55 protein-coding genes and 2 tRNA genes (1 of these 57 running past the window's edge) are annotated in these 57,671 nt (G+C 39.8%); 8 read left to right on the plus strand and 49 right to left on the minus strand.

All coding sequences use genetic code 11. The features are described 5' to 3' along the window. Nucleotides 1-334 precede the first annotated feature (334 nt). The 28 genes from cysS to C5L21_RS00140 form a co-directional block, all read right to left on the minus strand. Nucleotides 335-1,744 carry a cysteine--tRNA ligase gene (cysS, locus tag C5L21_RS00005; RefSeq protein WP_085699995.1) on the minus strand — a complete coding sequence of 470 codons (1,410 nt, stop codon included), beginning with the start codon at nucleotides 1,742-1,744 and terminating at the stop codon, nucleotides 335-337. Between the two features lie 138 nt (nucleotides 1,745-1,882). Continuing rightward, entirely contained in the window at nucleotides 1,883-3,100 is a 1,218-nt protein-coding gene (locus tag C5L21_RS00010) for a phosphoglycerate kinase (RefSeq protein WP_004904976.1), read from the minus strand. Between the two features lie 80 nt (nucleotides 3,101-3,180). Further along, nucleotides 3,181-4,014, minus strand: a complete 834-nt coding sequence (locus C5L21_RS00015; protein WP_085699997.1) for a glycosyltransferase — start codon at nucleotides 4,012-4,014, stop codon at nucleotides 3,181-3,183. Beyond that, the gene (locus C5L21_RS00020; RefSeq protein ID WP_085699999.1) at nucleotides 4,011-5,447 is read right to left on the minus strand and encodes a glycosyltransferase; all 1,437 of its coding nucleotides are present in this window, start codon (nucleotides 5,445-5,447) and stop codon (nucleotides 4,011-4,013) included. The genes C5L21_RS00015 and C5L21_RS00020 overlap by 4 nt, the downstream gene beginning before the upstream one ends. Before the next feature lie 133 nt (nucleotides 5,448-5,580). Next, entirely contained in the window at nucleotides 5,581-6,261 is a 681-nt protein-coding gene (locus tag C5L21_RS00025) for a DUF4811 domain-containing protein (RefSeq protein WP_085700001.1), read from the minus strand. Between the two features lies 1 nt (nucleotide 6,262). Then, nucleotides 6,263-7,765, minus strand: a complete 1,503-nt coding sequence (locus C5L21_RS00030; protein WP_004904987.1) for an MDR family MFS transporter — start codon at nucleotides 7,763-7,765, stop codon at nucleotides 6,263-6,265. Between the two features lie 112 nt (nucleotides 7,766-7,877). Next, nucleotides 7,878-8,558, minus strand: coding sequence for a type I pantothenate kinase (locus C5L21_RS00035; RefSeq protein WP_085700003.1), 681 nt, complete (start codon nucleotides 8,556-8,558; stop codon nucleotides 7,878-7,880). After that, a complete protein-coding gene (helD, locus tag C5L21_RS00040; protein WP_133285970.1) occupies nucleotides 8,555-10,921 on the minus strand; it encodes an RNA polymerase recycling motor HelD in 2,367 nt (788 codons plus the stop codon). Before helD ends, C5L21_RS00035 begins: the two co-directional genes overlap by 4 nt. A 143-nt stretch (nucleotides 10,922-11,064) precedes the next feature. Further along, nucleotides 11,065-11,136 (minus strand) — tRNA-Glu (locus C5L21_RS00045). A 130-nt stretch (nucleotides 11,137-11,266) separates the two neighbouring features. Then, a complete protein-coding gene (locus C5L21_RS00050) occupies nucleotides 11,267-12,502 on the minus strand; it encodes an NADH-dependent flavin oxidoreductase (RefSeq protein ID WP_085700007.1) in 1,236 nt (411 codons plus the stop codon). A gap of 34 nt (nucleotides 12,503-12,536) precedes the next feature. Continuing rightward, the gene (locus C5L21_RS00055) at nucleotides 12,537-13,451 is read right to left on the minus strand and encodes a helix-turn-helix domain-containing protein (RefSeq protein ID WP_004904992.1); all 915 of its coding nucleotides are present in this window, start codon (nucleotides 13,449-13,451) and stop codon (nucleotides 12,537-12,539) included. Between the two features lie 145 nt (nucleotides 13,452-13,596). Further along, the gene (locus C5L21_RS00060; protein WP_004902041.1) at nucleotides 13,597-14,196 is read right to left on the minus strand and encodes a LysM peptidoglycan-binding domain-containing protein; all 600 of its coding nucleotides are present in this window, start codon (nucleotides 14,194-14,196) and stop codon (nucleotides 13,597-13,599) included. A 150-nt stretch (nucleotides 14,197-14,346) separates the two neighbouring features. Further along, nucleotides 14,347-15,852: a bifunctional metallophosphatase/5'-nucleotidase gene (locus C5L21_RS00065; protein ID WP_085700009.1), complete on the minus strand. Its 1,506-nt coding sequence runs from the start codon at nucleotides 15,850-15,852 to the stop codon at nucleotides 14,347-14,349. Between the two features lie 46 nt (nucleotides 15,853-15,898). Next, nucleotides 15,899-16,708 (minus strand): phosphonate ABC transporter, permease protein PhnE, encoded by an 810-nt coding sequence (phnE, locus tag C5L21_RS00070; protein ID WP_004902045.1) that lies wholly within the window; start codon nucleotides 16,706-16,708, stop codon nucleotides 15,899-15,901. An 11-nt stretch (nucleotides 16,709-16,719) separates the two neighbouring features. After that, on the minus strand, nucleotides 16,720-17,541 hold the full coding sequence (gene phnE, locus C5L21_RS00075) for a phosphonate ABC transporter, permease protein PhnE (RefSeq protein ID WP_004908818.1): 822 nt from the start codon (nucleotides 17,539-17,541) through the stop codon (nucleotides 16,720-16,722). Then, the gene (gene phnC / locus C5L21_RS00080) at nucleotides 17,541-18,287 is read right to left on the minus strand and encodes a phosphonate ABC transporter ATP-binding protein (protein WP_040190669.1); all 747 of its coding nucleotides are present in this window, start codon (nucleotides 18,285-18,287) and stop codon (nucleotides 17,541-17,543) included. Before phnC ends, phnE (C5L21_RS00075) begins: the two co-directional genes overlap by 1 nt. A 120-nt stretch (nucleotides 18,288-18,407) precedes the next feature. After that, nucleotides 18,408-19,454, minus strand: a complete 1,047-nt coding sequence (locus C5L21_RS00085; RefSeq protein ID WP_004902050.1) for a phosphate/phosphite/phosphonate ABC transporter substrate-binding protein — start codon at nucleotides 19,452-19,454, stop codon at nucleotides 18,408-18,410. 323 nt (nucleotides 19,455-19,777) lie between these two features. Beyond that, nucleotides 19,778-20,227 (minus strand): F0F1 ATP synthase subunit epsilon, encoded by a 450-nt coding sequence (locus C5L21_RS00090; RefSeq protein WP_004902052.1) that lies wholly within the window; start codon nucleotides 20,225-20,227, stop codon nucleotides 19,778-19,780. A 14-nt stretch (nucleotides 20,228-20,241) separates the two neighbouring features. After that, nucleotides 20,242-21,642 (minus strand): F0F1 ATP synthase subunit beta, encoded by a 1,401-nt coding sequence (atpD, locus tag C5L21_RS00095; RefSeq protein WP_004902054.1) that lies wholly within the window; start codon nucleotides 21,640-21,642, stop codon nucleotides 20,242-20,244. Nucleotides 21,643-21,755: 113 nt separating this feature from the next. Beyond that, nucleotides 21,756-22,664, minus strand: a complete 909-nt coding sequence (locus tag C5L21_RS00100) for a F0F1 ATP synthase subunit gamma (RefSeq protein WP_004902056.1) — start codon at nucleotides 22,662-22,664, stop codon at nucleotides 21,756-21,758. Between the two features lie 15 nt (nucleotides 22,665-22,679). Further along, complete coding sequence (atpA, locus tag C5L21_RS00105; protein WP_004904999.1) at nucleotides 22,680-24,194, minus strand: F0F1 ATP synthase subunit alpha; 1,515 nt, start codon at nucleotides 24,192-24,194, stop codon at nucleotides 22,680-22,682. Nucleotides 24,195-24,206: 12 nt separating this feature from the next. Beyond that, nucleotides 24,207-24,749 carry an ATP synthase F1 subunit delta gene (atpH, locus tag C5L21_RS00110; protein WP_004905001.1) on the minus strand — a complete coding sequence of 181 codons (543 nt, stop codon included), beginning with the start codon at nucleotides 24,747-24,749 and terminating at the stop codon, nucleotides 24,207-24,209. Nucleotides 24,750-24,760: 11 nt separating this feature from the next. Beyond that, on the minus strand, nucleotides 24,761-25,270 hold the full coding sequence (gene atpF / locus C5L21_RS00115; RefSeq protein WP_004902062.1) for a F0F1 ATP synthase subunit B: 510 nt from the start codon (nucleotides 25,268-25,270) through the stop codon (nucleotides 24,761-24,763). Between the two features lie 26 nt (nucleotides 25,271-25,296). After that, the gene (gene atpE / locus C5L21_RS00120; protein ID WP_004902064.1) at nucleotides 25,297-25,524 is read right to left on the minus strand and encodes a F0F1 ATP synthase subunit C; all 228 of its coding nucleotides are present in this window, start codon (nucleotides 25,522-25,524) and stop codon (nucleotides 25,297-25,299) included. Between the two features lie 164 nt (nucleotides 25,525-25,688). Next, a complete protein-coding gene (gene atpB, locus C5L21_RS00125; RefSeq protein WP_004905003.1) occupies nucleotides 25,689-26,414 on the minus strand; it encodes a F0F1 ATP synthase subunit A in 726 nt (241 codons plus the stop codon). Between the two features lie 405 nt (nucleotides 26,415-26,819). Beyond that, the gene (locus tag C5L21_RS00130; protein WP_036058429.1) at nucleotides 26,820-28,097 is read right to left on the minus strand and encodes a solute carrier family 23 protein; all 1,278 of its coding nucleotides are present in this window, start codon (nucleotides 28,095-28,097) and stop codon (nucleotides 26,820-26,822) included. 515 nt (nucleotides 28,098-28,612) lie between these two features. After that, entirely contained in the window at nucleotides 28,613-30,124 is a 1,512-nt protein-coding gene (locus C5L21_RS00135; protein ID WP_040177485.1) for a peptide chain release factor 3, read from the minus strand. A 92-nt stretch (nucleotides 30,125-30,216) separates the two neighbouring features. Then, nucleotides 30,217-30,840: a carbonic anhydrase family protein gene (locus C5L21_RS00140; protein ID WP_040177487.1), complete on the minus strand. Its 624-nt coding sequence runs from the start codon at nucleotides 30,838-30,840 to the stop codon at nucleotides 30,217-30,219. 132 nt (nucleotides 30,841-30,972) lie between these two features. Here C5L21_RS00140 and C5L21_RS00145 point away from each other — a divergent pair, with 132 nt between their 5' ends. After that, the gene (locus C5L21_RS00145; RefSeq protein WP_004902079.1) at nucleotides 30,973-31,641 is read left to right on the plus strand and encodes an NAD(P)H-hydrate epimerase; all 669 of its coding nucleotides are present in this window, start codon (nucleotides 30,973-30,975) and stop codon (nucleotides 31,639-31,641) included. 66 nt (nucleotides 31,642-31,707) lie between these two features. On the opposite strand, the gene C5L21_RS00150 is transcribed toward C5L21_RS00145, so the two are convergent. Beyond that, nucleotides 31,708-32,556, minus strand: coding sequence for an undecaprenyl-diphosphate phosphatase (locus tag C5L21_RS00150; protein WP_004902081.1), 849 nt, complete (start codon nucleotides 32,554-32,556; stop codon nucleotides 31,708-31,710). Between the two features lie 178 nt (nucleotides 32,557-32,734). Here C5L21_RS00150 and C5L21_RS00155 point away from each other — a divergent pair. Beyond that, nucleotides 32,735-32,807 (plus strand) — tRNA-Lys (locus C5L21_RS00155). Between the two features lie 108 nt (nucleotides 32,808-32,915). Here the strand turns inward: C5L21_RS00155 and trhA are convergent. The 12 genes from trhA to C5L21_RS00220 all read right to left on the minus strand — a co-directional run bounded on the left by trhA (nucleotide 32,916) and on the right by C5L21_RS00220 (nucleotide 43,662). After that, nucleotides 32,916-33,554: a PAQR family membrane homeostasis protein TrhA gene (gene trhA / locus C5L21_RS00160; RefSeq protein WP_004902083.1), complete on the minus strand. Its 639-nt coding sequence runs from the start codon at nucleotides 33,552-33,554 to the stop codon at nucleotides 32,916-32,918. A gap of 124 nt (nucleotides 33,555-33,678) precedes the next feature. Then, nucleotides 33,679-34,560: a DegV family protein gene (locus C5L21_RS00165; RefSeq protein WP_004902085.1), complete on the minus strand. Its 882-nt coding sequence runs from the start codon at nucleotides 34,558-34,560 to the stop codon at nucleotides 33,679-33,681. Between the two features lie 48 nt (nucleotides 34,561-34,608). Beyond that, complete coding sequence (locus tag C5L21_RS00170; protein ID WP_004902086.1) at nucleotides 34,609-34,950, minus strand: fluoride efflux transporter FluC; 342 nt, start codon at nucleotides 34,948-34,950, stop codon at nucleotides 34,609-34,611. Next, nucleotides 34,947-35,345, minus strand: coding sequence for a fluoride efflux transporter FluC (locus C5L21_RS00175; RefSeq protein ID WP_170167802.1), 399 nt, complete (start codon nucleotides 35,343-35,345; stop codon nucleotides 34,947-34,949). Before C5L21_RS00175 ends, C5L21_RS00170 begins: the two co-directional genes overlap by 4 nt. 375 nt (nucleotides 35,346-35,720) lie before the next feature. Continuing rightward, a complete protein-coding gene (locus C5L21_RS00185; RefSeq protein WP_085700015.1) occupies nucleotides 35,721-37,142 on the minus strand; it encodes an anion permease in 1,422 nt (473 codons plus the stop codon). Between the two features lie 27 nt (nucleotides 37,143-37,169). Beyond that, the gene (locus tag C5L21_RS00190; protein ID WP_133285971.1) at nucleotides 37,170-38,564 is read right to left on the minus strand and encodes a flavocytochrome c; all 1,395 of its coding nucleotides are present in this window, start codon (nucleotides 38,562-38,564) and stop codon (nucleotides 37,170-37,172) included. Nucleotides 38,565-38,570: 6 nt separating this feature from the next. Further along, nucleotides 38,571-39,962: a class II fumarate hydratase gene (locus tag C5L21_RS00195; RefSeq protein ID WP_085700019.1), complete on the minus strand. Its 1,392-nt coding sequence runs from the start codon at nucleotides 39,960-39,962 to the stop codon at nucleotides 38,571-38,573. 25 nt (nucleotides 39,963-39,987) lie between these two features. Further along, nucleotides 39,988-40,872 (minus strand): LysR family transcriptional regulator, encoded by an 885-nt coding sequence (locus C5L21_RS00200; protein WP_085700021.1) that lies wholly within the window; start codon nucleotides 40,870-40,872, stop codon nucleotides 39,988-39,990. Nucleotides 40,873-40,949: 77 nt separating this feature from the next. Beyond that, nucleotides 40,950-41,420 carry a PAS domain-containing protein gene (locus tag C5L21_RS00205; protein WP_085700023.1) on the minus strand — a complete coding sequence of 157 codons (471 nt, stop codon included), beginning with the start codon at nucleotides 41,418-41,420 and terminating at the stop codon, nucleotides 40,950-40,952. Next, a complete protein-coding gene (locus C5L21_RS00210) occupies nucleotides 41,395-42,372 on the minus strand; it encodes an FAD:protein FMN transferase (protein WP_085700024.1) in 978 nt (325 codons plus the stop codon). Before C5L21_RS00210 ends, C5L21_RS00205 begins: the two co-directional genes overlap by 26 nt. Next, nucleotides 42,369-43,226 carry an NADPH-dependent FMN reductase gene (locus tag C5L21_RS00215; protein WP_004905026.1) on the minus strand — a complete coding sequence of 286 codons (858 nt, stop codon included), beginning with the start codon at nucleotides 43,224-43,226 and terminating at the stop codon, nucleotides 42,369-42,371. Before C5L21_RS00215 ends, C5L21_RS00210 begins: the two co-directional genes overlap by 4 nt. A gap of 235 nt (nucleotides 43,227-43,461) precedes the next feature. Next, nucleotides 43,462-43,662 (minus strand): hypothetical protein, encoded by a 201-nt coding sequence (locus tag C5L21_RS00220; protein WP_004902107.1) that lies wholly within the window; start codon nucleotides 43,660-43,662, stop codon nucleotides 43,462-43,464. 467 nt (nucleotides 43,663-44,129) lie between these two features. Here C5L21_RS00220 and trpX point away from each other — a divergent pair, with 467 nt between their 5' ends. Genes trpX through C5L21_RS00235 form a run of 3 tightly spaced genes read left to right on the plus strand, consistent with a single transcriptional unit; the run spans nucleotide 44,130 to nucleotide 46,778 of the window. Further along, entirely contained in the window at nucleotides 44,130-45,134 is a 1,005-nt protein-coding gene (gene trpX, locus C5L21_RS00225; protein ID WP_085700026.1) for a tryptophan ABC transporter substrate-binding protein, read from the plus strand. After that, nucleotides 45,131-46,030: an ABC transporter permease gene (locus tag C5L21_RS00230; protein ID WP_024047494.1), complete on the plus strand. Its 900-nt coding sequence runs from the start codon at nucleotides 45,131-45,133 to the stop codon at nucleotides 46,028-46,030. Before trpX ends, C5L21_RS00230 begins: the two co-directional genes overlap by 4 nt. Beyond that, nucleotides 46,023-46,778: an ABC transporter ATP-binding protein gene (locus C5L21_RS00235; RefSeq protein WP_004908853.1), complete on the plus strand. Its 756-nt coding sequence runs from the start codon at nucleotides 46,023-46,025 to the stop codon at nucleotides 46,776-46,778. Before C5L21_RS00230 ends, C5L21_RS00235 begins: the two co-directional genes overlap by 8 nt. 73 nt (nucleotides 46,779-46,851) lie before the next feature. Here C5L21_RS00235 and C5L21_RS00240 read toward each other — a convergent pair whose 3' ends face one another. Continuing rightward, nucleotides 46,852-48,189, minus strand: coding sequence for an amino acid permease (locus C5L21_RS00240; RefSeq protein ID WP_085700028.1), 1,338 nt, complete (start codon nucleotides 48,187-48,189; stop codon nucleotides 46,852-46,854). Between the two features lie 241 nt (nucleotides 48,190-48,430). Here C5L21_RS00240 and C5L21_RS00245 point away from each other — a divergent pair, with 241 nt between their 5' ends. Next, a complete protein-coding gene (locus C5L21_RS00245; protein WP_004908858.1) occupies nucleotides 48,431-49,345 on the plus strand; it encodes a lactate/malate family dehydrogenase in 915 nt (304 codons plus the stop codon). 92 nt (nucleotides 49,346-49,437) lie between these two features. Here the strand turns inward: C5L21_RS00245 and C5L21_RS00250 are convergent, their stop codons facing one another. The 6 genes from C5L21_RS00250 to C5L21_RS00275 all read right to left on the minus strand — a co-directional run bounded on the left by C5L21_RS00250 (nucleotide 49,438) and on the right by C5L21_RS00275 (nucleotide 55,226). Further along, nucleotides 49,438-50,661: a NupC/NupG family nucleoside CNT transporter gene (locus tag C5L21_RS00250; RefSeq protein WP_004902121.1), complete on the minus strand. Its 1,224-nt coding sequence runs from the start codon at nucleotides 50,659-50,661 to the stop codon at nucleotides 49,438-49,440. 183 nt (nucleotides 50,662-50,844) lie between these two features. Further along, nucleotides 50,845-51,801, minus strand: coding sequence for an ABC transporter permease (locus C5L21_RS00255; RefSeq protein WP_004902123.1), 957 nt, complete (start codon nucleotides 51,799-51,801; stop codon nucleotides 50,845-50,847). Between the two features lie 2 nt (nucleotides 51,802-51,803). Then, complete coding sequence (locus tag C5L21_RS00260) at nucleotides 51,804-52,940, minus strand: ABC transporter permease (protein ID WP_004902126.1); 1,137 nt, start codon at nucleotides 52,938-52,940, stop codon at nucleotides 51,804-51,806. Continuing rightward, entirely contained in the window at nucleotides 52,940-54,496 is a 1,557-nt protein-coding gene (locus tag C5L21_RS00265) for an ABC transporter ATP-binding protein (RefSeq protein ID WP_085700030.1), read from the minus strand. The genes C5L21_RS00260 and C5L21_RS00265 overlap by 1 nt, the downstream gene beginning before the upstream one ends. Before the next feature lie 201 nt (nucleotides 54,497-54,697). Continuing rightward, nucleotides 54,698-54,994 (minus strand): arginine repressor, encoded by a 297-nt coding sequence (locus C5L21_RS09550; protein ID WP_012305443.1) that lies wholly within the window; start codon nucleotides 54,992-54,994, stop codon nucleotides 54,698-54,700. After that, nucleotides 54,933-55,226 carry a bacteriocin immunity protein gene (locus tag C5L21_RS00275; RefSeq protein WP_133285972.1) on the minus strand — a complete coding sequence of 98 codons (294 nt, stop codon included), beginning with the start codon at nucleotides 55,224-55,226 and terminating at the stop codon, nucleotides 54,933-54,935. The genes C5L21_RS09550 and C5L21_RS00275 overlap by 62 nt, the downstream gene beginning before the upstream one ends. A gap of 159 nt (nucleotides 55,227-55,385) precedes the next feature. On the opposite strand from C5L21_RS00275, the gene C5L21_RS00280 reads away from it, so the two are divergent. Together C5L21_RS00280 and C5L21_RS00285 are read left to right on the plus strand one after the other, a co-directional pair. Continuing rightward, nucleotides 55,386-56,789 carry a TrkH family potassium uptake protein gene (locus C5L21_RS00280; RefSeq protein WP_085700032.1) on the plus strand — a complete coding sequence of 468 codons (1,404 nt, stop codon included), beginning with the start codon at nucleotides 55,386-55,388 and terminating at the stop codon, nucleotides 56,787-56,789. An 18-nt stretch (nucleotides 56,790-56,807) separates the two neighbouring features. Beyond that, on the plus strand, nucleotides 56,808-57,473 hold the full coding sequence (locus C5L21_RS00285) for a potassium channel family protein (protein ID WP_004902135.1): 666 nt from the start codon (nucleotides 56,808-56,810) through the stop codon (nucleotides 57,471-57,473). Between the two features lie 56 nt (nucleotides 57,474-57,529). On the opposite strand, the gene C5L21_RS00290 is transcribed toward C5L21_RS00285, so the two are convergent. After that, on the minus strand, nucleotides 57,530-57,671 hold the 3' end of the coding sequence (locus C5L21_RS00290) for an alpha/beta fold hydrolase (RefSeq protein ID WP_004902136.1). The gene runs 680 nt beyond the window's last position; only the last 142 of its 822 coding nucleotides appear in the window; its start codon lies beyond the right edge, outside the window; its stop codon occupies nucleotides 57,530-57,532.

Below are 57,671 nucleotides of genomic sequence, written 5' to 3' on the forward strand. Positions count from 1 at the left end.
TTATTTCGTCGCTTACTTTCGCTCGCATCGCTTTCGCTTTTTGACAACTTTATTACTATACTTTATTCTTCTCGCTTTGTCAACTACTTGCTCGCGTTCTTTTTCACTCGCTCACACCGTTGCTCTCTTTCGCTCTTAAGAACATATACTAATATACCAACCTTTTCCCCCCTCGTCAACTACTTCCTTTACTTTGTTTTTACTTCTGTACACTTTTTAATTTATAATCCATTTCGTTCTTTTTTTGATAGTATAATACGATTTATTTTAAATAATATTCGCTTTTAATCATTACAATAAAAAAGTAGCAACTTTTAGTTGCTACTTTTTTATTTTATGCGTGATGCCATCTTTGTCCTTGTGTCGTATCTTCTACAATAATACCCATGTCAGATAGTTGATCACGCAACTGATCAGAAAGATTAAAATCACGAACTGCGCGTGCTTGGACGCGCTTATCTAAAAGTGCCTGTGCTTCTGCAGATAAGGTTAAGTGTTCAGATAAACCATTAATACCAAAGACATTCATCAAATCAGCTATAGCATGTGTGAGTCGTGTCGCCGTATCTAACTTTATCTCATCGCGACTAGCATAGTTATTCGCTATGGTTACCAACTCAAAAATCGACGCGATAGCATTTTGCGTATTGAAATCATCATCCATAGCCTCTCTAAAATGACTGATATGTTCTGCGATCGCATAATCGACGCTGTCATCGTGTCCTGTTTTGGCTGTACTTATTCGGAAAAATACATTACGATATGCAGTTCGAATACGTTCTAATTCAGCACGTGCCTGTTCAAGCGTATCCGGCGCATAGTTAATCGGTCGGCGATATTGTGTTGTTGCTAATAAATAACGTATGACCATTGGATCATCATAATGGGCTAACATATCATGCACTGTCGTAAAATTACCCAATGATTTCGACATTTTTTCATCGTTGACATTCACAAAACCATTATGTAACCAATAATTAACGAAAGTTTGACCTGTCCTAGCTTCAGATTGTGCGATTTCATTAGTGTGATGAGGAAAAGCTAAGTCAATGCCCCCGCCGTGAATATCGATAGTATCGGCTAAATACTTTTGTGCCATAACCGAGCATTCAATGTGCCAACCTGGCCGACCCTTACCCCAAGGAGAAACCCATGAAATCTCATCTGAACTATGGCTAGCCTTCCATACAGCAAAATCAATCGGATCTTCTTTACGTGTTAGCTCCTGATCATCTAATCTACCAGCCGCGTTAGCCTCCATCTCAGCTAAATCTTGATGGGCTAATATGCCATAGCCTTTGAATTTTTTAGCTCGAAAATAGACATCCCCTGCTGATTCATAAGCATAACCCTTATGAATCAAATCTTCAACAAACGCAATAATATCTGGAATCACCGCTGTTGCACGCGATCTTGTTGTTGCTGGCTTAATATTTAGTGGTATAGTATCCTCATCAAATGCCTGAGCATACTTGTCTGCGATTGTCATTTCGTCAACGCCTTCTTCACGTGCGCGTTGAATAATCTTATCATCAACATCGGTAAAGTTAGACACATAGTTTACTACGTAGCCACTATATTCTAAATAGCGGCGTATCACATCAAAGGCAATAGCTGACCGCGCATTGCCAATATGGATATAATTATAGACCGTGGGGCCACAAACATACATATTAACCTTACCTGGGGTAATAGCGTGGAAAGCTTCCTTCTCGCGTGACAAAGTATTGTATACGTGAATCATAGTAAACTCCTTTGAAAAAATAATTCTTCTTATCCTTTATTATACAGGAGCGCTCATTATTTCACTAATAAAACCCGTGCAACATCATATAATATTAAAATAAAAAACAGTTTCCTATAGGAAACTGTTTTTTATTGATTATTTTTCAGAAATTGAAGCAATACCAGGTAATTCTTTACCTTCAAGGTATTCTAATGAGGCGCCACCACCAGTTGAAATGTGTGATAACTTATCAGCCACACCCAACTGTTGTACTGCAGCAGTTGAATCACCACCACCAACGATTGTTGTACCACCATTTTCGGTCACTTTAACTAGTTCTTCACCAATTGCCAATGTTCCCTTGGCAAAATTAGGCATCTCGAACACACCCATTGGGCCGTTCCAAACAACTGTCTTAGCATCAGCTAAAGTATCTTGTAATAACTTGACTGACTTAGGTCCAATATCTAGACCCATATAGCCGTCAGGAATACCCGCTGTAGCATCAACAACTTCTGTTTTGGCATCGTTTGAAAAGGCATCAGCAGCAATTGAATCAACTGGCAAAACCAATTTGTCACCAGCTTCAGCCATCAACTCCTTAGCTAATTCAACTTTATCAGCTTCGAATAATGAATTACCAATCTTTTCACCCTTCGCGGCATCAAATGTATAAGCCATACCACCACCAACAATAACTTTGTCGGCTTTAGCCAAAAGTGACTTTACAATTTCGATCTTGTCTGACACTTTTGCACCACCAATGATAGCAACAAAAGGACGCACTGGATTGGCAACAGCATCACCCAAGAACTTGATTTCTTTTTCCATTAGGAAACCAGCAGCTGCTTGAGAAACATTTGATGCAATACCAACGTTTGAAGCATGGGCACGATGTGCTGTACCAAAGGCATCGTTGATGAACAAATCATCACCCAAGCCAGCCCAATACTTACCCAATTCAGGGTTATTCTTTGATTCGTTTTTGACTTCAACACCGTCAACAACGTCTTCAAAACGGGTGTTTTCAACCATCAACACTTCACCATCTTGCAAAGCATTGATTGCTGATTCTAATTCTTCACCACGTGTATGTGGTACGAACTTAACATTTTTACCTAGCAGTTCACCTAAGCGTGCAGCAACTGGCGCCAATGATAATTCTTTCTTATCATCTTCTGACTTGATACGACCCAAGTGTGAGAATAAAATTGCACGTCCGTTATTTTCCAAAACGTACTTAATTGTTGGCAAAGCTGCCACAATACGGTTATCGTTACCGATAACACCTGCCTTGATAGGCACGTTGAAATCAACGCGCATCAATACTTTCTTACCTGAAAGTTCCAAATCTGAAACAGTCAATTTAGCCATGATAGCCTCCAAAATTTTATTGTTACATACTCATTATAAAACAAAAACTAGTCGTTGTGTTGTGATATGTGAAATGATAATCAAATTCTCACAAGTTTAACATGATTTGTTGGTAACCCTGCACGTTTCAAGTAATCAAAATTTGCATCTGTCATTCTAATTTCACCGATAGGTGACTGATGGTCAGTTAAAATCTGCCTTAATCTTGGTTGTAAATTACTTGCACTATCAGTTAGATTGTCAATTAGTGTTAATATCGTATGTTTTGGTACAAATGTTAATTCACGTCCAAATTGCGTGATATTTATCGTTTGATTAGTCTGCCGGTTAATAACAGCTGCAATATACTGTTCAGCAGATTCAAATTGTTGCCCATTAGCGTAGACAAAGTCACGCCTTTTATTGAAGTAAAAATCCCTGACAACTATCGCTTCATCACCAAAGAAAAATTCGGTTACAAGCAACTGACCATCACTAAAATACTGGGTCGCAAACCGTTTCCCATCGCGTTGATAGATGTCCTTGTAGTCAATTTGGCCGCGGCTGTCTTGCCAAGCTACCGCTTGAACAATACGTTTAGCATCGCTATACCAGCGCACTTTGGCTATTTCGCAACCTAAACTCATAATACTTTTTGTCCAATCAGCGTTGATAACAAAACGTGCATTGTTTGGGACTGGTAAGTCTGTCCACCAAATACCTTTTGTTTCATCTATAGCCGTCAAATACCGTTGCGCATAAATGTCAAAAACCTGATAAGGGGCTAAACCTAATTGCCTTGCTAAATAACTGGCATCTTCATGTGGCGTTGCCACCCACAGTTCTGAACTCTTACCCGTCCTGACTTGTTCAATTTGCCATGACACGCCAGGTAAGGCGCTATCAGACAAAGAATTGATAAGTTCAATTGTCATCGTAAATCACCTACCAATTTTTCCCATGCTGTACTAATTTGCTGATTTGTAAATGCTTTCGCTACGTTTTGTTGCCCAATAGACAATGTATCATACACAGTCAGTAAACGTCTCATAGCACGTGCCAAGGCGGCAACATTTTTATCTTTATCATCAGTGATTGGCACCAATATACCGTTCTCATTTGGCCGTATCAGTGTCTGAGCACCATAGCTGTTTTGATAACTAACAATCGGCAACCCTTGTGCCATCGCTTCAACATAAGTTAGCCCAAAGCCCTCTGAATAAGAAGCTGAAACAAATGCATCGTAGGCTTGTAGTTCTTCTGATAAATTTTGACTCAGCCCGTTAATCTTGACACTGCCCGTCATTTGCTCATCATAGATGAGCCGACGAATATTTTGCTCATCTGCACCAGACCCATAAATGGTCAAGGTTGCCGATATACCATTCGCCTGTAGTTGAGCCAAAGCTAAAATAATATGACTAATATTTTTTTCCGCATGCAAGCGTGAAGCTGTTACAAATCGAATAGCATCCCCAGACAAATGGCGTGCCTTTGGCACGCGGTCAACACCACCAACTGGTATAGCATATAATTTATCGGAAATATTTGTATTTCCTAAAAAGGCCAATTGCTTTAAAATATCTTGCTTCTGCAACATCGTTGAGACCACAACAGCATCTATTTGATTAAGATGGTCAAACAAATATTGATAATGGTTATTCCATAATAAATGACCACCTTGCTTTGAAACAAAATGTGCAGCGTGAATAATCGCAACAATTTTCAAATTGATTTGCTGTGACTTAAGCTGCACAAGTACCTCCTCATTATCACTACCACGATCAATAAAGTAAACATTATGATGAAAGACACGTTCTAATTGCTGATAAAAGAAAAGTAAGAGTGCTTCATAAGTTGCAAAAAAATAATCATCCTCATAAAAATGATTGAGGTGTATATTGACCATTCGCTTATGATTCCCTGTACCTAAATAATGCCAACTCATTTGATGTTGGCCATTTTTTAGGATGACACGATGATCAACATTAATCTCACGTGATGTTGACGAATCATAAAAACGTTTTTTATATGTCGTTGCCTTAAAATTGCCCGTCGTCTGTCTGATAACCAGACGATGAACCCCCTTAGTATCATAGAGCACGTCTTCATGATAAGTATGTTGAAAAGCTTCGCCATCGCGTAAGTATTGCCTTGGATCATCACTTAAAAAAAAGTCATATAACCCAATAACATCGTTTTCAGCAATTTGCCATTCCGACATATGTTGATGCAGTTGTGGTAGGTAATCCGTAAAAATATATTTAAAAGGCAAGTTGCTTTCTTTGAATCTTGCAGCACGATAAAATTGTGCGTGCTCAACACCACTATTGCTATGTCCCATGCCTTTATTAACAAAAAAATGCATATTGCGCCTCCTAGTAAATCAAGATAATCACTGACTGTTGCAATGACTTACTTACGCGTGCTTGTTGACATTATCATAGCATAAAAGCGATAACCTCTAAATAAGAAGTCATCGCTTTTATCAGTCTTGAACATTACTTTTGATTATTCAAAATTTTTTTAACTTGTTGTGCTTGTAGGCTGGCAGCTTTATCTGGGTCAGTTTTAGCTAAGGCCGCTAACTGTTGCTGTTGCATTGCCATTGCTGCTTTCTCTTCTGCAGATTTTGGCGTCATCTTAGCTGGTAAAGCTTTCGCTTGTTCAGGCGTCATGGCTACCCATGTATCTGGTACTTGATACACAATGTGATAATTTTTAAGTTGATGATTGTTATCCGCTATACCGAACAGTAAACGATATAAATCTGTTTTATAAACGTAACGCGTTGTTTTAACAATACGATAGGCTTTATTACCAGCAACAGACACTTGGCGTGATGATGTTTTCAGGTCAGGTTTTGAAACTGTTACTCGACTAGCTGTTGCGGATGACTTATAAATATAAGCATTTTCTTTACCATCACTACCGACACCTTGATAAAGTAAAACACCAAAAGTTTGTTCAGCAGGGCCAGCAGAATAAATTTCTTTTTTGACAGTTGTTGTTTCCGTCTTCATCCCATAATGATCATGCATGTTTGCTACAATAGCAACGACACTGGTAATGAGACCAGCAAACATGATAATTGTCACCAAATAACGTAAAATAGGCCTTTTCATGACCATATTAGCCCAGAAAGCTAGGATTGCAAAAATCGCCATAATTAAAATAATCATGTTATCTATCCTCCTTAGCTGGTGTATTAATTTTCCCACTATGCAGCAAGAAGGTAATCAACAAGGCTACCACCGCAAAAGCTGCTGCCAGTAAAAATGATGCATGGAAACCATTAAGTGTTGCATCAAGCGCTTTTTGACCAAATGCTAACGGGTCCTGTCCTTTTAAGCTTGATTTAGGCATATTATCCTTTGTGACAGATTGCATCACAGAAGCAAGGACCGCTGTCCCCAATGATGAGGCAACCTGACGCATGGTGTTGTTCGCTGCAGTACCTTGGGCAGCAGTTTTAGGTGACAGTGCGCCCATCGCTGAAGCAGTCAGCGGCATCATTGTCATCGCAATACCAAACATACGTAATGTATAGAATGCTGTAATATAAAATGTTGGTGTATCTGCTGTCATATAGAACAACGGTACTGTCCCAATAATCAAAATAGCAAACCCTGTCATGGCTAGTCGTTTAGCACCATGCTTATCATAAAAGGCACCAGCAATTGGTGACACGATACCCATCATTAGCGCACCGGGCAATAAAGTTAAGCCAGAATTCAATGGTGTTAAGCCTCTAATATTTTGCATATAAATTGGCAAAACCATTTCAACACCAATCATTGCCATCATAGCTAACGACACTAGAATCGTCGTAATGGTAAACTGCTTTGATTTGAAAACGGACATATCTAAGAAAGGCTTGTCCATCTTAGATTGATGCCACATAAATTCAATGACAATCAATAAACCAACAACAAGTGGCAGGATCACCTTGACACTACCCCAACCATTTGAAGCAACCATAGCAAATCCATAAAGTACTAATCCGAAACCAAATGTTGACTCAATCAATGATCGCACATTTAAGGTGACTTTTTGAGTTGGTAATACATCGTGAAAAAGGAAGATAGACGCAATCATCACAACAATAACAACTGGCAGAACGACACCAAAAATTGAACGCCAAGAATTAACGAGTGTCAATCCTAAAATTGTATGATCTTTTTCTAAAATCCAACCTGACATTGTTGGGCCAATAGCTGGTGCCATACCGATTACCAAGCCACCCAGACCCATTGCTTTACCACGTGATTCCGCATCAAACAAAGACAAAGAAACTACCTGCATTAGTGGCATCAAAACACCAACAGCCATCGCCTGCAAGACACGGGCAACCATTAACAGCCAAAATGCATTAGTTGGTGTCACGAAAGCAACAAATGTCCCTACCGTAAATAAAGCCAAAGCTGATAAATACAGTGTTTTTGTCGGAATCCTTGTCGTTAAGAATGCTGAGACTGGCACCATAATACCGTTAGCCATCAAAAAGATAGTCGTTAGCCATTGCACAGTAGAAGCATTAACATCAAATGCTTTCATCAATGCAGGTAATGCTGTTCCTAATGCTGTCTGCATCAACATTACTGAAAAGACACCAACCAGCAAAACCATCATCATCGCCATGCGATTGACTGGTTTGCCATGGGTGTCACGTATTTCATCACTCATGTTTATTATTCCTTTAATTAAATTATTATATTGTCTGAGTCGCCATCATTTAACGACCATGTTCAATATGATACGCTTAACAAAATAGATTGTCAACAAAGTTGACAATCTATTATAAATTTTTTATTGTGACTTGTTGCACATCATGATACTGGTTTAGTTGTACAATGGCATTGGCGTATTGACGACTGGGTAAGATAAACTTTTCAAGGTTTACCTGATTAGTTTCGTCCCACGTTTGCATCACTAAATCCGTTAAATCACCTAAAGGCATTTTGGTATATTGATACCGCCAAGACGTTGGATCAGCCTTGGCTAAGGCTGTCATTTCTAATGTCCGTGACAGGTACCATGCCTTAATATCATTTAAATCAGTCTCTAAATAAATTTTATAATCTAAATGCATCAATTGTAGGGCCACAACGCCTTCCACAATTAATATTTTAGGTCTAGTTATTGTCTGCAATTGTTTCGGATCTATGTCGGCAATTTCTTGATTATACTGTGGGATGGTAACAGTCTCATGCCCATCATAAAAATCACGTATCACTTGATTTAACCGCACTAAATCATAAGTCTGAGGAAAGCCCTTTTCATTGAAAATGTCCTTCTCAGTCAACAATGCATTAGACATTAAGAAGTCATCCGTACTAATAATTGCTGTGGTTACATCGAACTGTTTAGCCAATAAACTCGCAAAAGTACTTTTACCCACAGCTACAGAACCAGCAATACCTACTGTCATAAAAGTCCCGTCATATTTTTTTAACAGATCGGCAATCAAGGTATTCATGACTCAACCTCATACAATTTTTCAGGAACATGATCTAGCAAACAAGAGACTTGCTTTTCGGCTAATAATGTCAAACTATGCATTGCGCGACTGGCGACAGTATACAGCAAACGCCTTTCTGAATCCTGCCCATAACGTGTATTATCTGCGTGCCAGATAATAACGGCATCAAATTCCAATCCCTTAGCTAAGTAGGATGGCACAATAATGGTTCCCTGTGCCAAACGCTGATTCTCTGATTGAATCAATGTCACACTGGTATCTTGTAGCTGCTCGGACAGCAACTGAGCATCTGCCAACGTCTTTGTAATAATGGCTGTCGTATCGTGTTGCTGTGAATACTCAGTTAATTGTTGCTGCAATTGATGTAACATGTCAGCTTCATTTGGTGACAACTTAACCCTAGGTTTTTGCCCTGAACGGTTGAAAGCCTCAATATTTTGGCCACCTTTGAGAATATATTTCGTAAAGTCAGTAATTTGCTGTGTCGAACGATATGTTTGCGTTAAGTTGACACGCTCAACACGGTCACTATCGAACAACTTAGCAAAATCACGCGACAAGTTATTCGCATTATCTTTCGTAAAAATTGCTTGATTTAAATCACCCAACACGGTGAATTTTGCCCGTGGAAAACTGAATTTCAGAAAAGCCAATTGAAATGGTGTGTAATCTTGAATTTCATCAATAAATAGGAAACGAATATCTCTTTCCCCTGTTTTACCAGTAATTAAATCATACAAATAAAGATATAGTGTTGTGTCAGTTAGCGATAACTGTTTATTTTTCAAATTATCGATGACTGTCTCAACGTGTTGCTGCCACTCAGATAAAGTTAGGTCAAACTGCGCTAAATCTAAGTAATTTGGTAATTGACGTAACAAGTCAACGAATTGGGCATTAATATTTAAAAAACTACCGCGTCTGATTTGACGCGCTAACGGTTTCAGTGCTTGCGTAACAATTTGGCGAGATAAGAATTGGCGTTCGGCCTTTTCACTAGCAAATTCACGCGCCTTAGGGCCATCCCCCAGTTGCGCTTGACGTGTCCGCGAAGCGGCGTCATTTTCTTGATCATCGCCAACACGCACTTTCCCAGCACCCACTAATGTATCATATTCTTGCTTGGACAAATTCTCAATGGCAAGTTCAACCCAATCTTTGCGCATTTCTGACCCAATGCGCGCACTCAAACTACGCATGAGTGTATCACGCGTGGCGTCCAGTCGTTGGCTCAATTTATAGTTATCATTGTATTGATAATAAATTTCTGCAATACGTGTCTTAGAAATTAATGGTTCGCCACGGAACATCAGCGATCGCAATTTTAAATCTTTACGGTTCAAGTGTTGGGCATAGGCTGTAACAGCATCAAACATTGCTAAGCTCCCCTTAGCTAAAGCGATTGTGGATGAAGTTTGATCTTCTTCAAAACGCGCTTGCAACGTCTCAACTGCCATTTTTGGCAATCGTCGTGATGCATACTGATAAAAAGTCATTTGCACCATGTTTTGTTCACCTAATTCTGGTAAAACATTATCAATATAGTCGTTGAATAATTGGTTTGGACTGAATAACACAACTTGGCCTGACGTTAATTTACCACGATAACGATACAATAAGTAAGCTACACGTTGTAGAACAGCTGCCGTTTTTCCTGATCCAGCGGCACCTTGAACAAATAGCAAATCAGCGGCAGTATTACGAATAATTTTGTTTTGCTCTTTTTGGATTGTGGTGACAATAGATTTCATTTTAGTTGATGATTCACCCGATAAGGCGCTCATCAACATCGCATCACCTATAGCTTCTTCCGTATCAAACAATGTAACAATCACGCCATCTTCAATCTGGAATTGCCGTTTTAATGTGACGTGCGCACGCTGAGAACCATCAGGGGTTAAATAGGCCACATCACCTATACCACCGTCATAATAAATAGACGCCACCGGCGCACGCCAATCATAGACTAAAAATTTGTTGTTATCGTCACTAAAAGAGCTCAAGCCAATATAGATTGTTTCTGCTTCACCACTGTCCGTAGCTGATTCGCTGAAGTCAATACGAGCAAAATAGGGTTTGTCAATTTGCTGCGTCAAAGTTGTAAAACGATGTTCTGCCCGCGTTTTTGAATTCTCACGTTCAGACAACATTTGCTGTTGCTGACGGATAGAAGCCGCTGTTTCGACAATACCAGAATAAGTATCTGTTTTTAGTCGCACGTCACCCCAACTCTGAGATACAGTGTCAATATGCTTATTGGTACGTTTGATCTCAGCTGCTGTCGTTTTAAGCGACTTTTCCATAGCTTTCAGCGTTTTGTTAAGATATTGTGTTTCATCAATTTTGATTTGATTATCCAATGTGCATCTCGCTCTCTTAAAAATTAAGTGTTTTAATTATACGCTTTATCAGAGTAGAATACAAAAAAGTGAGCAGTTTATCTCAAAAATAAACTGCTCACCCGCACAATATAAAAAGCCGCAACCGAAGTTGCGACTTGATATAGCTCGTGAGAGAATCGAACTCTCGATTCCGCCGTGAAAGGGCAGCGTCTTAGCCACTTGACCAACGAGCCATGGTCAGTGATGTCTGTATTGCTATCAGACAACTATATTAGTATAGCAAGAAAAAATAATCACGTCAACACTTTTTTTAAAAAATAACGCATCTCTGAATTCAGAAATAGTCTGTATGGTAAAAAAGCGCTATTTTTTAGGCTTTAATGTCATTAGCTTAGTCGGATCTATTGGCTTTCTATCTGACAACGTGTCATGTTTATAATATTGCCAAGGTCTCTCTGGATTGAATTCGGGATCAGTTGTCAATGGTAACCCATTCCGAAACCGCGTCAGTAACCAGTTTTCCAGTGGTTTAGGGATAGCTAATGTCTCAAATTCACTTGGTGACAACGCATAGCGAATACTTTTTTCATCGTTTGCAACGATTTTTTCGACCCAGTTAGGGTCAATAATGAGTTGACGTCCTAACGCAGCAAAAGTTGCGCCCAAATCCATTAGCGCTTCAACCTGACCTGGTTGCTTAAGTAGACCAGCAACCATAATAGGATACTGATCCGGCAAAGCTTGACGATAGCGTGACACAATCGGCGTGGTATCCTGCTTATCTCGAAAGGACGTCTGGGTTGCATCTTTTAACGATAAGTGTAAATAATCAACCGGTAACTGTGTCAGTTTTTGGGCAAAAGCAATTGAATCAGTTAGACTGATACCCGGCGTCGTTGATTCTTCGGGAGACTGTCGATACCCTAGCAGAAAGGGCTTTTCCGCATATTTTTTAATCGTTTGCGCTACTTTTGCCGTCACCGCCAAACCAAAACGGCTTCTTTTATCGCGCGTACCACCCCATATATCTTCACGTCGATTACTTTCTGGCGAGAAGAATTGCTGAAGGAGATAAAGATTGGCACCATGAATTTCAACACCATCAAACCCAGCTAAAATCGCACGTTTTGTGGCTTGCGCAAAGTCGTTTATATTTTGCGCAATCTCCTCATGCGATAAGGCACGTGGCTGCTCGTGTTCGCCATGTGGGTAAGCTTGAGCGGAAGCCGAAACCGGTTGTTCGCCACGCAATATGGTTGTCGTTGATTGTCGCCCAGCAGCAACTAGCTGCAATACCGCTTTGGCACCACCCGATTGGATAGCACTTGCTAAGCGTCTTAAGCCAGGTATTTTATCATCATCAGCAATGCTGATTGCGCCTTCCCAGCCACGACCCAATGGGTTAACATAAGCTGCTTCAGCAATAACTAATCCGACACCTTTTGAGCGTAATTGATAGTAAGCAAGTTCGTCGGTTGTCACGCTGCCATCTTCAAAAGAAGCTCGCAAAGTCGTTGGTGCCATAACCACACGATTTTTCAAGGTAATGGCTTTATTTGGGAAAATAAAATTGTCTAAAAAATCATAATTCATCTGCATTGTTCTATTATAATCCTAAAAAATGTATAGCTACTTATTTTTTACCTAATACAAGTGTTTTTAATTGATTAAAGTTGTGCTGCATGATTTTTTCGTATCTGAGCCACTGTTGCTCGTGCTGCATAAAATATACCGCTTCAGTCAACTGACTGTACAACGCCTTAGATTGTGCAATTTGGTTAGATCTAAGCGCAACTATAATACTGGTCATTTTTTTCAATGCATTGGCATGCCAACTAAATTCTTGTGACGGTACTTGTAATAAATGTCGTGCTATGTCGTCAGCAGCAGCAAACTGTTGTACCTGTAATGCAGCAATTATCATTTTATAGTGTAATTCAACTAAACTGTCCAAGATAAATGGTTGACTGTCACCGGATAATGTTGAAAAGTGCTGCCTTTTTGTTAAGTTATTAACAATTTGATTATAGCGTAACTTTACTTGTTCATAAGGTAAATAAAGCATTGTATTTAAAAATATTCTGATTTCATTTTTTTCACAATATTTTGTTGTCCCAATAATCTCTTGTATCGTCGCGCGCATGTTTTGGATATACTGCTCTTCTTCTTGTGCACTGGCTGTTAAATTAATCCGATGGAGCACTTGCAATATCGGCCCAACACGATGTGAATTTTGATATAAACTGACGGCTTGTGTCACGCTATCAGTTAAAGACACAAACTGTCCAGAGATCACTTCAGCGATCTCATTTTCAGGACGCAATAACATGGCATAAGTTAAGAACTCATCGAAATCAACCCCCAAAGCCGTAACAATTGACATCAATCTTGTCATTGCTAAATCACCTTCACCATTGAGATAAGCATAGAACCGACTACGCGAAATGTTGGCTTCCGTCAATATCTCTTTGACGGATATATTTTTTTCATGAAAAAAATATTTCAAAGCATCACTATAATAATTTTTTCCCGCCTGCATTTGTCCCATAATTGCCCCCTAAAAAACTGTTATCACATAACAATTATTATAAGTATACCTAGCTAACAATAGCCCTGTCAAACAATTAGTGAAAAAAATAACACAAAAAAAGAGCTACGATTGTAGCTCTTTTAATACAATAATATGCTTCTAATTAATACCAACCTGTAGCTTGTGAATGTGCCCAAGCATTTTCAGCTGTACCATAACGCGCTGAAATGTATGACTTCATGGCATTCAATTGATCATTGTAGTCAGTTGAGTTACCACCGTATACGGCACGAGCTTGTGGTGACAATTGACCAATACCGAAATATTGTCCATTGGCTGCGTTAACATTGCCACCTGACTCACGAGCAATCAAAGCATCTAAAGCAGCAGAAGAAGTGGCTTGTGGTGCAGATACTTGTTGTACTGGTGCTGGTGCTGCAACAGCCTGTTGTACTGGTGCTTCAACTTTAGCAGCAGGTGCAACAACTTGTTGTGCTGGTTGGGCCGTTGCTGCCTTTTCAGCGAAACTCAAGTGTTGACCAACAACAATCATGTTCACATCGCTAATGTTATTGTTTGATGCAATTTTTTCAACCGTTGTGTTGAATTCTGATGATAACTTGTTTAATGTATCACCTGACTTAACAATATAATCTGTAGGTAAGTTTTGGTTTGTTGTGTCCGCATTGGCGTTTGAAGCACCGAATGCAAATGCACCTGCAACACCTGCAGCAATTGTTAATGACTTTTTAAAACTAAACATGTAATTTTGACCTCTTATATATTTATTTACTTACGTTGTGTTCTTACGTTATGTACAATATTCTATGCTCGAAATATAATAGCCAAACATCGGAACCGTTTCAGTTATATTACGGTCTGTTATTTATTAAACATAATAGTATATATGTGTTTAATAAATAACCTTTAATTGCAGTTTTGGTGTTTCTGGTAACTGATTGTGTGCTTTAAAATACGATACCAACATATCTTGAATCGTCTCATCCCCACTAAAAATCGTTTCAGCATCGCGATAGGCTGTGTAATCGCCACCACCAGCAGCACGATAACTGTTCATCGCGACCGTAAATAAATCACTATCAGCAACCGCCTGACCATCAAAGCTTAGTTCTGTGATACGTTGTCCTACTGGTTGCTTAACATCAATGGTATAACTAATGCCAAATGCCAAATCATAGTTGTAGTGTTCAACCTTAGGGTATAGCCACGATGGATTAACTGTCAGCTTGCCGGATTCAAGTACAAAATAATCCGCAGTATGCTCAAGCGCTGTTTTTAATGCTGAACCGCTAACACGTTTGGTGACTAACGTATTGTCAAACGGATAATTTTGTAAGATTTGACGTAATGTGAGGTTGGCTGGTAATTCTGATGGATTATTATTCAAACTGACAAGCGCAATGTCAGCTTGCGTTGCAGAAAGCTCAACATGCGCAATCCATTGTAATATATCATTACCAAATTGTGCCAGCGCTAAAGGTTGCGCTAGTGGTATGGCACTTGTTAATTGCGTAATTGGTTGATCCAGCCACCTTTGGACACGTTCATTGAGTGGCGCCAAAGCCGCGACAATGTCGGGACGAGCCGTATGACCTACTGATGCCGTTGTGGCATTAAATACCCATTCAGTATCATGCTTCGTGCCAATAATTTCTGCATACATACGTGCTTGATTCGGCATTTGTAATGTTAAAACCCCATTAACAACTTGTGGTGCAACATTGCCGTGCTGATGCCCTGTTAATAAGATATCTAAATCCAGCTGTTCTGTGAGTTGATAGGCAATATTTTCATCTGTTTGACTCAATTGTTGTCCCGTAACTAAATCACGCTCGTACCCGCCATGATAAACCCCGACAACAACATCCGCATTTTCTCTCAAATACATCACTGTTTTTTGTGCTTTAATGCGTGGTGACTCAATACGAATACCAGCCAAATGTTCAGGATTTTCCCAGATATTAATATAATCAGTCACCAGACCAATCAACCCAACGGTCGTGCCATCAGCTAATGTTTTGATTTGTGCTGGGTACAGTGTTTCACCATTGCTGTCTGTAACATTTTCAGCAATAACCGTTGCGTTTAATTGTGACAAATGTTTCTCTAGCGCATGATAGCCGTAGTTAAAATCATGATTTCCCAAAGTCACGTAATCATACCCCGCAAGATTCATTGCGGTTGTCACCGCATCTATATCCTGGTGTTGCTGTAGGTACTGTAACATTGGTGAGCCCTGATACATATCGCCACCATCAATAATGATTGTGTTTCCATCCTTGTGGAAATTATAAGCAGCATTGGCCATGCCAAGTGACTGATTACCTGATTGTATATAATCTGTTGGTAATAAGTAACCGTGAACATCTGACGTATAATACAATTTAAAGTGCTTCATCATTTTCTCCTAAAAAAAGACGACCTAACTGTCGTCCCCTTAATATTTAACCATGTAGAATTTTATGTCTCAGCTTATCTGATAAAATTTCTACCACGAAAACGAGAACAAACAGGCCAATTAAAATCGCCCCTACTTGATGCCAATGGTAAGCACTTAAGGCAAAAATCATTGGTGCGCCAATCCCTCCAGCACCAACTAACCCCAAAATTGTTGCTTCTCTCAGATTCATATCAAAACGATAGACTAAAATCGAAATGAAATCAGGCCCAAGCTGTGGTAAAACACCATATCGTATTTTTTGAAAAAGTGTTGATCCAAAAGCATCTAATGACTCTAAAATACCCGAGTCCAAATCTTCAATCGTCTCAATAAATAGTTTAGAAATCATGCCGATTGATACAATGGCCAACGTCATAACCCCTGCAAAGGGTCCCGGCCCAGTCACACGAATAAACATTAACCCATACACTAATGATGGGATAGTCCGTATAGCCATAATAATGAACCGCGTGACTAACACAACTGGTTTTGGCACAATATTAGTCGCTGAGATAAAAGATAGTGGCACAGCAATGATTGCCCCAACCAACGTACCCAAGAAAGCAATGGCAATCGTTTGTAGAATTAAATACATCACACCACTATCGCCTAAACCAAATAATAAGCTAGTATCTGGTGTGAATATGCCTGTTAAAATATTTTTCCCAATGTCAAAACCTTTTGTTGTCATTTGGGCCCCACCCAAAGCGGGTGAAGCGGACAACAGTAAGATGAGCAAAATTATAATTGTAACAGCATATTGTAGACCACGCCGTGGTTCTTTACTGAGAACTGACTCTAATTTCTTATTCACGTGCGCTCTCCTTAACTTAAATGCTTTCGCAATTTTTGACTCGTCGTTTCAATAATCACGACTGCAACAAAAATTGACAATAAAATCATTCCGACACTCTGGAATTCACGCCAACCAATTTTCTCATTCAAAATCATACCAATGCCACCAGCGCCAACATAGCCTAGTATGGCGGCATAACGCACATTTCCTTCAAAAGCAAATAATGACGTTGAGAGATACGTTGGTAATATTTGTGGCAAAATCGTTGTAATAAATGAACGTGCTGGGCTTGCCCCCGTGGCAATGAGTGCTTCGTAGGCACCCATATCAACTGTTTCAATATATTCAAACAGTTGCTTACCCACAAAACTAAAACTAAACAAAAAAATTGCCACAGTACCAGCAAACGTACCCAAACCAAAAATATAAGTTGCAATCAATGCTGAGACTAATGTCGGAATTGTTCGCACGACTGTTAAAATAAAACGCACAACTAAATTCACAACACGATTACTCGTCACATTGTTAGCGGCAAGAATGGCAAAAGGTAACGCCACAACAGCACCAAAAAATGAGCCTAAAAATGACATCTGAATGGTCATCAATAATGGTCGCCAAACTTGCATAAAATAAGATAATTTAGGTGGAAACATGCTGCCAAAAATTTTCCAAAATCCTGCAAAGTTGGTAAATAAAGTGACCAGACTAAAGCCCGTCACCCAAACAGATATGGCGATACCAATAATGAACAAAAAGAGGATTAGAGGTAGTCGCGTAAATTTTTGAGATACTGTTTTACCATTACCCAATGTGTAACTTTCAGCTTCAAATAACTTATCATACCAACCCATTATTCAGCCTCATCTTTACTATAAATAACATCTAGTATTTCTTGTGTCATCCCACTTACCGGACCATCATAAACCACTTTTCCAGCGCGAATGCCAATAATACGCTTAGAATATTCTAAGGCTAGGTCAACATGATGAATATTAATCAGAACAGTTTGCCCAAGTTCTTCGTTGATCCGTTTAAAATCATCCATCACTTCATGAGCCGTCACAGGGTCTAATGCCGCCACCGGTTCATCCGCCAATAAAACACTTGGATTTTGTGTTAATGTACGTGCCAATGAGACACGTTGTTGTTGTCCCCCAGACAGTTGGTCTGTCCGTACAAATGCCTTGTCTAGCATCGAGACACGATCTAATGCCTCCAAAGCGCTTATTTTTTCTTCCTTAGAAAATAAACCAAGTAAAACGCGCCAAAAAGGCATATCCGGCACTAATGAGCTCATCACATTCTTAATCACAGAAATACGTGGTACCAAATTGTAGGACTGGAAAATCATACCAACTTTGCGACGATACTGGCGCAATGCTTGACCCTTTAAGGTTGAAATTTCCACACCATCAACCATTAGGCTACCTTCAGTAATGTTATTTAACCGATTAATTGTGCGAATAAATGTTGACTTACCTGCTCCAGACATGCCAATAATACCAATGAACTCACCATCTTGAATTTCTAGATTAATGTCTTGTAGGCCTTTTACACCGTTGGGGTAAGTTTTTGAAACGTGTTCAAATTTAATCATAGTTGCCGTCCTAATTTTTTATATCATGCCCTTATGGCCTTAACGCAAGAAAAGCGGCGCTTGTATGCGCTGCTTTTCTGGTATATTTAGTAAATTATCTGTCACATTGTACGTAACAAATTATTTTTGAGAATTCTTTAACACTTTTTGTGCTGCACGTTCACCATCATAATTTGATGATTTAGCTGGTTCATAGCCTTCGTGTGAGTAAATGGCAATAACCTGCTTACCTTCTTTTGTTTTAGCTAAGTTAATAAACGCCTTTGACAACGCCTTCTCAAATTCTGGCGTCATTGTTTTTGACTTTTTTGATACGGAAATTGTGTCGTTATAAATTTCTTGTGATACGCCAATAACATTTGTTTCTTCCCATATTGACTTTGGTTGCTGATAATCTGTTGTCCACAACTTAGCAAAGTCGCGGCGGGCATCACCGTAAGTTGGCATGATATCGATTTGTCCTGAAGCCAAACGCGCCATACCTGAACCATATGAATCAACTGTCACTGTGTTTTTCAAATCAGCAACCGTCTTCTTATAATTTTTATTCAACCATAGTGATGGGTAAATATAACCAGCAGACGATGTTGTTGAAGACAATCCCCACTTTGCTGAGCTCAAATCATCCCATGTCAACTTTTGACCAGCATTAACTTTTTTAGCTAGCTCTTGTCCCTTAGCTGAAGGACCTGCAATAAAGATTGAGCGGTACTTTGATGACTGTTCTTTGATTTGTTCTGTTGGCTTACCGTCGTTCCACTTGGCAGCATCAGAGAAGTTTTTGTTAAGGCCAGCACGTGTTGCTGTCAGCAGTGGCTTGACACCATCTTCATACATGACATAAGTACCACCAGGAATAAAGCCGATGTCTGCAGTGCCTGATGTCAAAGCTTCACCAGCCGCTTCGTAGCTTGTTCCAACTTTGATATCAACATTATCAACCGTATAACCTTCTTTTTTCAATTGATCTTTCAATAGACCTTTCAACGGTGCTGTTGCTGTCACAATCTTATCAGGTTGCTTTGATGGCACAAAATAGACTTTCAAATCTTTAATCGTTTTATCTGATGTCGACTTTGCCCCTGTATGGGTAAATCCAAAATAGGCTGCAATCGCAATAACCACAACAATAACGATGCCTGCGAGTGTTTTCGCATTCTTGCTCATAATGCTTCTCTCCTGTGTACCAATTGGTAATTTATATGTTACAAATACTACATCTACTATCGTACACAACTATCATCAAGCTTTTGACGATATTGGGTAAAGAGTTTGTATATTTGTTTCCTCTACCAATATATCAGATAAAATATACTTATAACTTTATAGCAAATTATAGTTTCCTCATTTTAAAATGAAACGTCCGGCTCTTTCCGAACATTAAACGAAAATAAAGCATTGAAGACGAACGTTTGACTTTTATAGAAGCCTTAAGCGGCATTAAAAAAAACCGAACGTTTAATGTTCGGTTTCATTTAACAAATAATACGTTATTGTCCTTGCCTAATTGCGGCAACATGAATACGGTTAACCGCACGCATTAAAGCAACACGTGCCCGTTTCAACTCCGCATCATTATTGTCATTTTGCGCATGGGCAATACGCGCTTCAGCACGTTCTTTAGCACTTTGCGCGCGTGTCACATCAATGTTACCAGATGTCTCTGCACTATCTGCAATCACAGTCAACAAATCATTAGAGAATTCAGCAATACCACCATTAACAGCTAAAGTCTCGTGTTGACCATCTTTTTTAACAAGTAATTCGTTAATTGTCAAAGCAGCTAAAATTGGCACGTGCTGACGCATAATACCGATTTGACCACCCTGTGTATTAACAACGGCCAATTCAACATTGGTTTCGTTGTAAATTTCACCTACTGGTGTCACAATTTGTACGGTAATTCCTGTTTTCTTTGGTGTTGTCGTCTCATCTGCCATTAGTCAATACCCCCTTATTGGGCCATTGTTTTGGCTTTTTCAACAACTTGTTCAATCGCACCTACATTTCGGAAAGCATCTTCTGGCAAATCATCATACTTACCATCAAGGATTTCCTTAAATGAACGTACAGTTTCAGCAACCGGTACATATTCACCGTTAATACCGGTAAATGTTTCGGCAACAGAGAATGGTTGTGACAAGAAGAATTGAATACGACGCGCACGGTTGACGGTCGTCTTCTCTTCGTCTGAAAGTTCATCCATTCCCAAAATTGAGATTATATCTTGCAATTCACGATAACGTTGCAATGTACGTTGTACTTCTGTGGCCACTTCATAATGTTCTTGACCAACAACTTGTGGGTCTAAAGCAGAAGAAGTTGATGCTAGTGGATCAACAGCTGGATAGATACCTTGTTGTGTCAAAGCACGTTCCAGGTTAGTAGTAGCATCCAAATGAGCAAACGTCGTTGCTGGCGCAGGGTCGGTATAATCATCGGCAGGCACATAAACCGCCTGAATTGATGTAACAGAACCCTTTTTGGTTGATGTAATACGTTCTTGTAATTGTCCCATTTCAGTTGCCAAAGTTGGCTGATAACCAACGGCAGATGGAATACGACCCAACAACGCAGAAACTTCTGAACCAGCTTGTGTGAAACGGAAAATGTTATCAATAAACAACAACACATCCTTACCTTCACTATCACGGAAGTTTTCAGCCATTGTCAAGCCAGTCAAAGCAACACGCATACGTGCGCCTGGTGGCTCATTCATTTGACCATAAACCATGGCAGTTTGTTTCAAAACGCCTGATTCTGCCATTTCGTGGTACATATCATTACCTTCACGCGTGCGTTCACCAACACCCGTGAAAACAGAAATACCATTATGACCTTGCGCAATATTATGAATCAATTCCTGAATCAGAACTGTTTTACCAACACCAGCACCACCAAACAGACCAATTTTTCCACCACGAACATAAGGTGCCAATAAGTCAATCACCTTAATACCAGTTTCTAATATTTCTGTTGAATTTGCTAGGTCATCATAACTAGGGGCATCTCGATGGATAGAATGACGTGGTGTCTCTGCGGCAATTTCACCGTTATTATCCACTGGTTCACCTAACACATTGAAAACACGTCCTAATGTGGCTTCACCGACAGGCACTTTAATAGCATCCCCTGTATCAGTTACCGACATACCACGTTGAAGGCCATCAGTTGAATCCATAGCAATAGTGCGGACAATACCATCACCTAGTGCTAATGAGACTTCAACTGTCAATGTTTGGCCGTCGCCCTTGTCGATTTTAAGCGCATTGTTAATATCAGGTACTTGTTGACCTGATTCAAACGCAACATCGACGACCGGACCAATCACTTGTACGACTTTTCCAGTACTCATTGTCGTTTTCCTTTCAAATTTAGAACAGCCAACAACACTCTCACAAGCATTGTCGCGTTTTTAATCACTGCGCATGCAGTTCATTTTAATCGAATAGTATGGCACCCATGAATTTACTCCAAGGCAGCCATACCACCTGTAATTTCTGTAATTTCCGTCGTAATCGCAGCTTGACGTGCACGGTTGAACTGTAACTCCAAACGCCCAATAAGATCTTTAGCATTATCTGTCGCTGCTTTCATCGCTGTCGATGAAGCTGCATGTTCAGCCGTTTTAGCATCAAGCACTGCTTCATACACTAAACTCTGTGCAAACTGCGGCAACACAACATTTAATACAGCTGTTGTGTCTGGTTCGACTTCATAAGCGCTTTGAATATCTAGCTCTGCTTTGTGAGCTTCTGTACCACCCATTGCGACCAACGTATCACCTGTTAACGGTAACAATTGAACGTCGCGATACTCACTAGTCAAACGGTTAACAAAGTGATTGTATACAACGTGAAGTGCATCAAACACTTCAGATTCATATAAACTCGTTACTGTTTTAACTACTGAACGTATTTCGTTAAACGATGGTACATCTGAAACACCACGGTGTTCCAAAATGACTTCAAAGCCACGTTTCTTATAAAAATCAGCCCCATTACCACCAACAGCCAAAATAGCCGTATTGGTTGTATCCAAATTCAAACGGGCCATTAATGCATTCGTTTGTTTGATAACATTGGCATTGTACGATCCAACCAAACCACGATCAGAGGTAACAACCAAAATACCCGTCTTACGAATGGGCCGTTGCGCAATTAGAGGAATATGCTTGGCATCAGCATTGTCAAACAAGTGAGCGGCAACAAGATGCTCCACCACCGCCTCAAGGCGTGCGGCGTATGCTTGATATCCTCTACCATAGCGTTGAATTTGGCTTAGTTTAGCCGTTGAGACCATTTGCATGGCACTCGTTATTTGACGCGTCTTTTTAGTGGATGAGATACGACGCTGAATATCTTGCAAAGAAGCCATTGCAGCGTCCTCCTATTATTCAGCCGCTGAACCAGCAAATCCAGCCTTAAAGGCTTCAATTGCTGCGTTCATAGCTGATTCTTCAGGTAATTGCTTCGTGTCAATGATGACCTTAAACAAATCATTCGCATTGGCATCAACGTATGCAATCAACTCATCTTGGAAACGTTGAATATCTTCAACGGCAATGTCATCAATATATCCATGTGTTAGCGCATAAAGAACGATAACTTGATGTTGTACTGGCATTGGCTTATGAAGCGGTTGCTTTAACACTTCAACTGTTCGACGACCACGTGCTAACTTAGCTTGGGTCGCAGCATCAAGATCCGAACCAAATTGCGCGAAACTTTCTAGTTCACGGAATGATGCCAAATCCAAACGTAATGTACCAGCAACCTTTTTCATTGCCTTAATCTGTGCATCACCACCAACACGTGAAACCGATGTTCCAGCATCAATCGCTGGACGGACGCCGGCATAGAACTGATCAGCGTCCAAGAAGACTTGACCATCTGTGATTGAGATAACGTTTGTTGGAATATAAGCAGATACATCGCCAGCCTGTGTCTCAATAATAGGCAAAGCCGTCATTGAACCGCCACCTAATTCATCTGATAACTTGGCGGCACGTTCTAGCAAACGTGAATGCAAGTAGAACACATCACCAGGGTATGCTTCACGTCCTGGTGGTCGACGAAGAATCAATGACAATTCACGATAAGCTGTTGCTTGCTTTGACAAATCATCATAAACAATCAAAACATGCTTACCGTTATACATGAATTCTTCACCCATTGCTGCCCCAACATAGGGTGCCAAATATAGCATTGGTGCTGGCTCTGAAGGTCCAGCATTAACAACAATTGTGTAATCCATTGCGCCCATTTGACGTAATGTCTCAACTTGTGTACGAACGGTTGAATCTTTTTGACCAATCGCAACATAAATAACAATCATGTTTTGATCTTTTTGATTCAAAATTGTATCAATGGCCAAAGACGTTTTTCCTGTCTTACGATCACCGATAATTAATTCACGCTGTCCTCGTCCAATCGGAACAAGCGCATCAATCGCTTTAATACCTGTTTGTAATGGCTCGAAAACTGATTTACGTTGCATGACACCTGGTGCCTTGACTTCAACCGGACGGAACTTATCCGTCTTGATTTCGCCCAAGCCATCAATTGGCTGTCCTAATGCATTTACTACGCGTCCAATCAATTGTTCGCCAACCGGCACTTCCATAATACGGCCGGTACGCTTAACTGTGTCACCCTCACGAATATCATCAAAACCACCAAGAATGATGATTCCAACTTCGCTTGACTCGAGGTTTTGGGCCATCCCGAATGTACCATTGGCAAATTCAAGTAGTTCACCAGCCATAGCATTTGCTAAGCCAGTTGCACGTGCCACACCATCACCAATATAGGTAACAGTTCCCACTTCTTCTACAGTTAGCGTTGTGTCGAACTTTTCGAGCTGTTGCTTAATTAAAGCAGAAATTTCTTCAGCTTGAATAGCCATTATTTTTCCTCACTAACCTAATAATTGTGCCTTCATTTTGGCAATTTTTGTTTGTAAACTTCCGTCAATTAGTGTTGATTGTGACTGTAAAATCACACCACCAATAATACTTTCATCCACATTATTAGTTAAATTAACATGCTTCGCACCTGTTTTAGAAGCAAAAACTGCTGCTAATTTATCTAAACGTGTCTCATCTAGTGCAACGGCCGTTGTGGCCACAACATTAACAATGCCATGTGCATCATTATAATAATCTTCAAAAGATGTCACGATTTGTGTCAAGAGATTTAAACGATTATTATAAGCCAGCAGCTTAACCAAATTTTGAATGGCTTCTGAGGCACCTGTCGTCAATGTTGTTAGCAGACCATCACGTGCCTCACTGTTGATGTCATTTGAACTCACAATCGTCACAAAGTTCGGATTGTTTTCAAAAACCACTTTTAAGGTATCTAAATCTTTTCGTGTGTCTTCAACATTGCCTTGTTCACTAGATAATTCAAAAATTGCTTTGGCGTATTGGTCAGCGATATCTTTAAGATTTGTTGCCATCCCAATACTCCTTATTTAGTTTCTAAATCTGAAATGTAAGCATCAATTAATGCTTGTTGATCATTTAACGATAATTCCTTCTGCATAAGTTTTGAAGCAATCGCTACAGATAGCGCTGCTACATCATTTTTTGCATTAGCAATTGCGTCTTCCTTGAGCTTTTCAGCATCAGTTTGTGCTTGCTGATTAATCGTGTTTGCACGTTCAGCAGCTACAGCAACTAATGCATCGCTTTGCTTTTGTGCACTAGCCTTCGCGTCAGCAACAACCTTAGTTGCTTGTTGACGTGTGTCAGCTAACTCACTTTGCCGTTGTGCTGCCAAATTTTCAGCTTCTTGACGTGCTGATTCAGCACCATCAATGTCAGTTGAAATTTTTTCAGCACGTTCATCAAGAACTTTTGTCAATGGCCCGTAAGCCACTTTCTTCAAAATAACCATCAACACGAGGAATGAAATGATAATAAACAGCATATTACCTAATGGTAATTTGTTTGCTGCTAAGGTTGTTAAACCAAACATGATTTTCCTCCACTATATACTTGTGATTACTTGCCCATCAACATGAAGGCGAAGACAATTGACAAAATTGGCATAACTTCGACCAATGCGACACCCAAGAACATACGTGACAACAAACGGCTTTCAAGTTCAGGTTGACGACTCATACCTGCCAAGAATTGTGAAATCAAAACACCGTTACCAATACCACCACCAACAGCGGCTCCAGCGGCTGCAAGACCCGCTGCGATTACACCAAGATTGTGCAAATCCATGAGATTACTCCTTATTATAGAATACTGATTAGACCATGACGTTAATCAGCACATTTCCATTTTGATTAGATGAAACGCTCCCGCGTAATTAACAAACCAACTTGTGTCATAAATTGAGTATTTCTAGTCAACTTGTGGCACAAATCTCATTTGCTTGATCACCATTATTCATTACCCGACAATTGGGCAATAAACACACCAGTTAAGATTACAAAGACATAAGCCTGAATCCCACCGATAAATAGTGAAAAGCCTTGCCAGACCATTTCAATCGGCAATGCTAGCACTGTCCAGAAACCATTCAGGTGTCCTGGCCAAGCTAAACTATTAGCCACGAGTGTCAGTAACATTTCACCAGCGAAAATATTACCGAACAAACGCAGTGATAACGTCAAGAAATTAGCTAGTTGTTCAATGATATTAAGTGGTAACATCCAAGAATATGGTGTTAACAACATGTTTTTAAGGTATCCCTTAAAGCCTAGTTGTTGTACGCCCATACCGTGTGCAACCATCAAAGACATAATAGCTAACGTCATCGTCACGATCGGGTTTGCTGTGGGTGACTTGATATAAGTCACACCATCAGTCCCCTGCAATTGAAGCAACAAGCCCATTTCGTTTGATACTACGATGAAGAAAAACAACGTAAATGCATACAAACCAAATTGACGTGCCTGCTTCTTTGGCAATTGTCCACCCACAATACCATTAGTGAAATCAAGTAAGTATTCAATGACATTTTGTCGCTTACCTGGTCGCAATGACGGTTTACGTGTTAGCACAATCGATACAATCACAACGATTGCCATAGCCAGCAACGTTGAAAGTATCGTGCCCCAATCAAATGTGAGACCTAGAAACTCAAACGGTGCCGTAGGGTCATCCATGCGCCTTCTCCTTTCTCATATAAATTTGGCGAAATGGTCGTAAACGGCTATTCGTCATAACATATAAATCTATAATACGCTTTTGAAATTGAAATACAACCGTTTTGTGTCACTTTTTCACAAAGAGTTATTCACGTCTTTTGTTAAACGTTGGTAAAATGGTTTTTACTGCGTAATTATTAAAAGTTACAATTTATTTAATCCCCTTAAAAACGTTAAAAACTCTTACTATTGGGCACATTATATACCATTTATGATAAAAACTTCTGACACGTATTATCGCAAACTGTGTCATTGACAACGAAAAATACAAGACAACATTTTAGACACTAAAGCTTAAAAACGAAATATTTCTCTCTGTTTTGTGATTTAAAAAACAAAAAACACGACAAAATGTCGTGTTTTTTAATGGCGATCACTGGCCGCCACTTTAGGCAATAATAGATTTAATAAAATGCCCAGTAAGGTTGCAATAGCAACGCCTGAAAAATCCATTTGTGCGCTTAATTGCAAATGGAAGTTACCAATACCAATGACGAGTACTGGTGCTGCAATCATGAGATTACGTTTTTTACTATAATCAACTTTATTATCAACCAGCACTTGCAAGCCAGCGGCTGCAATAACACCGTATAACATAAAACCAACACCGCCCGTAACCGCCCCAGGAATAGTTGAAATTAAAGCAGATAACTTACCTACAAAACTGAAGATAACCGCAAAGAATGCTGCCCCACCAATTACCCATACAGAATACACACGACTAAGTTGCATCACACCAATATTTTCACCATAAGAGGTGACTGCTGGGCCACCAACTAATCCAGCAACAACCGAAGCTGTACCATCACCGGTTAATGTGCGTTTCAAGCCTGGATTGACAAAAAAATCATGTCCTGTAATTTTTGAAAGCACCATCAAGTGACCTAAATGCTCGGATAACGTCACCAATGCTAGTGGTGCCATACTGAGCACTGCCGCAGGATAAAAGTGAAAACCATTTTTACCGATGAATGTTTCATAATTTGGCAATTGGAACCAATGCGCTGTAGCAACGGGAGACAAATCAACAAGCCCAAAAACTAATGCCATGAGATAACCGAATACAATGCCTAATAAAACCGGTAGTAAACCAAGAAAACCCTTCAAGAACATATTAAAAGCAACTGTGGCTAATAACGTTAATAATGCGACGACAAACACTTTCCAATCATATTTTCCATTAATCATCGTAGCAGAAGTAGCCGCAGAACCGGCTAAACTTAAGCCAATCACCATAATAATAGGGCCGACCACTTCGGGTGGAAATATCGTATCCAACCAGCCTGTTCCTGTAACTGTTATAATCAATGCAACAACCAAATAGACTAGACCAACAGCAATAATTCCCTGTGCCACTGCCGGATAACCCACTGTCTTCATCAACGAGGCCATTGGAATAATAAACGCAAAACTAGAGCCCATATAAGCTGGTACTTTACCACGTGTAATCAATAAATGTAATAGTGTGCCAATGCCAGATGTAAATAATGCGACCCCTGGATTAAGCCCTACTAATAATGGTACCAAGACTGTGGCACCAAACATTGAAAACAGATGCTGTAATGAAAGTCCTAGCCAAGTAAGAAATGGTGGTTTATCATGCAAATCGTAAATTGCATGATTATCGGGTTTTGCTGCCATAATGTTAGTGCGAACACCCAAGCGTTCGCTTCCTCCTCAATCTTTTACCGTTAACAATAATAAATCTAAACGATACCATTATAAACTAAAAACCTGACATGTTGTTAAACAATGTCAGGTTTTGTTTATTCAATTATTATGGTGCGCAGCAAACGCACGCTTTTGAGACTTGACTCCGACATATCTGGCTGATTTCTCGTACCTTGCCAACCTGCACACCTGTAAATCGCGTTGATAGTGTCCAGATGCGTATCATCTGCTCTTAATTAAATCATATCACAGTGGCAGGTTTTTATAACTCAGATTAACTGCTCGAAACATTGGCTTTTGTTATGCTTTACTGGCATCAAATTAATCACTAATCGTTGTTCACAAGATGCCGGCCAATGATATGTCGAATTCAAATAATTTACTTTGCGTCATTCACGGCCTCCTTTGCTTTTGTTACCTTGATTATATCATAATTTGAAAGCGCTTACAATAACTATTAAAAAAAACAATGCTTTGATATCGCATTACATTTTTTCTTCTAATTTAACTTCTGGATATTTATCGTGGAACCAATTCATTGCAAACTTATTTTCGAATAGAAATACTGGCTGATCGTAGCGGTCTTTAACCAACAAGTTACGGCTTGAAGCCATCTTCTCATCTAGTTGTTCTGGTGCTATCCAACGAGCAACTTTTGACCCAATTGACTCAAATTGAATTTCAACATTGTATTCATTTTCCATACGGAATTGGAAAACTTCAAACTGCAGTTGACCAACGGCACCAATAATGTAATCACTGCCTTGCCAAGACTTATAAAGCTGAATCGTGCCTTCTTGGACTAATTGTTCAATGCCTTTATGATATGATTTTTGTTTCATCACATCTTTAGCAATGACACGGTTGAATAGCTCTGGTGTAAATGTTGGTAGGTCTGGGAACTGTACAGCTTGTTTACCGGCATAGATGGTGTCGCCAATCTGGAAATTACCTGTATCATAAACACCAATAATGTCGCCAGGCACCGCTGTCTGAACATTTTCACGTTCTTCAGCCATGAACTGCGTTACATTGGATAATTTCAGCTTCTTACCGTTACGCTGTAAAGTGACGTCCATACCACGACTAAACTCGCCTGAGACAATACGAACAAAAGCAATACGGTCACGATGACGCGGATCCATATTTGCCTGAATTTTGAACACAAATCCTGTAAATTGTGGCTTATCTGGTGTTACTTGCTGACCATCAACTGTGCCCATCGCCGATGGTGCTGGTGCATAAGTTAAATACTCACGCAAAAATTCGGTTACACCAAAATTAACTAATGCGGACCCAAAGAATACAGGTGTCAACTTACCACGACTGATTGCTTCTTGGTCAAAAGCATTCCCAGCATCACGCAATAACTCAATTTCATCCATTGTTTCAGTAACAACTTCTGGATGAGCCGTGGCATTTTTAAATGGCACCATTTGATCATTTTGCAGGTCATAAATACCTTGTAAAATTTGACCTGATCCCACCGGCCAGTTCATAGGATAAGCTTGTATCCCCAAAATAGACTCTAACTCGTCCACTAAATCTAAAGCTGGACGTGCATCACGGTCAATTTTGTTAAAAAAAGTAAAGACAGGAATACCACGCTGAGCAACAATTTCAAACAACTTTTTTGTTTGTGGTTCGATACCCTTTGCCGCATCGACAACCATGACGACAGAATCAACTGCCATCAACGTACGATAAGTATCTTCGGAAAAATCCTCGTGTCCAGGTGTATCTAAAATATTAATGCGTTTCCCATCATAATCGAATTGTAGGACCGAAGAGGTCACCGAAATACCACGCTGTTGTTCGATTGCCATCCAATCTGAGGAAGCCAACTTATGAGATCCGCGACCCTTGACTGTTCCAGCCTCACGAATCACACCGCCGTGTAATAATAGTTGTTCAGTTAATGTCGTTTTACCTGCATCTGGGTGAGAAATGATAGCAAATGTCCGACGGTTTTGTAATTGTTCTTGAAAGTTTTCCATAAAATCTAGTTTACCTGATATACCAGTGTTTCACAACAGAAAAAGCCAACCGTTACCGATTAGCCTAACAGCATGCTGTTACTTTTTAAATTTTAACGATCAGCAACGACTTTAACGTCGCGCGCAGCAATATGTTGTACGTCACGATAGTTATTCGGATATTTTTCATGTAATAATGCTAATTCAGCTGAACTAATGACAATTGGCTGCTTCAATACTAACCAAGTGACATCTTGTCCCAATGGCGGTGTCGTGAGAGAACCAGTGTAACGATAATAGGAATGATCTTGAGGCAATAATTCGATTAAGCGCGTTGCCGCAATTGACGTATGGTAAATATCTTGGATAATCGTGTGTGTTGTTGCTGTTTTTGAAACATCGGCAAAAGCTGCCACAACTAAGACTTTGTCGCCATTTAAGTAGACAAAATGTGTTTCAGCGTCATGTCGATAACCATCAATCAGATGCTCTGCGCCTTCATGAAAATGTATACGTTCCAATTGCCATGTTTGTCCGTCTACTTGCAACGTCCCTGACACCAAAAATTGTTCACCCACAACACGGTCTTCATATTGTGTTTTGCCTGTAAACACCATGTTCAAATGATCAGTACCTTCATCAACCAGTTGCTTACTCTCAATATTGATTGGTGACTGTAATGGTGTTTCACCAGCTTCATGCCATGTACTTTGTTGACTATAATCCAAATGATTCATGATTTGACTCCAAAAGATTTCTTTCTATTTTATCAAAGATTAGTACGAACGTGTTAAAAACAAATAATTGGCTCACGTTTGACAAGATAATCCTGTATAATAAGACTAAGATTTGGAAAGAAAAGTGATATTATGCAACTTGTAACTGCTGCTGAGATGCAACAAATTGATAGCTACACTATTGAAACCATTGGCATGCCACAAAACGTGCTCATCGAGCGGGCTGCAATGTCAGTGATTGATGTGATTGGTGCTGGCCATTTTAATTTAGATCATATACTAGTTTTGGCAGGTTTAGGTAATAATGGTGCCGATGGCATTGCCATTGCTCGCCTACTTTACACCCAAGGATTCAATGTATCATTACAATTTGTTGGTAACGTTTCGCGTGCCAAGGCCAGTGTCCAACAGCAACTACAAATTATCGAGAACTACGGACTGATAAGAGCTGAAAAAAGTGATTTTAACGAAGCAACTTTAATTGTTGATGCTATTTTTGGCGTCGGCCTCAACAACACACTCCCTGAAGGCTTACAAAAAATGATTAAAGCCGCTAACCACATTGAAAAAACAGTTATTGCCGTTGACATCCCAACTGGTATTGATGCCACGACAGGTGAAGTGCGTGGTGCGGCGTTAAAAGCACACACAACCGTTACTTTTGGGTACAATAAAGTTGGCTTAACACAAAATGTTGGTGGTTATCTTTCTGGTAACGTCATCGTTAAAGATATCGGCTTACGCTTGCCAGAAGACTTTACATTTACCACAGTAACTCCTGACAATATTGCCACAACATAAAAAGCAGCGGAACTAATTGTTCCGCTGCTTTTTATATCATCATTTTTTTCAAAACAATCACAAGATTTACATTTTGACCAAGCCAGCAATGCCCAAAATCAAGAAGAGAATACCAACAACAATACGGTACCAACCGAAAATCTTAAAGTCATTGTTTTGGATATAACGCATCATCACTTTAATAGCAAACAACGCAACAACCCATGACACAACAAACCCTATCAACATGACAAAGAGTTGCGCACCAGTAAATGAGCCACCCTTAAGTAGGAAACTGCCAACCTTAAGGATAGTCACTCCAAACATCACAGGAATTGATAGGAAAAATGAAAATTCAGCGGCAACAAATCGTGATGCCCCTAAAATAACGGCGCCTAAAATGGTTGCCCCAGAGCGTGAAGTACCAGGTACCAAAGACAATACTTGGAATAGTCCAATGAAGAGGGCCATTTTAAATGTGATACGATTCACTTCTGTTACCACTGGCGCAATATTTTTTTGGCGATTTTCAATAACAATAAAGGCAATACCGTAGATAATCAATGTTGCAGACACAACCCATGGATTTAATAAATGCGCATCCATAAAGTTATTTAACAACAAACCAAATACCATAGCCGGTAAAACACCAACAATGACTTTAATCCATAAACGCCATGTTTGAAACTGCTCGCGAGATGTTTTACGTGGCGAAAAAGGATTTAATTTATGGAAATATAGTTGAATAACGGCAAATATTGCGCCGAGTTGAATGGCATAATCAAACACTGCGGTGAAACTTTTAGTCCATACCATCCCACCCGGAATTTTCATTAAAGCCTCAGCTAAAATGATGTGACCTGTAGAAGATACTGGCAGAAACTCTGTCAAGCCTTCAACAATACCAATAATAATTGATTTTATAAAATCGAACATATGCCTGATGACGTGTTATGATGACACGTTTCCTTCCAATTTAACTTCTTTTATTCTATCCTATATCCTGTTATTTCGCTATCGAACACCTGTTTCATAGAATATTTTTTTAAAGTCTTGCTTTTAAAAAAGGCGCATGTTATTATATTATATGTTGCTTAAGGCAATTCAGTAATATGGACAGTTAGCTCAGTTGGTAGAGCAACGGACTCTTAATCCGTGGGTCCAGGGTTCGAGCCCCTGACTGTCCATCCTTAAAAGACAGACCAGTCGTCTACTTGATGACTGGTCTTTTTGTATCTAAAAAACGCTTACTTTACAAAGTAAGCGTTTTTATTGTGCCAACTAATATAATATTATTAGAGACTAATATAAATACTAATAAACATCAACGCTGCACCACCTAAGACAAATACATGCCAGTAAACGTGACCCATCGGTATCTGTGGTATCAAATAGAAGATTGTTCCGGCTGAATAAGTCAGGCCACCAGCTAATAACAACCAAAATGCTGTATGTGATAACACGCCCCACAAAACAGGCATCGCCAGAACAATCAGCCAACCCATAACCAGATAAATAGTCACTGACACCCACGGCCAACGACCAACAAAAAATAAGTCATAAACAAAACCGGCAATTGTCATAGCAAGGATGGCACCCCATATTGACCAGCCAACCCAGCCCTTAATCAACAGCCATGTATATGGTGTATAGCTGCCTAAGATAACGAGATAAATACCTGCATGATCAAAGAATTGAAATACTTTTGCAGCACGTGTAAAAACGAGCGAATGAAATAACGTTGAAGCCAATAAGAAGAAACCAACGGTTCCAACGTAAATAGCAATGGCCGTGATTTCAAAAGCCGTGACAGGGCGACGCAAAATATGAAAAATTAATAAAATTCCTGCTAAAACAGCTAATAAGAAGCCCAAACCATGTGTGACCGCGTTCAATACTTCATAGACAATATGATAACGTTTAGATCGTTGCATTTAGTTGTCCCCATAAATCAATTTAGTATCTTCATTATACCATTGATTTACTATCTATCGGTTAGTAAATCAGCGCATATAAAAACAGTGGCCCATTCTTTTGGCTCACTGTTTTTAACGCTACTTATACTAGTGTTTCCCAATCACGTGCCCATAATACACCCATCGCACCATCACCAGTGTGTACGCCAATATAAGCGCCCAACTCACCACGCTCAAACTTAACGGTTGGATACTCAGCTTGCAAATCCTTTAGCCATTTATCGCCAAGCTTTGGATCGTTACCATCAACAACTATAGCACGTACAGGGAAATCGACTTGTGTCAGATATTGATTGAGTGCTATTTTAATTTCTTTCAAGGCCCCACTCATCTTCCGAGCTTTCCCAACCGCACCAATCTTACCTTCCCCTTGGATGTCCATCGATAAAATTGGCTTAATGTTCAGCAGACCGCCGACAAGTGCTGCGCCACGAGATAGTCTCCCCGTACGTTGAAGATGAGAAATATCATTCACAACAAACCGTACATCAAACGTTTCACGTAGTGTCTCCAATGATGTTAAAATATCAGCCATCGACCGCCCATTTTCTGCCATCACAGCTGCCATCACAGCTTGCATACCAGAACCCATAACTGCAAATTTAGAATCCCAAGCACACACTTCAGTCATCCCATCATAACTTGAGGCTACTGCTTGTGCTGTCTGATAAGCACCCGAAAGCCCAGAAGAAATCGGAATAATCAATGCTGCGTCATATCCTGAAGCTTTCGCAGCATTCAAGGCTTCCTCCCAATCACCTGGCGCCGGTTGCGAAGTTGAAGCCACCATATTCTTTTCTTTCATCATTTTAACCAATTGACCCAGTCCCTGAATATCAATCGTCTCTTTATAGACTTCATCGCCAAAGATAATGGGATCGTTAACTTGAAAAATATGATAGCGATTGCGTAACGTCGCAGGTATTGTAGATGCAGAATCACTAATAATTGCTATTTTAGACATTATTTTCTCCCAATGTATACGGGCTATCATTAAAGATGGCCCGGCTAACTATAAAATTAAACCAATCACAACACCAACACAAAAGCTCAATAGACCAGCAACAATTTGTAGTGATAAATAAACCATTTGTTGTGAGCGGGAATGTTGTGCACTTTGCGTCATCATCGTACTAAAAGTGGTTAAACCGCCAAGTACGCCAACTGATAATACATTATGCCATAAGTGTATCTGGTTTGTGCTGTATAATATGCCCATGAAGAATGTCCCTAACATATTGACGGTAAATACTGCTGTGATGTAGGTTGCTCGCCATGGCCAAAAAGTGATCACAAGGTAACGTAACAATGTGCCTATACTAGAGCCAACAAATATGGCAATTAAAATTATCATAATCGCTCACCACACAGTACGTGTCCAATATACTGTCCCAGAATAATCATGAGCACCCCACCAACTACTGTCATAACAAGGTATAAACCAGCCATGACTATATTACTCTGCGTCAATTGTGCTGTCTGGAGTAACATCGTACTAAACGTTGTAAAACCACCTAATATGCCAGTCCCAAGGAATGCTTGCCATCTCTTTAATCGACTACTTCGATGTGAAAGATACGACCCAAGGATTGCTAACAGTAATGTGCCTAACCAATTAATTAAAATTGTCATCAATGGCCATTGTCCCGCAATTGGTAAAAAGCTCAATAAATAACGCAAACTACCGCCAATGCCACCACCCAAACTTACAACAAACATTTCGATTAAATCAAGTCGTTGTTTTTGCATACTTACTATTCTAACAATTTTGTCTTTAATGAGCAAAAAAGACGCTCCTTTGTTATAATCAAACTAACTCAGTCAAGGAGCGCCTATGTTTTCGTATTATATCTTACCAACAGGGTATCTAATTGTATTATTTGCCTTTTCTCTGTTAAAACCTATACGTTTTGTTGTCACAATGTATGAATTTCAAGGTCTAATGATTAAATCAGTTGTACTGGCAATTTTTGGACTATTTTCACAACACAGTATTTTGACCCAATTTTATGGTATTTGGTTCAATGTAACCCTCATTTTTTCTATTAGTAGGGTGTTTATCAAAACACAGCGATTACCATAATATAAAAAGCAGCTTATGAAAAATTAAGCTGCTTTTTAAAATCACCACATTCCCAATAATTTCATCCAAAGACTGCCTACACCAACCCAAATCACAATGTAGATTAGACCTAAAATAAAATTCAGTCGCCACCAGTCGCTTTGTTTTACATACCCTGAACCAAATAATATGGGCGCGGGACCTGAAGAATAGTGCGTCGTGGCCGCCATTAAGTTACCAAAGAATCCTAGCATTAATGCTGCTAGCATCGGTGGTACATGTGCCGCCAATGCAACCGCCAAAAATGCTGCATACATAGCTGACACATGCGCAGTTGATGAAGCAAAGAAATAATGACTGTAAAAATAAGCTAACACTAAAATGACTAGAACAACAAACCAATTCATACCATGCAAACTATTGCCAATCGTTTGGGATAACCATGGGATAAATCCAAGTGTATTCAAAGCACTCGCCATCATCACTAGCACCGAGAACCAGAATAACGTATTCCAAGCACCTGACTCCTTTAGAATATCCTGCCATGATAAGACACCAGCAACTAAAAGAAAACCTATAACGAGAAATCCAGTTGTGGTCGCATCAATACCTGTTATTGCACCTGTAATCCAGAGTACCAGTGCCGATACAAAACCAATAATCATCATTGTTTCTGCTTTGGATACTTTACCCATCATAGCTAACTCACCAGTTGCCCAATTTTTGGCATCAGGTGTTGCCTTTTGTTCAGGTGGGTACACTTTGTAAATAACAAATGGGACAACAATGAGTGATATCAATCCAGGTACAAGCGCAGCTAAAAACCAACCCATCCAGGTAATATGGATACCTTGCTTTCCAGCAAAAGCTTGTGCAATAGGGTTTCCAGCCATTGCGGTCAAAAACATAGCTGCAGTAATCATATTAGCGTGAAATTCTGTAAAAATTAAGAAAGCGCCAATGCGCCGTTCACTCCCATCTACCGGGTCTGAATTGAAAGTCTGCGCCAATGATTTAATAATAGGAAACATTACGCCACCAGCACGAGCCGTATTAGATGGTGTGCCGGGGGCAACAATTAAGTCAACTGCAGACAAAGCATAGGCTAAGCCCAGCGTTTGTTTACCAAACGCTCGCACAAAAATTAATGCAATACGTCGACCCAAACCTGTTTTAATAAAGCCACGAGAAATAAAAAATGCCATCACAATCAGCCAAATGGCACTGTTTCCAAAACCAGCTACCGCTTTTTCCATTGGCATAATGCCAGTCAAAACAGTTACAACAAAACCAATTAATGCTATGGCTCCCAGAGGCAAGGGTTTGGTAACCAAGCCAATAATCGTAGCCACAAAAATTGCAAACATGTGCCATGCTGATAGACTAAGTGCATCTGGGCGCAAGGGACCAGCAAACCAAATAATCAAACCAACAACAATCGGCGCAATAAATTTGCGATAATCAACTTTTTCTAAAGCATTCATTTCAATATTTCCTATTTCGTCTCTAATCTACAAGCCTAAAACTAATTTGGCAGCTTGTTTCCCAGCTTGACGACCAAAGACAACTGTTTCAGCAATTGAGTTCCCACCAATGCGATTGTCACCATGCAACCCACCAGTTACTTCGCCTGCAGCATATAACCCCTTAATGGCTGCCCCATCTTCACGTAGCACCTCGGCTAAATGATTAATCTTAACGCCACCCATTGTGTAATGAATTGCTGGCTTAATATGAATAGCATAATAAGGTGCTTTGACGATACCACGTTCCATGGCTGTTTGACGGCCAAATTCTGTATCTTTTCCCTCTTCTTGGGCAGCATTCCACTGTGCAATGGTTTTTGCTAAATTATCAGCGTCTAAGTCTGCTTTATCAGCCAATTCTGCCAATGTGTCGCCAGACATAACCAAACCAACGGCTAGATAAAAATCAATCGCTGTAAAGGCTTCTCGAATACCTTGGTCTAGAATTAATGTTGCCCCATCTTCCTGTAAATCATTGATAGCAGCTGTTACTTTATCTCGTGTTGTCATTTCATTGACAAAACGTTGACCCGCACGGTTAACTAGAATAGCGCCTTCGCCTCGTACACCTTCACCAATTAAATATACATGATCAGTATCTTGTTGCGCTGTTGGATGGATCTGAATTTTCTTCATATCAACTAAGGCACCACCGACAGCCGTCGCCAGTTTCATACCATCACCTGTGGCACCAGGATGATTTGTTGTTTTTAAATATAACAATTCAGGTGCATACTCAGCTAGCATGTCACGATTCTGAGCAAAGCCCCCTGCCGCGATAAGCACCGCCTTGGCTTGAATTGTTTTTTCACCTATTTCAGCATTTCGCACTGTCAACCCAGTAATTCGATCGGCTGATTTCTGAAGTGCAATCACTTCTGTTTCATCAAACAACGGAATCTGTTTATAAGCCAATTGCTTTTGTAATCCCTTAACAAGATAACTGCCGACAGCCGATTTATCATTTGGCCGATGTGCACGCTTTTGTGACATCCCCCCTGTGGCCGTAATGTCTGTTAAGTTAATATTGTGGTTGTATAACCAATCGATTGCAGACTCCGTGTGCGTCGCAAAATAAGATAATAAGCTCTTATCATTTGTACCGCCACCACCTTTTAACGTATCATCATAAAAAGACGCTTGAGAATCAACAATGCCATGATTTAATTGAACAAATGTTTCCACTGCATTCATGCCTGATGAGGCACGATTTGAATTGCCGCCCAAAACTGATAGTTTTTCAACAATTGCAACATCTAATCCCAATTCTTGTGCTTGCAGAGCCGCTGTCATACCAGCAGCGCCAGAACCAATCACAACAAAATCATATGTATCTTTTAAATCAGAAATATTTGTCTTTGGAAAAATAAACTTAGCCATTACATCTCACTCCTTATGCGAACGTTCAAGGTTCGTCATCGCCATAAAGTCCATCCACTCATCATATTGCGCTTCAGTTATTTCACCCGATGCTAACGCCGCCACTTTTAACGTTGTGCCATTTTTGTCAGCAGATTGCGCAATTTCGGCAGCTGCATGATAGCCAATATGAGGTGACAAGGCTGTTACTGTCATCAAAGAATTATCAAGCAATTCACGCATACGATCTGGATTAACTTCTAAGCCTCGCACCAAACGGTCAGCAAAACCAGTCATTGTCCCCGCCAGCAAGTCAGTTGACTCTAAGAAAGCGTCAACCATAACCGGCTTAAAGACATTCAACTCAAAATTACCTTGACTTGACGCCATTGTAATTGTCGTATCATTTCCAAAGACACGTACTGCAGCCATGGTCAGTGCTTCAACTTGCGTTGGATTCACTTTACCTGGCATAATTGAAGACCCTGGTTCATTTGCTGGAATCTTTAATTCACCGTACCCACCACGTGGCCCAGAAGCCAAGAAACGTATGTCATTACCTATTTTCATCAAGTCCGCTGCTAAAGACTTCAAGGCCCCATGCATTGTATTCAGTGCCGTATGGTTGGCTAAACCATAAAATTTGTTACTGTCCCCTGTAAATGGGAAACCATAAGCATCCGAAATGATTTCAGCAATTTTAGCGCCCAAGGCTGTATCGGCATTAAGACCTGTACCAACAGCTGTGCCGCCCATGGCTAATTCATACAATTGTGGTCTTATAGCAGCTATATTGTCTAAATTATGCTTCAGTGCGGCAATGTATCCTGATAACTCTTGTCCAAAAGTTAAAGGCGTTGCATCTTGTAAGTGTGTCCGACCTACCTTAATCACATCCCAAAATGCTACTTGCTTGACACGTAATTCATCAATTAAATGCGTAATAGCTATTTCAACCTGATTAACAGCAGCAACAGCAACAATATGCATTGCGGTTGGAAAAATATCATTTGATGATTGTCCCATATTGACATGATCATTTGGTAGCACAGCAACCCCTTGTTGGCTAGCCAAATGCGCCACAACTTCGTTGGTGTTCATATTTGTCTGTGTCCCAGAGCCTGTTTGGTAAACTGACAAAGGAAAGTCTTTACGCAAGTCCACATCCCCTAGTGTCAACAAACTATCAATTGTGGTGACAATGGCATTAGCGCGTTCTGAATCCAATGAACCGTTAGCTTGGTTAGCTAGTGCCGCTGCACGCTTAATGTTCAATAGCGCACGAATAATAGCCAACGGCATGCGTGCACCAGTTGGAAAATTTTGTAAAGAGCGTTGTGTTTGTGCCATCCATGCAGCATCAAGTGGCACCTTCACTTCACCAATAGCATCTGTTTCAATACGATATTCTTGTGACATAATTAATCTATTCTCCTTGATTATCTTAGAAGTCTATTTTTTGGATAACTTCAACCATTTTCTGCTTAATTTGATCTTCAAAATCTGACAATTGATGATCACGTTTTTGAATTAAATAAATATAAAAATTAATCGGATCTTTCAATGGCAATATTGCAACATCGTTCCGTCCGATAACAGCTAATTGCACCATAATACCAACACCATTGCCTGCGGCAATGAGACCTTGTTCAGTCATAAGCTCATTGGTTATATACGTATTACGCAATTCTGTTGTCATATTACTGGCCATGAGTTGATTGACTAGTACCTGGTGTTGCGTAAATTCTTCCCCAACAGAAATGAACCGTTCCCCTCGTAAATCCTCAAATGTTAAAAACGGTTGATTAGCTAATGGGTGTCCTTTTGGTAATACAACAACATACGGGCTCTTGGTGATGTAATGACTATAATAACGCTGACTATGTTCAGGGGTTAGGCTCCCCACAAAACCCATATCTACCTTGTCGTTATCAAGCAAATCATACATATTGCTTGACCCACTCTCCACCATATGAAAACTATCAATTTCTCTATCACTTAAGTCTCGCATGATTTGTGGAAAGATAGTTGCACCAATAATCGGCGGTACACCAAGCCAAATTTTGCGTTGGTTGGTAATATCACTTTTAATGATTTCTGTTTCTCGCAAAATCTGTTTGCTATGCTTAATTAATATTTCTCCAGCTGGCGTTAAACTGACTGAACGCGTGCCACGTTGTCGAATAATGAGCGTCTCCCCTAGCTCTTTTTCCAAACGGTGTAATGCATTGGTGATTGATGGTTGTGATACAAATTTTTTATGAGATGCCCCTGTAAACGTGCCCTCTTCGGCTAACGTTACAAAGTAATCTAAATCATTGAGCAACAAAGTGTTGTACCTCCACAAATTATCTTGTTCACAAAGTATAACACATTTTCATCACCGCTTACATGCCCCCCTAACTGCTATCGATCAGATTTACCAGCATTAAAAACAGTTCTAATACCGCGTAATCCTTGTATGCGCGTGATGTCCCCAGTTAATTGCAGTGTCCCTAAAAATGTCCCATCCTCATCGCGCACAGCATAGAAATTATTATAAATCGTTTGTTTATTTTGTGGAAACCATTGTTCATAGTGGTCAGCAGCACCTTGGTGCAAATCGCGTAGTATTTGTGAGATTGCTTCCTGTTCATCTTGGTTAAATAATGATAAAAATGGCTGCCCTAATAAATCGACTGTCCTGCTATTAACGCGCTGAGGATTATCAGAATAGTAGGCAATAAAATCATTTTCATCGGCAAAAGTCACTTCAAAAGGTAATATATTCAATACTTGATAGAGTGCATTTAATGACAGACTCCCCGTCGGTAAATTAATTATTGCCTGTGTATCAACTGTCTTGTTGTGCTTATTTGATGCTATTTGACCTACCATAAGTCATTGTCTCCCTAATGTAAAATGATTGATTAATGATGTGAAAATCAGATGATTGTATATTAATTAACTTAATTGACTGATCGCGATATATAAAGATGGCACCAAAAGGATAATCACTATTATCGGGTGGCCCATCATTAAAAAACAATCGTGTTGTCTCAATTTCGCCATCAATTGATTTCGGTGATAATACTGTCACACTAGCTAAGTCATTATCGTGAGGATAGCCCGTTTCAGGGTCAATAATATGATGGTATACATGTCCATTAGACACTAGATGACGCTCAGCAACGCCACTGGTTACAACTGACATGGCTTTGGTTTCAATGAGTGCAATTGTGTTGCCATGTTGTACTAATGGGTTGCGTATGCCAATCCTCCAACGACCAGAAACATGGTTTGGTGCGTCGTTCATTAGGACGACATTACCACCAAAATTAATGATTCCAGCAATATGCCCTTGAGCGCGCCAATAATCTTGTAGTCTATCAGCAATATAACCTTTAGCAATTGCACCTAAGTCTAAAGACATACCTTTTTGTGGTAAATATACACTGAGCTTATCATCATCTAACACAATACCGTCACTCCTGATTTGCCGGCGTGCATGCTCAATAGCGGTGTGCGACGGTACCTGTGCATCTGAAAAGCCAATATGCCATAATTTAACCAGCGGGCCAATCGCAACATTGAAGCCAAAATGCTGATTACTTTCATAGACAGCACGTTTAATCAATTGATACACTGTTGCCGATACCGTTACAGGTTTCTGCCCAGCCGCTTGATTAATTGCCATAATCGTTGATTGTGGACGATTTACCGTTAATATTTTTTCATAATCATTGACAAAATGAATTGCGTCATCAATAGCCCGTTCGTCGGCTGTGCCAAATAGCGTCAATCGATTTGTTGTTCCCATGGCACGCCAAGATTTTTCAATTTTAATCAAAACATTGATGCTCCTGTCGTTGCGTCGGCTGTCACAACCGGTGCCACTACTTCATTGGTCACGACATTATCAACATTATCAACAATATTTTCATGTAACAAATCACTCTGTTCAATCCACCAACCATCACCTTGCTCAATAACTTGAGTATTCTGATCTGGTGAAATAATTTTGCTTGGGACAGTATCATTATCATATGGCGAATCGTTTAACACATGTTCAAATGATTGGTAACCCAAATTCACTGAACAGACACTATCCGATTTTGGAAGCGTTTGGCAATTCTCACTATCACTGCCATCACCACACATTGGCCGCAACAGTTTCGCAAACGTCACGAAATTTTGGAAGATGCTATCCAAAAAACGCACTGTTGTCGCATCGGTTAGTTCGTCACGTGCTGTATCAATATTTTCAGCAGCAGGCCCAACTAAAAACTGATTTCCTGGTAACACTAAAGCGTCAATACCTGGTGCATCCATAATCTGACGTAAGTGTTCTTGTGCGTTATTCGTCCCTTGCCGTCCTAGTGACGCACCGACCAGCATAACCGGCTTATTTGTAAACGGATGTGTTTCACCGTAGCTCATCCATTCAATAAATGACTTTAATGCAGCTGTAATTGAATGATCATATTCAGGCGTCGATATAATGACCCCGTCAGACGATGCAATAAGATGCGCAATTTCGACAATACGTAGCGGCACGTCATCATCTTCGCTAAACAGAGGTAAGTCAGCAATTTCGACAATCTCAATATTAGCCTGTGTGCTAAAATGCTTTTTCATGAACCACAATAACTTACGATTATATGATTTGCGTGCGTTGGTTCCTACAATAGCAACAAAGTTCATTTATCTATCCTCAAAATTTTAATTAGTTTATCTTTTCACATTGTTATCTGTAACTTTATTAAACCCTGGTCATTGAATTAAGTCAAAGTTTATTAATTTCTTCACAAGTTCTTGAAACATTGGTGTCACTGAATCTAAGAGACCCTATACCTGATAATTTTTAAATTATAAGTTAAACTAATAAATTAACCGTCAAAAAAAGTAACTACATTAACGTAGTTACTTTTTAAGTACCTTATTTCTTTCGTGATGATAACCAACCTATTATCACAAAAAATAAAACCATTATTGTATTGAAGTAATAATCAACCACAGATACTTTGACAATGACGCCCGCATCACCTAATACCAATAAGATAAATAACGTAGAAAAAACAACAATGAGCAACCAGTGCAATCGCTCACCACGCCTAACAACATCGAAAATATGGTTCATGTCATCCCCCTTACAACTAAACCGTCTAGATTATCATAGCAAAAATGCTGCGCTTAATCTACCAATGACCAGTGCATTTTTAAGATTTCTAGTAACGTTTTGTTGCACAAAAAATCTTATGGCAACAATCATTGTTGTTAAAGAGACCCCTATATGTAGTAAGTAATTTGAATTGTCCTATTGACAACTCATCAAATTCTTAGTATTCTTATTGCATAACAACTCGGAGAACAATAATGAAAAATGCGTTTGCACAATTGAACAACGCCTGGTGGCGTCGGTAAGTCAGCTTTACGGTAACGGATAAAGCTGATGTTTAAAACATTTGTTTTATCCATACCGACGTATTTTGTAACGCACTGAGTCTGTATGGAAATATGCCGTACAGACTTTTCTTTTGACCTTGGGAAAGCCTTGTATGGCCGCCTAAGGTCTATTTTATTTGACAAAGAATTTGGAGATTTATTATGAATAAACGTTTGATGTCTGTTATTGCCATCATTGTCGCTTTTCTGGCCGTCGCCTTTGTGATGACTAATAACCCAACTGCTGTGACAAAAAAGAAAAACTATGTCCCCACAGTTGGTATTTTACAACTTGTTACACATCCAGCATTAGATGAAATCCATCGTGGTATTATTGCAGGCTTAAAATCACAAGGTTATACCAAAAACAAGATCAAAATTGATTATCAAAATGCGCAAGCGAATCAAGCAAACCTCAAAACAATGTCACAACAATTTACGAATGAAAATGCCGACTTAACCATTGGTATCGCTACCCCGGCCGCACTCTCCTTAGCAAAAACAGCTAATGGCAATAATCCTGTTATCTTAGCTGGAATAACTGACCCTGCTGGTTCTGGATTAGTCAAATCAGCACAAAAACCTGGTGGCAACATTACCGGTACTTCAGGCGATTCGCCACTTGAACAGCACCTTGCCGTAATTAAGCAAGTTGTTCCTCATGCAAAAAAGCTTGGTATCATTTACACAACTTCTGACCATGGCGGCGAGTATAACGCTAAGAATATGGCTAAGCTAGCTGAGGCGGCTGGCTACGATGCCAAACTCTATACCATTTCAACAACTAATGACATGCAACAAGTTGCAGAAACAGTGGCAAGTCAAGTTGATGTTATCTACGCACCACAAGATAATGGTGTTGCAAGTGCTATGAAAACATTAATTAACATTACGAATAAAAATAAAATTCCAGTCATTCCCGCTGTAGATACTATGGTCAAAGATGGCGGTGTTGCAACAATGTCGGTTAGTCAATATAATATCGGTTACCAAGCTGGTATCATGGCAGCTAAAGTCCTAAAAGGCAAAGAAACGGCCACTTATCCAGTTAAGACAATCACACAGGGTGATATGGTCGTCAACTTAAAGCAAGCACAACGCTTAGGCATTCAATTACCTGAAAGTATGGTCAAAGCAGCAGAATCCAAAGGAGAAGTAATCAAATGAGTATGATTGTATCAAGCATTGGACAAGGGTTACTATGGGCTGTTTTAGGCGTAGCCTTGTTCCTGACTTTTAGAATTTTAGATTTCCCAGATATGACCGTTGAGGGTTCATTTCCGTTGGGAGCTGCCACAACTGTAGCAATGATTGCACATGGCATTAATCCTTACCTCGCAACAATAGCAGCTTTTCTGGTCGGCGCTGGCGCTGGCTTAATTACGGGACTACTTTACACAAAGGGACGTATTCCCATCCTGCTAGCAGGTATTTTAGTCATGACAGCAGCATTATCAATTAATTTGAGAATCATGGGTTCAGCTAATATCTCACTCCTGAATCAAAAATCAATCTTCTCCGCCAATTTCTTACAACATTTACCAAAATATTTTGATGCGGTTTTTGTTGGCTTCATCATCATTACCATTATTACGTTAGCTTTAATTTTTTTCTTACAAACAGATCTTGGTCAAGCATTTATTGCTACTGGAGACAACGCAACGATGGCACAATCAATTGGGATTAAAACGGATCGTATGACTATTATGGGGTTGATGCTATCCAATGGCTTAATTGCTTTTGGTGGTGCTGTCATTGCCCAAAATAATGGCTATGCCGACATTAATATGGGTATTGGTATTATTGTCATCGCACTGGCATCGATTATAATCGGTGAAGTCGTTTTCGGTGAATTATCCCTAAATGAGCGCTTGGTAGCAGTAATTGTTGGTTCTATTTTATATCGTCTGGTATTATTGGCGGTCTTACAGCTCGGCTTTTCAACCAATGATTTGAACTTAATTTCAGCCATTGTCTTAGCAATTGCTATGATGTTACCGCGACTACGCCATGCACTAAAGCTCGATTCATTGATTAAAAAAGGAGTTGCCCCACATGAGTAAACCAGTTTTTTCACTTCAAAACATTACTGTCACTGTCGGTGATAATGTGCGAATACTTGACAACTTAAACTTCGATATCTTTGACGGCGATTTTATAACAGTGCTGGGTACAAACGGTGCAGGTAAGTCTACGTTGTTCAACACGATTGCGGGCAATCTTAAAATTGCCTCTGGCGTGTTAAAGCATCACGATAAAAACATTGCCAATGACAGCGCAGTATCACGTACTGATTATATTGCGCGGGTTTTTCAAGACCCAAAAATGGGAACAGCACCACGCATGACAGTTGCTGAAAACTTATTATTGGCTGAAAAACGTGGCAAAAAACGGACATTACACAGTCGTGGTTTAACCAAGGAAAAGTTAGCCGAATACGCTAACATCACCAAAGTCATGGGGAACAATCTTGACACAAGACTGCAGACTGCTACAGGTAACCTTTCTGGTGGTCAACGCCAAGCCTTAAGCTTTTTGATGGCTACACGTGTGAAACCAGAATTGTTACTTTTAGATGAACATACCGCTGCACTAGACCCGAAAACTTCAGAACAGCTGATGTTAGCAACCAATGAACAAGTGACCAAAAATAAATTAACTGCCTTGATGATTACTCATAACTTAGCTGATGCCTTAAAATATGGCAATCGGCTAATCATACTTAATGCTGGTAAAATTGTGTTAGATGTCAGAGACAGTGACAAAGCAGCATTAGATGACACACAAATCTTAAAATATTTTATGGCTTAATGTACAACGTCTTAACAAAATCAAAAAAACGCCTTTTACGGCGTTTTTTTGATGCCACTAATAAAAAATAGATTTAAACTTTTTTATATTTAACAACACTAATGACCGCCAACACGATAAACCAGCTAATTGCCAGAAGTGTGGTAATCATCGTTGCGGATGAGAAAAGCAGAATCCCAAAAATCATCAGCATGAAAAGAATAGTCAAATAATTTAAATACGGTGCAAATGGCATTTTAAAATGCTTATCGCTCTGTTGATAATTTTTAGATTGACGGTATTTAACATGTGTCACCATTAATGCGATATAAATAACTATAAATGTCGCTGAGGCTGTTGATGTGACCAGACTGAAAGCATCTTTTGGAAAAATGTAATTTAAAACAATTGCAGTTGCCACTAAACCAGCCGATAATGTTATCCCATTCATCGGGATATAGTGTTTATTAAGCTTAGCAAAACGACTTGTCTTTGGTGATAAGGAGAAAATCATACGCCCCGTCGTGAACAAAGCACTATTTAGAGATGAAGCTGCTGCTGTCAAAATCACAAAATTAATGATACCGGCAGCTGCTGGAATACCTATCTTGGAAAAAACCTGCACAAATGGTGACTGATTGGCACTATAATTTGTCCATGGTTGAATCACCATAATGGCTAACAATGCACCAACATAAAAAATTAAAATGCGCATAATAATAGCATTAATCGATCTTGGAATTGTCTGAATCGGATTCTGGGTTTCAGAAGCTGCAATACCAACAAACTCAACACCTAGGAAAGCGAAGAACGCCATTTGAAAGGCGGCTAACAGATTATGACCATGATTAGCAATCAAACCATGAGACCACAAGGTAGATAATTGCGTGACGCCGGCGCTAGTACGTACATGAAATACTACCATCACAATGCCTATTACAATCATAGCAATAATAGCAACAATTTTAATTAATGCAAACCAAAATTCTGTTTCGCCGAATGCTTTGACAGCAATAATATTCATTGTATACAGTAACCCAAGAAAAATGAGTTCCCAAAGCCAAGCAGGTGTTGTTGGCAACCAGAATTGCATGTATTTACCAATTGCTGTGAGTTCGGCCATGGCAATAATTATCCAACCAATCCAGTATGTCCACCCCATAACAAATCCTGCGCGTGGACCTAAGTATGACTTAATAAAACCAATAAATGTTGTTTGATCATGGTCTGATAATAACAACTCACCCAATGCGCGCATCATCGCGAAGACAAATAGACCAGTAATAATGTATACCAAGACAATGGCTGGTCCTGCTTTTTGAATCGAGTCACCAGCACCTAAAAATAATCCTGTGCCAATTGTACCGCCAAGTGCAATCATATTGATATGGCGACCAGATAAGGTACGCGCTAACTTATGTTCTTGTTGCATAATGAATTGCTTTCCCCTTAAATAACATATACTTTATATCTTAGTTCATTATGACTCATAAAGAAAACTAATCTTTTTCACGTATAGATGAATATTATTCATGATATTATCGGCTTTGGTTTTATAATAAAAATACTAGTGTTTCACGTGAAACCTATATTTCTGCTTTTTGTATTTTCATTCGTTATTAATATGTGTATAATTTAATCAATAACACATATAAAATTAATGGAGAAGTTTTATGCGAAAAATAGGCATTGTCGGTATTGGTCATGTCGGTTCTACTGTGGCTCATCTTATTATTAGTCAAGGCCTAGCTGACGAATTAATTCTCGTGGATAAAAACACTGCTAAGCGCGACTCTGAAGTATTAGATTTTCGTGATGCAGCTAGTCTCTTACCTCACCACGTCCATATTGCTTCAGGCACCCCAGCTGACCTAGCTGATGCTGATGTAGTGATTTCAGCATTAGGTCATATTGACCTCATTGAACCAGGCGGTGACCGGTTTACCGAGTTGCGTGCTAATACGCCCGAAGTGCAACAAGTTGGGCAAGCATTACATCGTGCTAGATTCAATGGCGTGCTGATTGTCATTTCAAATCCTGTTGATGTCATTACCGGTATCTATCAACAAGTTACTGGGTTACCTGCCAATCAGGTCTTTGGCACCGGCACTTACTTAGATACTGCGCGCTTAAAACGCTCACTCGGTGATGCTTTAAATGTTGATCCACGTAGTATACAAGGTTACATGTTGGGCGAACATGGTGACTCGCAGTTCGCTGCTTGGTCAACTGTACGCGTGCTTGGTCAAAAAGCTGATGAGTTAGTAACCAATTATCATCTTGACTTAGATGCTGTTGCTAACGATGCGCGTGTTGGCGGTTTTACCGTCTTTTCTGGTAAAAAATATACTAATTTTGCTATTGCCCATGCTGCCGTTTCATTGGCGCAACTTGTCTTATCAGATGCTCATAACGAGGCTATTGTGTCACATTACGATGCACGTTTTGCGGGCTATATTTCTACACCTGCCATTATCGGTCGTTCAGGCGTTGTTGCTAATTTTGAACTCACTTTAACTGCTGATGAACAACGCGCATTACAGCAATCTGCTAACGCTATTGCCGAAAAAACAGCAGCCTATCTCTAAGTTGATACAAATAAGATATTAAGAAACAAAAAAACACCAAGTTGTATCATAACAACTTGGTGTTTTTTTGTTTCAAATATCGATGATTGTGTTTACCAGACAAACAAGCCTGCTGCTGCTGCAGAAACAAGTGATACCAGAATACCAGAAAGTAACATATAAGGTACTCTCGCGCTAATATAATCGTTTTTGTCCTTGTCGACGAGACCCTTGAAAGCACCAATAATCATGCCTAACGTGCCAAAATTAGCGAAACTAGTGAGGAATACTGTCAATACGATTCGAGCATGTTCGTTACTAAATAGACCTTTTCCAGCCATAATTGATTTAGATACTTCTCCCATGACAACAAACTCATTTGTAACTAACTTAGTACCCATGTATTGCGCAATCTGGAACGCTTCATGTGGGTTAAAACCGAGTAGCCAAGCAAATGGAAACATGACAACACCGAATATATTTTCTAGTGTTAACCAATGCTGACCTGTTAGACTAAATAGTTGGTTAATTAAAGCAGCAAGTGATACGAAAGCAATCACCGTAGCAGTAATAATTAGAATCAACTTTCCTGCGCCAAGGATAGAATCCCCCAAAAATGAAAAGAAAGGCTCTTTCTTGCCATCTTTTGCGCCAACACTAACAATCACGTCATCTTCAGGTGCAACTTTTGTCGGATTGAGAATAGCTGAAATAATGATTGCCCCAAGAATGTTTAACGGAATAGCTGTCAGTACATATTTACCTGGTACCATTTGCGTATAAGAGCCAATGATAGCAGATGTCACACAACTCATCGACATCATCGCTAGCGTGAAGTTACGACGCGCTGGCATACTATCTAATTGCGCTTTTGAGACAGCTAAAACTTCTGTATTGCCTAAAAACATCATTTCAATCGAGAAAAATGCTTCAAACTTGGGCTGTCCAGTGATAAAAGCCAATCCCTTACCAATCCATTTAATCAGCCAAGGTAATACACCAATATAGGTTAAAATATCAAACAACGGTACCACAAGCAAGATGGGTAACAGCGCTGAGGTAACGAAATTAGGGCCACCATGATTAGCTGTTAGCCAATCAGGTAACGCAAAAGCAATCCCTTTTGATGCAACAGATACGAGCCAATTAAAGCCATCTGCAGCCCCTTGGACTGCAGCTTGTCCAGCTTTGAATTGTGTAAAGAACCAAGCCAACAAGAGCTCTAAAACTAGCACAATTGCTACTGAGCGCCATTGAATTTGTTTTTTATTGTTTGAAAATAAGTAAGCAATACCGATAAAGACTGGAATACTTATTGCATTAATGACTATTAACATTTTATTCACCTCAAGGTTGGATCAATCATCCAGTATAAATGCAAAACAAGATGTACCACGAATCGTTCAATCTCTTTCTATTATATCAAGCTTAACGCCCTTTGTGAGCGCTTTCTTTCACCTATATTAAAATTTAATAGTTATAAAAATCACCTTAAACAGTTTAAGGTGATTTTTTTGGCACTATGCGGCCTTTATATAATTGACACCATCGGCTTTTGGTGCCCTAGTTTTGCCAAAGAAGAATGCCAGCACGATAATTGTAAAGACATAAGGTGCGATTTGTAACCAAATTGATGGAACAGACTTTAATCCAGGTAATTGCGCGCCTACGACGGCTAGTGATTGTGATAAACCAAAGAATAATGATGCACCAAGCGCGCCAAGCGGGTTCCAGCGGCCAAAAATCATAGCCGCCATCGCCATAAACCCTTGGCCAACAATCGTGCTGGCTGAGTAATTAAGTGAAATTGATTGTGCTACAACGGCACCACCAATACCACCCAACAAGCCCGAAATCATCACGCCTGAATATCTTAGCTTGGCAACGTTTAAACCTAGCGTATCAGCCGCTTGTGGATTTTCTCCGACAGACCGGAGACGCAAGCCAAATTTTGTTTTAAAAATAATATACCACGATAAAATGGCAACAAAAATCGCGAGCCATGCTGGTCCTGATGTTTTAGCAAAGAACAACTGACCGAGGATTGGAATGTGAGACAGTCCTGGGACTGATGCATAACCAAAATCTTGTGAAATTGGTGCTGTTTGTCCTTTTCCGTAAAGCACCTTGATCAAGAAAACCCCTAGGGCTGGTGCCATCAGATTAATTACCGTACCAGAAATAATATGATCCGCACGTAATGTCACTGTTGCAACGGCGTGTAAGAGTGAAAAGATAACCCCAACAAAAGCCCCAGCAACTAACCCTAACCATGGCGTGGCCGCACCAAATGTATTCGCAAATGTTAGGTTAAAGACGATTGATGCAAAAGCACCCATGCCCATGATACCTTCTAACCCAACATTGACCACACCACCGCGTTCCGAAAATGTCCCACCAATGGACGTAAAAATCAGCGGTGCTGAATAAACCAATGTACTAGAAATTACGAGTGATAACATCGCCATTAATGACATTTTTATTCACCGCCTTTCGAATTTTTATTACTGTCAGCAGCGGCCTTCACCGCTTTTTTATCCTGAGATGCGCGCGCTGCCTTATCATCCATGGCTTTCACTCGCTTCTGAATGAGTTTGATTAAATAGCTTGCCCCAACAAAGAAAATAATTGAGGCAGTTACAATGTCAACCAGCTCAAATGGTACACCGGAAGACATCGGCATCCCCAAGCCACCGATTTTTAAGACAGAGAAAATGGCTGCAGCAGCTAATACGCCAAGATATGAACCACCACCAAGTAGGGCAACAGCCATACCATCAAAACCAATAGATGGTGAACCATTTTGCGTAAAGAAGTTAAGATAATTACCTAATCCTTCAATTGTGCCAGCTAAACCAGCTAAACCACCTGAAATGGCCATAGCAATCACAGCATTACGCTTGGCAGACATCCCCGCATACTTGGCAGCATCACTATTCAATCCAACCGCACGAATCTCAAAACCAAGCGTTGTTTTTTTCATGACAAACCAAACAACAAAAATCATAAATACGGAGATGAAAATCCCTGCCGATATACTTGAACCTTGAGTCAAATCGGTCAACCATTTCATTTGCAAAGAGGCATTAGCCCCCACTTGCTTTGTTGTTTCTGCAGACACTTTAATCCCTTTTGACATTGTATTTTGTAAGATATTATTGCCAAGGAACAACAAGATGTAATTCATCATAATTGTGACAATTACTTCACTCGCACCAAATTGTGCCCGTAACCAACCAGGTATCGCACCAGCCAATGCGCCTAAACCAGCACCAATAATTAATGCGCTAGGTAACATCAAGTAAACTGGCATATTAGGGAAACTCAGTGCATACCATACAGCCCCAACCCATCCAGCTAATGCCTGACCAGATAAACCGATGTTAAAGAACCCTGCTGTCTGTGCAACAGTAAAACCCAATGCTGTTAAAATCAAGGGGGTCATTTGAGTCAACACACTACCAATATCTTGTGTTGATCCAAACGCTGAACCCAATAGTGCTGTATAACCTGAAATTGGATTATAACCGAATATCAGCATAATTACGGCGCCAATAATCAAACCAAAGAGCACTGAAAATAGTGCAACAGAAAATGAATTTTTTTGTGCTGCCATTAGGCGTCCACCTCTTCTTTCAGGGCTGCTCGGGCGTCAGATAAACTCATCCCAGTCATCAGCAAACCTAATTCTTGTTTATTTGTATCTTTAGCGTCAACTATACCAACAATTTTACCTGCATTAATGACAGCAATGCGGTCTGACAAATTCAAAATTTCATCTAATTCAAAACTGACGACCAGCACCGCTTTACCTGCATTACGCTGAGCTATTAACCGTTGGTGAATGTATTCAATCGCACCAACATCCAATCCACGCGTTGGTTGTGCGGCAATGATAAGCTCATTATCGCGGTTTAACTCACGGGCAATAACTGCCTTTTGTTGATTCCCACCAGACATTGATCCTGCCGTCACTTGAATGCCGGCTGCACGGACGTCAAACTCCTCAACTAATTTATTGGCAAGTTTATCCATTTCATCAGTTTGTAAGACACCATTTTTCGACAATGGCGCCTTATAGTATGTCTGTAAAGCAAGGTTTTCTGACAATGTCATATCAACCTCCATACCAAATCGTAACCGATCTTCTGGTATATGACCGACACCGGCTTCTGTTATCTGCCTTGGTCGTTTGTTAGTAACTTCTTTACCTTGAAGCAAAACATGCCCCGCTTGTACTTTTGTCAGACCAGTGATAGCTTGAATCAACTCTGTCTGGCCATTGCCGTCAATACCAGCAATACCAACAATTTCGCCTGACTTAACCTCAAGTGAAAAATCTTTTACAACCGTAACACCGCGAGCGTCATGCACCTCAAGATCAGCCATTTTTAAGACAGTAGCACCGGTTTTAGCTGCTGCTTTTTCCGTTTTAAAGCTAACTTCACGACCAACCATCAAATCGGCTAATTCTTGAGAAGACACCCCAGCAACTGGAAAAGTTTTTATCGATTGGCCTGCACGAATAACTGTCACCGTGTCTGCTGCTGCACGAATTTCATCGAGCTTATGGGTAATCAAGACGATTGACTTCCCTTCTTTAGCAAGATTATGCAGAATGGTAATCAATTCATCAATTTCTTGCGGTGTCAAAACGGCTGTTGGTTCATCAAAAATCAAAATATCAGCGCCACGGTACAATGTTTTCAAAATTTCAACACGTTGTTGCTGCCCTACGGAAATATCGGCTATTTTAGCATAAGGGTCTACTTGCAAGCCATACTTTTCCGACAGCGCTTTAATCTTTTTGGCTGCCGATTTTGTGTCTAAAGATAACCCTTTGGTCACTTCGGAACCTAGTATAATATTCTCCGTCACAGTAAAGGCATCAATTAGCATAAAATGCTGATGTACCATACCAATGCCCAGTGCGTCGGACTTTGAGGGTGAGTCAACCGTCACTGGTTGCCCATTGATTATGATTTCGCCAGATGTTGGTTGCAATAACCCTGTTAAAATGTTCATCAAGGTTGATTTTCCGGCACCGTTCTCACCAAGTAACGCGTGAATTTCACCTTGTTGGACTTGTAAATTAATGTCATCATTGGCTGCGAAATCGCCAAACTTTTTGACGATATGACGCATCTCAATGACTGGTGTTGATTCGGTCATTTATCTTCTCAGAGCGTATGCCGCGGCATACGTTTCCACTTTCTGATTATATTTTTAAAAAAACCCCGGACAGAATCTGTTCGTGGGATTTTTCTTCAAAGAGTATTATATCATGATTGTTGGGTCTCAATTATTTCAATTAATTTACCTGATGCTTTAATTATGGCAAAGTGGTTATTTGTAAATCATTTGTCGTTCTGGTTATTCAGATATAGCCTTAAATGCTTGCAAAACAATGTCAGCATCGTTGTCAGATTGACAAATAATCATAATATTATTGATGCCAGCTAACGTACTGACAATTTCTGGAATATTCAGTTCATCGATATGTGCAGCAACGATACTACCCGCATAGTTACTCGTCCGCACTAACAACGATTTGTTATTGCGTACTTTTTCTATTGTTAATTTATTTTTATGTGTGCAGCTGCTATCTCTATTGAAATAAATTGCCCAGTAAAAAACTTTGATTCGCTGCACCGCGATATTTCTCCGCATATTTTGCAATCTTGACTAACAGTTGCTCAATACACTTAGGCGCTTTTAAATGGTTCGTCAGCAAATAAGTTGATAGCGCTTGATTTAATTTCATACAAATTAATTGGTAATCTGTTGTTTTATCTAATTCCTTTGCTGATTGAAAAATAATCTGCTGTAATGACTCGTCTTGCTTTACCTCATCATCTGCATAAGCATGACTTAGTAATTGCCATAATTCATCTTTTTGCATAACTCCTCCAGTATGGTATGTTTTGCTCTCATGACTTATTACAGCACAAGTAACAAACGTCTGTCAATTGTTTTGCTGATAGCTATTTGCTAACCCTCTGAGCAAAACAATTTTGATGATAATAACAAAAAAGGTTCAACAGTATATTATAATAGAGTCATGTCACGAAAAATCGAATTGCCATCTGCTGCGGAGATGAAAAAATTTCATAATCAATCACGTAAGCACACCTTTTGGACACACATTTCAATGCCACAACGTTTGACGCTTGGCTTCCTATCTGTTATTACTATTGGTGCGTTATTGTTGATGATGCCAATTAGCCACTATGGCAATATGCACCATTCCTTTATGGATGCGCTCTTTACGGCAACTTCCGCAGCTTCTGTAACTGGTCTAACGGTCGTTGACACAGCCACCCATTGGACTGTATTTGGACAAACTGTCATCATGTTCTTAATTGAAGTCGGTGCCCTTGGATTCATGTCTTTTTCGGTATTATTATTTACTGCCACGCGGCGACAAATGGATTTACGTAATAAAATGATGGTGCAAGAAGTGTATAGTTTGGAAAGTCTTTACGATACACGTGTTGTTTTTGGTTATGTTATCAAACTGTCAGTTATCATTCAATTTGTTGGTGCTATCTTATTAGCGCCGTTCTTCATTCAGGATTTCGGCTTAAAGCGCGGCTTGTTTTACGCTATTTTTCATGCCATTTCAGCTTTCGGCAATGCTGGTTTTACGATATTACCTGCCGGTAGCATCGCCTATGCGAATAGGCCCTTTGTCCTGCTTATTATTGCCTTACTAATTATTGCTGGTTCGCTTGGCTTTCTAGTTTGGCGTGATTTGTTACTCTATCATCACAAACACAAACTCAGTCTTCATTCAAAACTAGCACTAATGATGACTGGCTTATTAATTATTGGTGGTTGGTTGCTCTTTGAGTTGACTGAAAGCAACTTAGCTCTGGCACAGACATTATCACCCATTAACCGAATCGTTAATACGCTATTCATGTCAATATCTTATCGTACAGCTGGTTTTTCACAATTTAGTTTTAGTCAGATGACCCCAGCAACCATTTTACTGACAATGATGTTAATGTATGTTGGTGGCACCCCTGGCTCAACAGCTGGCGGCATTAAAACCACAACGCTTGGCGTTTTATTACTTAAAACACACGCTGCCTTACGTGGTAAAAAAGACGTGACTTTTGCACATCGTCGACTCACTGATGAAAATATTACACGTTCACTACTGTTAGTTTTTGTATCACTTGTATTCTTGGCTATTTTGTCCTTTTTACTTATGCTAACACAAGGTACTGATTCGAGATTTGGGTTGGAATATGTTATTTTTGAAGTTATTAGCGCTTTTGCAACTGCTGGTCTTACCCTTGGTTTGACACCACACCTCACTGACTTTGGTCAATGTGTCATTATGTTGACCATGTTTATTGGGCGTGTTGGTGTCTACACAGTCATGTTCTCTGTTTTGAACGTTCATGGTGAGCATGCCCCTTACCGCTACCCAGAAGAATCTGTCATTATTGGTTAATCATAGAAAGGACTTATTATGCGACAAACTTATGCTATTATCGGGTTAGGTCGTTTTGGCGGTGCTTTACTCGAAACACTAGTTGCTAACGGACAAGATGTATTAGGAATTGATGTCAGCGAAGAACACGTCAATGACTATCGCGATATTGCAACACAAGTTGTTATTGCAGATGCACAAGAAGATGATGTCTTACGCAAATTAGATATTGCCAGCTTTGATCATGTCATAATTGCTATCGGTCATAATATGCAAGCCAGTATTTTAGCTACGATTAATGCCAAGGATCTTGGGGCCAAAAATGTGATTGCTAAAGCTGAAAACAAGACACATTTACGTGTCTTGACTAAAATAGGTGCTGATGTTGTCGTACAACCAGAACGAGAAATGGGTGAAAGAATTGCTCGTAAATTATTAGCGCCTAACATGCTTAACTTTATCGAATTGTCAGATGATTATTCGATGGCCGAAGTACAGATTGTGAACCCAAGTTTCACTGGCAAAACGTTAGCTGAGCTCAATATTCGTAAAAAATTTGGCCTTAATATTATTGCTGTGCGACATGATGGTGAGGTGGTCGTTGCGCCTAGCGCACAGTATCAGCTCCACGACCGCGATATTTTATCTGTCGTCGGTCCCAAAGACATGGTTGACGATTTTGATCAGATGACAAACCGCGCATAACCACAGATTATTAAAAGCCCTAAGTTGACAAATCAACTTAGGGCTTTTAATAATGCTTAATTTTGTATAAATTTTGCAATTTGTCGAACAACTGTATCATTTGTTCTGACTTGGCTATGTTGCACTTTCTTACCTTTAACTACCCACATATTATAATTCTGATCTTTTTTTACAAAGAAGCCAAGCGCTTGTGAACTA

This window comes from Leuconostoc citreum (genome assembly GCF_004354555.1).
In the GTDB taxonomy this organism is placed as follows: Bacteria; Bacillota; Bacilli; order Lactobacillales; family Lactobacillaceae; genus Leuconostoc; species Leuconostoc citreum.

Bases quoted from the DNA above. Each gene is read 5' to 3' on its own strand.
- C5L21_RS00230 (WP_024047494.1), top strand. From the start codon at position 45,131: ATGAGTATGATTGTATCAAGCATTGGACAAGGGTTACTATGGGCTGTT.
- trpX (WP_085700026.1), top strand. From the start codon at position 44,130: ATGAATAAACGTTTGATGTCTGTTATTGCCATCATTGTCGCTTTTCTG.
- C5L21_RS00085 (WP_004902050.1), bottom strand. From the start codon at position 19,454: ATGAGCAAGAATGCGAAAACACTCGCAGGCATCGTTATTGTTGTGGTT.
- C5L21_RS00090 (WP_004902052.1), bottom strand. From the start codon at position 20,227: ATGGCAGATGAGACGACAACACCAAAGAAAACAGGAATTACCGTACAA.
- C5L21_RS00260 (WP_004902126.1), bottom strand. From the start codon at position 52,940: ATGGCAGCACAAAAAAATTCATTTTCTGTTGCACTATTTTCAGTGCTC.
- C5L21_RS00050 (WP_085700007.1), bottom strand. From the start codon at position 12,502: ATGCAGATGAATTATGATTTTTTAGACAATTTTATTTTCCCAAATAAA.
- C5L21_RS00235 (WP_004908853.1), top strand. From the start codon at position 46,023: ATGAGTAAACCAGTTTTTTCACTTCAAAACATTACTGTCACTGTCGGT.
- C5L21_RS00250 (WP_004902121.1), bottom strand. From the start codon at position 50,661: ATGTTAATAGTCATTAATGCAATAAGTATTCCAGTCTTTATCGGTATT.
- C5L21_RS00010 (WP_004904976.1), bottom strand. From the start codon at position 3,100: ATGGCTAAATTGACTGTTTCAGATTTGGAACTTTCAGGTAAGAAAGTA.
- cysS (WP_085699995.1), bottom strand. From the start codon at position 1,744: ATGATTCACGTATACAATACTTTGTCACGCGAGAAGGAAGCTTTCCAC.
- C5L21_RS00195 (WP_085700019.1), bottom strand. From the start codon at position 39,962: ATGTCACAAGAATATCGTATTGAAACAGATGCTATTGGTGAAGTGAAG.
- atpE (WP_004902064.1), bottom strand. From the start codon at position 25,524: ATGGATTTGCACAATCTTGGTGTAATCGCAGCGGGTCTTGCAGCCGCT.
- C5L21_RS00170 (WP_004902086.1), bottom strand. From the start codon at position 34,950: ATGATAATTTTAATTGCCATATTTGTTGGCTCTAGTATAGGCACATTG.
- C5L21_RS00060 (WP_004902041.1), bottom strand. From the start codon at position 14,196: ATGTTTAGTTTTAAAAAGTCATTAACAATTGCTGCAGGTGTTGCAGGT.
- C5L21_RS00265 (WP_085700030.1), bottom strand. From the start codon at position 54,496: ATGACCGAATCAACACCAGTCATTGAGATGCGTCATATCGTCAAAAAG.
- C5L21_RS00025 (WP_085700001.1), bottom strand. From the start codon at position 6,261: ATGATTATTTTAATTATGGCGATTTTTGCAATCCTAGCTTTCTGGGCT.
- atpF (WP_004902062.1), bottom strand. From the start codon at position 25,270: ATGTTTGGTTTAACAACCTTAGCAGCAAACAAATTACCATTAGGTAAT.
- C5L21_RS00135 (WP_040177485.1), bottom strand. From the start codon at position 30,124: ATGGAAAACTTTCAAGAACAATTACAAAACCGTCGGACATTTGCTATC.
- C5L21_RS00055 (WP_004904992.1), bottom strand. From the start codon at position 13,451: ATGGGACAAATGCAGGCGGGAAAAAATTATTATAGTGATGCTTTGAAA.
- atpB (WP_004905003.1), bottom strand. From the start codon at position 26,414: ATGGATGACCCTACGGCACCGTTTGAGTTTCTAGGTCTCACATTTGAT.
- C5L21_RS00030 (WP_004904987.1), bottom strand. From the start codon at position 7,765: ATGAGTGATGAAATACGTGACACCCATGGCAAACCAGTCAATCGCATG.
- atpA (WP_004904999.1), bottom strand. From the start codon at position 24,194: ATGGCTATTCAAGCTGAAGAAATTTCTGCTTTAATTAAGCAACAGCTC.
- C5L21_RS00205 (WP_085700023.1), bottom strand. From the start codon at position 41,420: ATGGTAGGTCAAATAGCATCAAATAAGCACAACAAGACAGTTGATACA.
- phnE (WP_004908818.1), bottom strand. From the start codon at position 17,541: ATGGGTTGGTATGATAAGTTATTTGAAGCTGAAAGTTACACATTGGGT.
- C5L21_RS00285 (WP_004902135.1), top strand. From the start codon at position 56,808: ATGCGACAAACTTATGCTATTATCGGGTTAGGTCGTTTTGGCGGTGCT.
- C5L21_RS00220 (WP_004902107.1), bottom strand. From the start codon at position 43,662: ATGAACCATATTTTCGATGTTGTTAGGCGTGGTGAGCGATTGCACTGG.
- C5L21_RS00140 (WP_040177487.1), bottom strand. From the start codon at position 30,840: ATGAATCATTTGGATTATAGTCAACAAAGTACATGGCATGAAGCTGGT.
- C5L21_RS00190 (WP_133285971.1), bottom strand. From the start codon at position 38,564: ATGGCTAAGTTTATTTTTCCAAAGACAAATATTTCTGATTTAAAAGAT.
- C5L21_RS00165 (WP_004902085.1), bottom strand. From the start codon at position 34,560: ATGTCTAAAATAGCAATTATTAGTGATTCTGCATCTACAATACCTGCG.
- C5L21_RS00185 (WP_085700015.1), bottom strand. From the start codon at position 37,142: ATGAATGCTTTAGAAAAAGTTGATTATCGCAAATTTATTGCGCCGATT.
- C5L21_RS00175 (WP_170167802.1), bottom strand. From the start codon at position 35,345: ATGCAAAAACAACGACTTGATTTAATCGAAATGTTTGTTGTAAGTTTG.
- C5L21_RS00280 (WP_085700032.1), top strand. From the start codon at position 55,386: ATGTCACGAAAAATCGAATTGCCATCTGCTGCGGAGATGAAAAAATTT.
- C5L21_RS00145 (WP_004902079.1), top strand. From the start codon at position 30,973: ATGCAACTTGTAACTGCTGCTGAGATGCAACAAATTGATAGCTACACT.
- C5L21_RS00065 (WP_085700009.1), bottom strand. From the start codon at position 15,852: ATGAAGCACTTTAAATTGTATTATACGTCAGATGTTCACGGTTACTTA.
- trhA (WP_004902083.1), bottom strand. From the start codon at position 33,554: ATGCAACGATCTAAACGTTATCATATTGTCTATGAAGTATTGAACGCG.
- C5L21_RS00015 (WP_085699997.1), bottom strand. From the start codon at position 4,014: ATGACAATTGAACTTATCAATTCTTTGTCTGATAGCGCCTTACCTGGC.
- C5L21_RS00215 (WP_004905026.1), bottom strand. From the start codon at position 43,226: ATGAACTTTGTTGCTATTGTAGGAACCAACGCACGCAAATCATATAAT.
- C5L21_RS00245 (WP_004908858.1), top strand. From the start codon at position 48,431: ATGCGAAAAATAGGCATTGTCGGTATTGGTCATGTCGGTTCTACTGTG.
- C5L21_RS00275 (WP_133285972.1), bottom strand. From the start codon at position 55,226: ATGCAAAAAGATGAATTATGGCAATTACTAAGTCATGCTTATGCAGAT.
- C5L21_RS00020 (WP_085699999.1), bottom strand. From the start codon at position 5,447: ATGCATTTTTTTGTTAATAAAGGCATGGGACATAGCAATAGTGGTGTT.
- C5L21_RS00240 (WP_085700028.1), bottom strand. From the start codon at position 48,189: ATGCAACAAGAACATAAGTTAGCGCGTACCTTATCTGGTCGCCATATC.
- atpD (WP_004902054.1), bottom strand. From the start codon at position 21,642: ATGAGTACTGGAAAAGTCGTACAAGTGATTGGTCCGGTCGTCGATGTT.
- C5L21_RS00255 (WP_004902123.1), bottom strand. From the start codon at position 51,801: ATGTCATTAATGGCGATGTTATCACTCGTAATTTCTAGTACATTGGTT.
- C5L21_RS00130 (WP_036058429.1), bottom strand. From the start codon at position 28,097: ATGGCAGCAAAACCCGATAATCATGCAATTTACGATTTGCATGATAAA.
- C5L21_RS00100 (WP_004902056.1), bottom strand. From the start codon at position 22,664: ATGGCTTCTTTGCAAGATATTCAGCGTCGTATCTCATCCACTAAAAAG.
- C5L21_RS00035 (WP_085700003.1), bottom strand. From the start codon at position 8,558: ATGAATACCTTGATTGCCGATCTGTTAAAAAAATATGACGGGACTTTT.
- C5L21_RS09550 (WP_012305443.1), bottom strand. From the start codon at position 54,994: ATGCGGAGAAATATCGCGGTGCAGCGAATCAAAGTTTTTTACTGGGCA.
- phnC (WP_040190669.1), bottom strand. From the start codon at position 18,287: ATGATTAAATTTGAACACGTTTCAAAAACTTACCCCAACGGTGTAAAA.
- atpH (WP_004905001.1), bottom strand. From the start codon at position 24,749: ATGGCAACAAATCTTAAAGATATCGCTGACCAATACGCCAAAGCAATT.
- C5L21_RS00150 (WP_004902081.1), bottom strand. From the start codon at position 32,556: ATGTTCGATTTTATAAAATCAATTATTATTGGTATTGTTGAAGGCTTG.